Annotated in this window: 54 protein-coding genes, 1 tRNA gene and 1 other RNA gene (1 of these 56 running past the window's edge); 24 read left to right on the top strand and 32 right to left on the bottom strand. The window is 57.2% G+C overall.

All coding sequences use genetic code 11. From position 1 onward, the window contains the following. Window positions 1-159, top strand: partial view of a 5-(carboxyamino)imidazole ribonucleotide synthase gene (locus ACYCZJ_RS11480; RefSeq protein ID WP_461554368.1) — the final stretch only. 975 nt of this gene lie to the left of the window's left edge; the window shows 159 of its 1,134 coding nt (coding positions 976-1,134); its start codon lies off the left edge, out of view; its stop codon occupies window positions 157-159. 19 nt (window positions 160-178) lie between these two features. On the opposite strand, the gene ACYCZJ_RS11475 is transcribed toward ACYCZJ_RS11480, so the two are convergent. The 8 genes from ACYCZJ_RS11475 to ACYCZJ_RS11440 all read right to left on the bottom strand — a co-directional run bounded on the left by ACYCZJ_RS11475 (window position 179) and on the right by ACYCZJ_RS11440 (window position 9,661). Then, the gene (locus ACYCZJ_RS11475; protein WP_461554360.1) at window positions 179-1,225 is read right to left on the bottom strand and encodes a DUF3108 domain-containing protein; all 1,047 of its coding nucleotides are present in this window, start codon (window positions 1,223-1,225) and stop codon (window positions 179-181) included. A 56-nt stretch (window positions 1,226-1,281) separates the two neighbouring features. After that, window positions 1,282-1,968 carry a DUF3108 domain-containing protein gene (locus ACYCZJ_RS11470; protein WP_461554359.1) on the bottom strand — a complete coding sequence of 229 codons (687 nt, stop codon included), beginning with the start codon at window positions 1,966-1,968 and terminating at the stop codon, window positions 1,282-1,284. Next, the gene (purN, locus tag ACYCZJ_RS11465) at window positions 1,965-2,603 is read right to left on the bottom strand and encodes a phosphoribosylglycinamide formyltransferase (RefSeq protein WP_461554358.1); all 639 of its coding nucleotides are present in this window, start codon (window positions 2,601-2,603) and stop codon (window positions 1,965-1,967) included. Before purN ends, ACYCZJ_RS11470 begins: the two co-directional genes overlap by 4 nt. Beyond that, the gene (locus ACYCZJ_RS11460; RefSeq protein WP_461554357.1) at window positions 2,603-4,198 is read right to left on the bottom strand and encodes an ABC-F family ATPase; all 1,596 of its coding nucleotides are present in this window, start codon (window positions 4,196-4,198) and stop codon (window positions 2,603-2,605) included. Before ACYCZJ_RS11460 ends, purN begins: the two co-directional genes overlap by 1 nt. 83 nt (window positions 4,199-4,281) lie before the next feature. Beyond that, on the bottom strand, window positions 4,282-6,705 hold the full coding sequence (locus ACYCZJ_RS11455; RefSeq protein ID WP_461554356.1) for an EAL domain-containing protein: 2,424 nt from the start codon (window positions 6,703-6,705) through the stop codon (window positions 4,282-4,284). Beyond that, the gene (locus tag ACYCZJ_RS11450) at window positions 6,702-7,514 is read right to left on the bottom strand and encodes a phosphate/phosphite/phosphonate ABC transporter substrate-binding protein (RefSeq protein WP_461554355.1); all 813 of its coding nucleotides are present in this window, start codon (window positions 7,512-7,514) and stop codon (window positions 6,702-6,704) included. Before ACYCZJ_RS11450 ends, ACYCZJ_RS11455 begins: the two co-directional genes overlap by 4 nt. Before the next feature lie 41 nt (window positions 7,515-7,555). Then, window positions 7,556-8,875 carry an amino-acid N-acetyltransferase gene (gene argA, locus ACYCZJ_RS11445; protein ID WP_461554354.1) on the bottom strand — a complete coding sequence of 440 codons (1,320 nt, stop codon included), beginning with the start codon at window positions 8,873-8,875 and terminating at the stop codon, window positions 7,556-7,558. Window positions 8,876-8,938: 63 nt separating this feature from the next. Further along, the gene (locus tag ACYCZJ_RS11440) at window positions 8,939-9,661 is read right to left on the bottom strand and encodes a 16S rRNA (uracil(1498)-N(3))-methyltransferase (RefSeq protein ID WP_461554353.1); all 723 of its coding nucleotides are present in this window, start codon (window positions 9,659-9,661) and stop codon (window positions 8,939-8,941) included. 69 nt (window positions 9,662-9,730) lie between these two features. Here ACYCZJ_RS11440 and ACYCZJ_RS11435 point away from each other — a divergent pair, with 69 nt between their 5' ends. The 9 genes from ACYCZJ_RS11435 (at window position 9,731) to ACYCZJ_RS11395 (ending at window position 20,793) form a co-directional block, all read left to right on the top strand. Further along, the gene (locus ACYCZJ_RS11435; protein WP_461554352.1) at window positions 9,731-10,291 is read left to right on the top strand and encodes a thioredoxin family protein; all 561 of its coding nucleotides are present in this window, start codon (window positions 9,731-9,733) and stop codon (window positions 10,289-10,291) included. 2 nt (window positions 10,292-10,293) lie between these two features. Beyond that, complete coding sequence (locus ACYCZJ_RS11430) at window positions 10,294-11,079, top strand: inositol monophosphatase family protein (protein ID WP_461554351.1); 786 nt, start codon at window positions 10,294-10,296, stop codon at window positions 11,077-11,079. Between the two features lie 351 nt (window positions 11,080-11,430). Then, window positions 11,431-13,416 carry a transketolase gene (gene tkt / locus ACYCZJ_RS11425; RefSeq protein WP_461554350.1) on the top strand — a complete coding sequence of 662 codons (1,986 nt, stop codon included), beginning with the start codon at window positions 11,431-11,433 and terminating at the stop codon, window positions 13,414-13,416. A gap of 76 nt (window positions 13,417-13,492) precedes the next feature. Beyond that, window positions 13,493-14,491 carry a type I glyceraldehyde-3-phosphate dehydrogenase gene (gap, locus tag ACYCZJ_RS11420; RefSeq protein WP_461554349.1) on the top strand — a complete coding sequence of 333 codons (999 nt, stop codon included), beginning with the start codon at window positions 13,493-13,495 and terminating at the stop codon, window positions 14,489-14,491. 130 nt (window positions 14,492-14,621) lie between these two features. Then, window positions 14,622-15,803: a phosphoglycerate kinase gene (locus tag ACYCZJ_RS11415; protein WP_461554348.1), complete on the top strand. Its 1,182-nt coding sequence runs from the start codon at window positions 14,622-14,624 to the stop codon at window positions 15,801-15,803. A 100-nt stretch (window positions 15,804-15,903) separates the two neighbouring features. Then, a complete protein-coding gene (gene pyk / locus ACYCZJ_RS11410; protein ID WP_461554347.1) occupies window positions 15,904-17,340 on the top strand; it encodes a pyruvate kinase in 1,437 nt (478 codons plus the stop codon). Between the two features lie 45 nt (window positions 17,341-17,385). After that, the gene (fba, locus tag ACYCZJ_RS11405) at window positions 17,386-18,450 is read left to right on the top strand and encodes a class II fructose-bisphosphate aldolase (protein ID WP_461554346.1); all 1,065 of its coding nucleotides are present in this window, start codon (window positions 17,386-17,388) and stop codon (window positions 18,448-18,450) included. Window positions 18,451-18,795: 345 nt separating this feature from the next. Further along, complete coding sequence (locus ACYCZJ_RS11400) at window positions 18,796-20,040, top strand: cytochrome C (RefSeq protein WP_461554345.1); 1,245 nt, start codon at window positions 18,796-18,798, stop codon at window positions 20,038-20,040. Window positions 20,041-20,124: 84 nt separating this feature from the next. Then, on the top strand, window positions 20,125-20,793 hold the full coding sequence (locus tag ACYCZJ_RS11395; protein ID WP_461554344.1) for a c-type cytochrome: 669 nt from the start codon (window positions 20,125-20,127) through the stop codon (window positions 20,791-20,793). Here ACYCZJ_RS11395 and ACYCZJ_RS11390 read toward each other — a convergent pair. From ACYCZJ_RS11390 to lgt, 6 genes are all read right to left on the bottom strand, one after another. After that, window positions 20,790-21,617: an HlyC/CorC family transporter gene (locus ACYCZJ_RS11390; RefSeq protein ID WP_461554343.1), complete on the bottom strand. Its 828-nt coding sequence runs from the start codon at window positions 21,615-21,617 to the stop codon at window positions 20,790-20,792. The genes ACYCZJ_RS11395 and ACYCZJ_RS11390 overlap by 4 nt on opposite strands. Window position 21,618: 1 nt before the next feature. Further along, window positions 21,619-22,122, bottom strand: coding sequence for an rRNA maturation RNase YbeY (gene ybeY, locus ACYCZJ_RS11385; protein WP_461554342.1), 504 nt, complete (start codon window positions 22,120-22,122; stop codon window positions 21,619-21,621). After that, on the bottom strand, window positions 22,091-23,032 hold the full coding sequence (locus ACYCZJ_RS11380) for a PhoH family protein (RefSeq protein WP_461554341.1): 942 nt from the start codon (window positions 23,030-23,032) through the stop codon (window positions 22,091-22,093). The genes ybeY and ACYCZJ_RS11380 overlap by 32 nt, the downstream gene beginning before the upstream one ends. Beyond that, window positions 23,032-24,360, bottom strand: a complete 1,329-nt coding sequence (gene miaB / locus ACYCZJ_RS11375) for a tRNA (N6-isopentenyl adenosine(37)-C2)-methylthiotransferase MiaB (protein ID WP_461554367.1) — start codon at window positions 24,358-24,360, stop codon at window positions 23,032-23,034. The genes ACYCZJ_RS11380 and miaB overlap by 1 nt, the downstream gene beginning before the upstream one ends. A gap of 41 nt (window positions 24,361-24,401) precedes the next feature. Then, a tRNA-Met gene (locus ACYCZJ_RS11370) sits at window positions 24,402-24,478 on the bottom strand. A gap of 45 nt (window positions 24,479-24,523) precedes the next feature. After that, window positions 24,524-25,306, bottom strand: a complete 783-nt coding sequence (gene lgt, locus ACYCZJ_RS11365) for a prolipoprotein diacylglyceryl transferase (RefSeq protein ID WP_461554340.1) — start codon at window positions 25,304-25,306, stop codon at window positions 24,524-24,526. A 61-nt stretch (window positions 25,307-25,367) separates the two neighbouring features. Between lgt and ilvD the strand changes: the two genes are divergently transcribed. The 8 genes from ilvD to ACYCZJ_RS11325 all read left to right on the top strand — a co-directional run bounded on the left by ilvD (window position 25,368) and on the right by ACYCZJ_RS11325 (window position 33,159). Next, entirely contained in the window at window positions 25,368-27,239 is a 1,872-nt protein-coding gene (ilvD, locus tag ACYCZJ_RS11360; protein ID WP_461554339.1) for a dihydroxy-acid dehydratase, read from the top strand. Between the two features lie 6 nt (window positions 27,240-27,245). Further along, complete coding sequence (locus tag ACYCZJ_RS11355) at window positions 27,246-27,860, top strand: nucleotide-binding protein (RefSeq protein ID WP_461554338.1); 615 nt, start codon at window positions 27,246-27,248, stop codon at window positions 27,858-27,860. Between the two features lie 140 nt (window positions 27,861-28,000). Beyond that, window positions 28,001-28,318 (top strand): c-type cytochrome, encoded by a 318-nt coding sequence (locus ACYCZJ_RS11350; protein WP_461554337.1) that lies wholly within the window; start codon window positions 28,001-28,003, stop codon window positions 28,316-28,318. Between the two features lie 146 nt (window positions 28,319-28,464). After that, window positions 28,465-29,619 (top strand): branched-chain amino acid ABC transporter substrate-binding protein, encoded by a 1,155-nt coding sequence (locus ACYCZJ_RS11345; protein ID WP_461554336.1) that lies wholly within the window; start codon window positions 28,465-28,467, stop codon window positions 29,617-29,619. 22 nt (window positions 29,620-29,641) lie between these two features. After that, window positions 29,642-30,571, top strand: coding sequence for a branched-chain amino acid ABC transporter permease (locus ACYCZJ_RS11340; RefSeq protein WP_461554335.1), 930 nt, complete (start codon window positions 29,642-29,644; stop codon window positions 30,569-30,571). Window positions 30,572-30,575: 4 nt separating this feature from the next. Next, window positions 30,576-31,676 (top strand): ABC transporter permease subunit, encoded by a 1,101-nt coding sequence (locus ACYCZJ_RS11335; protein ID WP_461554334.1) that lies wholly within the window; start codon window positions 30,576-30,578, stop codon window positions 31,674-31,676. 5 nt (window positions 31,677-31,681) lie between these two features. Beyond that, a complete protein-coding gene (locus tag ACYCZJ_RS11330; RefSeq protein ID WP_461554333.1) occupies window positions 31,682-32,452 on the top strand; it encodes an ABC transporter ATP-binding protein in 771 nt (256 codons plus the stop codon). Next, a complete protein-coding gene (locus ACYCZJ_RS11325; protein WP_461554332.1) occupies window positions 32,449-33,159 on the top strand; it encodes an ABC transporter ATP-binding protein in 711 nt (236 codons plus the stop codon). The genes ACYCZJ_RS11330 and ACYCZJ_RS11325 overlap by 4 nt, the downstream gene beginning before the upstream one ends. Here the strand turns inward: ACYCZJ_RS11325 and ACYCZJ_RS11320 are convergent. The 4 genes from ACYCZJ_RS11320 to ACYCZJ_RS11305 form a co-directional block, all read right to left on the bottom strand. Next, on the bottom strand, window positions 33,110-33,736 hold the full coding sequence (locus ACYCZJ_RS11320; RefSeq protein ID WP_461554331.1) for a 5-formyltetrahydrofolate cyclo-ligase: 627 nt from the start codon (window positions 33,734-33,736) through the stop codon (window positions 33,110-33,112). The genes ACYCZJ_RS11325 and ACYCZJ_RS11320 overlap by 50 nt on opposite strands. A gap of 7 nt (window positions 33,737-33,743) precedes the next feature. Continuing rightward, window positions 33,744-33,920: non-coding RNA, 6S RNA (gene ssrS / locus ACYCZJ_RS11315), on the bottom strand. After that, entirely contained in the window at window positions 33,921-34,250 is a 330-nt protein-coding gene (locus ACYCZJ_RS11310) for a cell division protein ZapA (protein ID WP_461554330.1), read from the bottom strand. Continuing rightward, window positions 34,247-34,483, bottom strand: coding sequence for a hypothetical protein (locus ACYCZJ_RS11305; RefSeq protein WP_461554329.1), 237 nt, complete (start codon window positions 34,481-34,483; stop codon window positions 34,247-34,249). The genes ACYCZJ_RS11310 and ACYCZJ_RS11305 overlap by 4 nt, the downstream gene beginning before the upstream one ends. Before the next feature lie 37 nt (window positions 34,484-34,520). Between ACYCZJ_RS11305 and ACYCZJ_RS11300 the strand changes: the two genes are divergently transcribed. The 6 genes from ACYCZJ_RS11300 (at window position 34,521) to ACYCZJ_RS11275 (ending at window position 38,542) form a co-directional block, all read left to right on the top strand. Continuing rightward, the gene (locus tag ACYCZJ_RS11300; RefSeq protein WP_461554328.1) at window positions 34,521-34,850 is read left to right on the top strand and encodes a hypothetical protein; all 330 of its coding nucleotides are present in this window, start codon (window positions 34,521-34,523) and stop codon (window positions 34,848-34,850) included. Next, on the top strand, window positions 34,850-35,383 hold the full coding sequence (locus ACYCZJ_RS11295) for a hypothetical protein (protein WP_461554327.1): 534 nt from the start codon (window positions 34,850-34,852) through the stop codon (window positions 35,381-35,383). Before ACYCZJ_RS11300 ends, ACYCZJ_RS11295 begins: the two co-directional genes overlap by 1 nt. Window positions 35,384-35,535: 152 nt before the next feature. After that, window positions 35,536-36,696, top strand: a complete 1,161-nt coding sequence (locus ACYCZJ_RS11290) for a glycosyltransferase (RefSeq protein WP_461554326.1) — start codon at window positions 35,536-35,538, stop codon at window positions 36,694-36,696. A 27-nt stretch (window positions 36,697-36,723) separates the two neighbouring features. After that, complete coding sequence (gluQRS, locus tag ACYCZJ_RS11285) at window positions 36,724-37,623, top strand: tRNA glutamyl-Q(34) synthetase GluQRS (RefSeq protein ID WP_461554325.1); 900 nt, start codon at window positions 36,724-36,726, stop codon at window positions 37,621-37,623. 43 nt (window positions 37,624-37,666) lie between these two features. Continuing rightward, window positions 37,667-38,218, top strand: coding sequence for a hypothetical protein (locus ACYCZJ_RS11280; RefSeq protein ID WP_461554324.1), 552 nt, complete (start codon window positions 37,667-37,669; stop codon window positions 38,216-38,218). Window positions 38,219-38,269: 51 nt separating this feature from the next. Continuing rightward, a complete protein-coding gene (locus ACYCZJ_RS11275) occupies window positions 38,270-38,542 on the top strand; it encodes an oxidative damage protection protein (RefSeq protein WP_461554323.1) in 273 nt (90 codons plus the stop codon). Between the two features lie 64 nt (window positions 38,543-38,606). Here the strand turns inward: ACYCZJ_RS11275 and phoU are convergent, their stop codons facing one another. From phoU to ACYCZJ_RS11205, 14 genes are all read right to left on the bottom strand, one after another. Next, window positions 38,607-39,311, bottom strand: coding sequence for a phosphate signaling complex protein PhoU (gene phoU, locus ACYCZJ_RS11270; RefSeq protein WP_461554322.1), 705 nt, complete (start codon window positions 39,309-39,311; stop codon window positions 38,607-38,609). Window positions 39,312-39,404: 93 nt separating this feature from the next. Beyond that, complete coding sequence (locus tag ACYCZJ_RS11265; protein WP_461554321.1) at window positions 39,405-39,857, bottom strand: hypothetical protein; 453 nt, start codon at window positions 39,855-39,857, stop codon at window positions 39,405-39,407. Then, entirely contained in the window at window positions 39,857-40,801 is a 945-nt protein-coding gene (locus tag ACYCZJ_RS11260) for a Nudix family hydrolase (protein ID WP_461554320.1), read from the bottom strand. Before ACYCZJ_RS11260 ends, ACYCZJ_RS11265 begins: the two co-directional genes overlap by 1 nt. Continuing rightward, window positions 40,798-42,777, bottom strand: a complete 1,980-nt coding sequence (locus ACYCZJ_RS11255) for a site-specific recombinase (RefSeq protein ID WP_461554319.1) — start codon at window positions 42,775-42,777, stop codon at window positions 40,798-40,800. Before ACYCZJ_RS11255 ends, ACYCZJ_RS11260 begins: the two co-directional genes overlap by 4 nt. A 59-nt stretch (window positions 42,778-42,836) precedes the next feature. Next, window positions 42,837-43,472, bottom strand: coding sequence for a LuxR C-terminal-related transcriptional regulator (locus tag ACYCZJ_RS11250; RefSeq protein ID WP_461554318.1), 636 nt, complete (start codon window positions 43,470-43,472; stop codon window positions 42,837-42,839). A 70-nt stretch (window positions 43,473-43,542) separates the two neighbouring features. Further along, window positions 43,543-44,310 carry an SDR family oxidoreductase gene (locus tag ACYCZJ_RS11245; RefSeq protein ID WP_461554317.1) on the bottom strand — a complete coding sequence of 256 codons (768 nt, stop codon included), beginning with the start codon at window positions 44,308-44,310 and terminating at the stop codon, window positions 43,543-43,545. A 23-nt stretch (window positions 44,311-44,333) separates the two neighbouring features. Further along, on the bottom strand, window positions 44,334-45,011 hold the full coding sequence (locus tag ACYCZJ_RS11240; protein WP_461554316.1) for a thiol:disulfide interchange protein DsbA/DsbL: 678 nt from the start codon (window positions 45,009-45,011) through the stop codon (window positions 44,334-44,336). Between the two features lie 16 nt (window positions 45,012-45,027). Next, window positions 45,028-45,612 carry an SPOR domain-containing protein gene (locus ACYCZJ_RS11235; protein ID WP_461554315.1) on the bottom strand — a complete coding sequence of 195 codons (585 nt, stop codon included), beginning with the start codon at window positions 45,610-45,612 and terminating at the stop codon, window positions 45,028-45,030. Between the two features lie 26 nt (window positions 45,613-45,638). Further along, window positions 45,639-47,381 (bottom strand): arginine--tRNA ligase, encoded by a 1,743-nt coding sequence (argS, locus tag ACYCZJ_RS11230; RefSeq protein WP_461554314.1) that lies wholly within the window; start codon window positions 47,379-47,381, stop codon window positions 45,639-45,641. Between the two features lie 60 nt (window positions 47,382-47,441). Continuing rightward, window positions 47,442-49,640, bottom strand: coding sequence for a primosomal protein N' (locus ACYCZJ_RS11225; protein ID WP_461554366.1), 2,199 nt, complete (start codon window positions 49,638-49,640; stop codon window positions 47,442-47,444). Window positions 49,641-49,980: 340 nt separating this feature from the next. Further along, window positions 49,981-51,048 (bottom strand): uroporphyrinogen decarboxylase, encoded by a 1,068-nt coding sequence (gene hemE, locus ACYCZJ_RS11220; RefSeq protein ID WP_461554313.1) that lies wholly within the window; start codon window positions 51,046-51,048, stop codon window positions 49,981-49,983. Window positions 51,049-51,136: 88 nt separating this feature from the next. Beyond that, window positions 51,137-52,585 carry an FAD-dependent oxidoreductase gene (locus ACYCZJ_RS11215; RefSeq protein WP_461554312.1) on the bottom strand — a complete coding sequence of 483 codons (1,449 nt, stop codon included), beginning with the start codon at window positions 52,583-52,585 and terminating at the stop codon, window positions 51,137-51,139. A 29-nt stretch (window positions 52,586-52,614) separates the two neighbouring features. After that, complete coding sequence (gene gltB / locus ACYCZJ_RS11210; protein WP_461554311.1) at window positions 52,615-57,060, bottom strand: glutamate synthase large subunit; 4,446 nt, start codon at window positions 57,058-57,060, stop codon at window positions 52,615-52,617. Between the two features lie 333 nt (window positions 57,061-57,393). Further along, entirely contained in the window at window positions 57,394-57,588 is a 195-nt protein-coding gene (locus ACYCZJ_RS11205) for an SHOCT domain-containing protein (RefSeq protein WP_461554310.1), read from the bottom strand. Window positions 57,589-57,671: the final 83 nt, after the last annotated feature.

Below are 57,671 nucleotides of genomic sequence, written 5' to 3'. Positions count from 1 at the left end.
GCGCTGCTGCAACACCCGGCAGCCAAACTGCACCTGTATGGCAAACAATCCGCCCGTCCGGGGCGCAAGATGGGGCATTTCACCTGCGTGGATGCCTCGCTGGAAGCCTCGCTGGCATTGGCGCGAAGCATACGCGCGCAGCTACAGGGAATATCCTGATCCGTGCGCCTGCAAGGCGCTAGTGTTCGACCTTGATGCCGTTGATTACTTGCTCGACGATGCCGAATTTGCCGTGGTTAATCTGAATTTTGGCAGGGAGGTAATTGTAGTCCTGCGCTAGCCATACATCGATCGCGTCTTCACCCGCCTCCTGGTTGCGTACCACATGCAGTGTGCGCAACTGCCCCACAGAAGTATCCAGCATCTCGTCACCCACCACCTGTACCGTATAGGGAGTGAGATCTTTGCTACTGGTGACATGAAGCAGTTGCTCGTCCTGGAAAGGGGCGAGCATCGCCAATTGGAAAGTCACGCTGAGAATATCCTGTGCGCCGGGCAGCAGGGGCACGGTGGATGTGTGGTTGATTTTGCCTAGCGTGACGGTATGTTGCTGGTAATTGAAATGGGCAACGGATGTTTTGCCGGGCGTGGTTTTGCCGCGCTGAATCCAGAAATTATCCGGTGCCAGACCTTGCGGTGTGATGTGACCTTCGCTGATCTGCACCAGCCTGCCTGGCTGGATTAATCCGATCAGGCCGGTGCCCTCGGTAATACTGGTCAGCACGTAATGATCGCCTTGCACCTGCCAGATATAGGCAGCGCGTCCCACCTTGAAACCATTGGCACCCCAGTACAAGGTGTAATTGATGTCGATTTTCCCCGGCAAGGCATTCAGGAGCGCGGAGGGTAGCGGCGCCGGTTCGCTGGCAGCAGCCGTGTCGGTTGGTGGTTCCGCCGGGGCAGTCGGCACAGCTTGAGTCGATGCAGGCGTGGCATTTGTTCCGGGCATGGGCGGGGTGGGTGGCTCAGGGATTGGCACTGGCTTGGGTGGTGCGGGTTGAGTGCGGAGCTTGGGTTTGGGGCGGGGTTTGCGGATGGTTTTGATAACCGGCGCCGGTACAGGTTTGGGTTTGACGACCGGCTTGGGCAATGGCAACGGTTGCAGACGCGCCTGGATCATTGTTTCAGGGTGTTCCGCCGCAGACGGCAGAAAATCAGGTGTTGCCAACAGCAGCAAGTGTGCCAGGACGGATATCACCAGCGCCAGCAGGAAAATCCTGCGCATTCGCGCCGTCGAATTCAAGCTGCTGGACCGGTCACTGACGGCAGCCATGCAAGAGTTTATTCGATCTTGATCTGATTGAGCGTTTGCAGGGCCGTGGCGCCGTCATCAACGATGCGTACTTGCGCGGGCAGGTAGTGCCTGTCGCGTGCCAGCCATACCTCGATCTGCTTTTCGCCCTTTTCCGGCTGGTTGCGGTAATGCAGGGTTTTGAGCGCACCGACCGGTGTGGCGAGGGTTTCTGCACCCACCAAGGTATAGACTTCGTGGCTCAGGCTATGGCCGGTAGAGACATCGAAATCGAGTTTTTTTGCACCCGGCTTGACGAACATGAATTGGTACAGCACCGACAGCCGGTCCTGGGCGTCGGCAGGCAATGCGACGGCTTCGCTGCGATCCTTGCTGGTATGGGTGACTTTCCTGGTCTTCCAGTCAAAACTGGAGCTGATATTTTTTTGTGGGGCGTCGCTGCGGGTTTGCTCGAATTTTGTTGGGCGCAAGCCGTGTGCGGTGATTTTTCCTTCGCTGATACTTTCCAGCTCGCCTTTGAACAATACGGCGAGCGGACCCGCAGCGCGCGTCTGGCTGTCAATGCGGTAGCTGTTACCCCGGCGCGTGTAGGTTTCGTGCACGGTGCCGACTTCGAGGCCGTTATGCGTAAGAAGGTAATCAATCTGGACCTGGCGCGGGGCGGCGAACGCAGGTACAGCTATCAAGGCTAGCAGCAGAGCTATATAACGCATCATGACGGGCTTCCGGAAATGAATAGTGTCTGTTCAGACCCGCTATCGTCGCGCAAGTTTACCCGGCCGTCACTTTGCACCAGCAGCCGCCTCTCGGCAAACCAGGCAATGGCCTTGGGGTAAATGCAATGTTCGGCAGCCAGCACACGTGCTGCCAGGGTAACAGGCGTGTCATCGGCGCGTACTGCTACTGCGGCCTGCAGAACGATGGGGCCATGATCCAGCGTAGGAGTTACAAAATGTACCGTACAGCCGTGAATCTTCACGCCTGCGGCGAGTGCACGTGCATGGGTATCGAGGCCGGGAAAGCTGGGCAATAGCGAAGGGTGAATATTCATCAACCGTCCTGCGTAATGCATCACGAAGCTGTCGCTGAGAATGCGCAGGTAGCCAGCCAATACCACCAGCTCCGGCTGATAACGGTCAATGACTTCGATCAGCGCGTTGTCGAAGTCTTCACGCTGGGTGTATTGCTTGTGATCCAGTGCCAGTGCAGGGATGCCTTGCGCACGCGCCAGATCCAGCCCGCCGGCGTCAGGACGGTTACTGATGACCGCGGCAATCTCCACCGGGAGCCGGGCATCCAGGATGGCTTTTAGATTGGAGCCGCGCCCGGAAATCAGAACGACCAGTTTCATCAGGCCACGCCGCGACTGGCCAGGTAATCCTCGTAGTTGCCGTCATACACGGTCGGGCCCTGATCGGTGATTTCGATGACACGGCTGGCCAGCGAGGACACGAAGGAACGATCGTGCGAGGCGAAAATCACCGTGCCCTTGAACAGTTCCACTGCCGTGTTGAGCGACTCGATGGATTCCATGTCGAGGTGGTTGGTGGGTTCGTCCAGCACCAGCACATTGGCGCGCGACAGGATCAGCTTGCCGAACAGCATGCGTCCCTGCTCGCCGCCGGACAGCACGCGCACCGATTTTTTTGCATCGTCGCCGGAGAACAGCAGTTTGCCGAGCACGCCGCGTACCATCTGGTCGTCGTCACCGGGCTGGGTCCACTGCTGCATCCAGTCGAACAGGGTGAGGTCGGTGTCGAACTCGGCAGCGTGATCCTGGGCGTAATAGGCGATTTTGGCGTTCTCCGACCATTTGATGGTTCCGGCCTTGGCGGGCAGTTCGCCGACCAGGGTTTTGATCAGCGTGGATTTACCCGTGCCGTTTTCGCCCAGGATGGCCAGGCGTTGGCCCGCCTCAACCATAAAGCTTAATTTGGAAAACAGCGGCGCGTCGTAACCAATGGCGAGATCCGTCACCTCGATCACGTTGCGGTGCAGCGGTTTTTCCTGCTCGAAGCGGATGTAGGGGTACTGGCGTGAAGACGGTTTGATGACCACCATGTCCTGCTTGAGCTTGTCGATCTGCTTGACGCGGGAAGTGGCCTGGCGCGCCTTGGAGGCGTTGGCGGAGAAGCGCGACACAAAGCTCTGCAACTCGGCGACTTTTTCCTTGGCTCGGGCATTGGCGGCGGCCTGGCCTTCGCGTGCTTGCGCGGCGGCGGTCATGTATTCGTCGTAGTTGCCGGGGAATAGCTGGATCTTGCCATAGTCCAGATCGGCCATGTGGGTGCAGATCGAGTTCAGGAAGTGGCGATCGTGCGAGATGATGATCATGGTGCTGGTGCGCTGGTCCAGCACGTTTTCCAGCCAGCGGATGGTGTTGATGTCGAGGTTGTTGGTAGGCTCGTCCAGCAGCAGGATGTCCGGGTTGCCGAACAGCGCCTGTGCCAGCAAAACACGCAGCTTCCAGCCGGGAGCGACTTCCTGCATCGGGCCATTGTGCTTGTCGGTGGGAATGCCCACGCCGAGCAGCAGTTCGCCGGCGCGCGCTTCGGCCGAATAGCCGTCGAGCTCGGCGAACTTGCCTTCCAGCTCGGCAGCATGCATATAGTCTTCTTCGGTGGCCTCCGGATTGGCGTAGATAGCATCCTTTTCCTGCTTGACCGCCCACAGTTCGGCATCACCCTGCATCACCACGTCGAGCACGATCTGATCTTCGAAACCAAACTGGTCCTGGCGCAGCCAGCCCAGTTTTTCGCCGCTGTCCAGCGCGACATGGCCGGAGGTCGGGGTCAGCTGGCCGGCAAGAATTTTCATGAAGGTGGACTTGCCGCTACCGTTGGCACCAATCAGGCCGTAGCGGTTGCCGTCTCCGAACTTGACGGTGACGTTTTCAAATAGCGGCTTGGCGCCGAACTGGATAGTGAGGCCTTGGGTGGAGATCAAGATGTATTACCTAAAGATAAATTCAGAACAATAGTCATTTTACCAGTGTGACGCCGGACTTGCTGGCGTGCGTGATCTGGCGGCTACGATAAGGCAGGCTTGCCCAGCTTGGTTTGCCAGTGCCCGCCGCTGGGGATGTCGAGGTGATAGCCTTGCACCATGTCCACGCCCATTTCCTTCAGCACCATATAGATTTCATGGCTTTCCACGAATTCGGCCACGGTGGTTTTCCCCAGCCCGCGCGCTACATCGACTATCGCTTTGACGAAAACCTTATTGTCGCGTTCGAAGATGATGTCACGGATGAACAGGCCGTCAATCTTGAGAATGTCGGCCTTGATGTGCTTGAGATACGCGAAAGATGCAAAACCGGTGCCAAAATCGTCCAGACAGATGATGCAACCGGTGTGGCGCAATGCCTGGATGAAACGTTGCGCCTCCTGCAGGTCGGATAATGCGGACGTTTCGGTAATCTCGATCATCAGACGGCGCGGCGTAACTTTGGCTGCGAGCAGCTCGTCAGAAATGAACAGGGCAAGGCCCGGATCATCCAGCGAGCGCCCCGAAATATTCACCGCGAGTGCAGGAATTTCCGGTTTGGCCTGCAGCAGGGCAATACTCTCCTTGATCACCCAGCGGTCTATCTGCAAAATCTGGCCACTTTTCTCTGCCAGCGGAATGAAATGGCCCGGCATGATGAGTTGTTCCGTGTTCGTCTCGTCACGCATGCGCAGCAGGACTTCCAGATGGGCAAGAATACCGCTCTGGGTGTGATAAATTCCCTGGAAGTGCAACACGAAGCGGTCTTCATCCAGCGCGCGTCCGATGCGTTCATTCCAGCTCATGCGCTGGATCATTTCGCGCGAAGTATCCAGATCGGCCCGGTAGCTGCGCCAGGCATTCTTGCCAGCCTCCTTGGCCTGATACATGGCGGCATCCGCATGGGCAACCAGTTGCTCGGCGCTTTCTGCATGCTGTGGATAGGCGGCAATGCCGAGGCTGCAGGTCAGGCGCAGGTTCTTGCCTTCGAAACGGAATGGAATCTGAGCCACTGCGCGTACGATACGTTCTGCCAGCGATTGGGCGTCCTCGTCACTGGCGTCGGGCATCAGTATGGCAAATTCATCGCCTCCCAGACGGCAGAATATTTCGTTGCTGCGGATCAGCGCTCCCACCGCGCCAGCGACGCGGATCAGCATCGAATCCCCGGCGCGGTGGCCGAAGGTATCGTTGATATACTTGAATTCGTCCAGATCAAAAAACAGCAGGCTGCCGCTATTGCCGTGACGCGTGATGTCACTCACCATGCGCCACAGTTCGTCCTCAAAACGGCGCCGGTTGTATAGACCGGTCAGCGAGTCACGCTCAGCCAGATAAATCAGTTGTTCAGCGGTTTGGCGTTCACGCGTGACGTCCTCGAAAATCAGGATGCGCCCGATGATGCGGCCGTCCTGTTCACGCACCGGATAAGACAGCTGGGTAATCACGCGGCCGTCAGTCATTTCAATTTCCAGACTGTCCGAACTTTCATGCGTACTCATTACGCCCATGATGTGACGCGAGAAATGATCCGGCCGCGCCAGTATGCAACCCGAGTCATTGAGCAGGTCGGCAATTTCACGCCCGACCAGATTGTCGCTGTTGCGGATCATCCATATTTGGGTGAAAGCCGGGTTGGTATAGGCCACCCGGTTGTTGATGGAGACGAACAGGATGCCCAGGTTCATTGCCGACAATAACGCCAGCAGACGGGCTTTTTCCACACGCGTTTCAGCGAGATAACGGCGCTGGATGGATTCGGCCTGCTGTAATGCCTCGATGCGGCCGCGCAGGCTGGCGGCCATGGCGTTGAATGCTTGATTGAGTTGCCCTACCTCATCATGGCTGGTGACAGGAAGATGGATGTTGAGATTACCCGCAGCGATGGTCTGGCTGGCTTCCGCCAGTTGGCGTAAATGACGCGTAAGCCACAGGCTGATGGCGATCAGCAATACGAATGACAGCACGAGCGCGACACCGCTTATGGCCAGCATTTTGTATTTCATGCGGGCTTCGGCATTCCTGAGAAAATCCGTGGAAATGCCGAAATGAAGCGTTCCATAGCGTTCGTCTCCCAGGGTGATGGGTATGGCGGTGTTGAATACACCGTCGCTATCCACATCGGTGAAGCTGCGGTTTTGCGCGGGGAGTTTGCTGTTATTCAGACCAGCTGCCGCGAGTCGCCTGCCTTGCATGTCGGTCACAACCAGATAGCGCAGGCTTTTTTCCTTGTACATCGAGTTAAGCAGTTCCTGTATCCCGGCAATATCCCTCTCAAACAGCGCGGTGCTGAGTGCGGATTCGAGCGGCACGCGTAGTTCCTGCAGCCGCAATTCGGCATTTTCCAGCAGGCGCTGTTGCGCCTCATGCATGCTGGTAAAAGCCAGCAAGCCCAGCATGGTGAACTGCACCAGCATGGTGGTCAGGAATAATTTGACCCACAGCGGTATGGAAACATGACGCTTCATGGGCGCGGCTCCTTTAACAGACGTTGTGCTTCCGCGCCGTAGTGTGCCATCTCGGCCAGGCTGTGATCGTCTGCGGGAAGGATGCGGCCGAAGTGGCTGTGATCAAGGAATAAACGCCCATGCGGCGCACTGCCGAAGCCCAGCAGGGCATCCTGCGCTGCCTGGATGGTGGCTGCCTGGAGCCGTGGGTTGGCCATGAAAAAGAAGCTTTTTACCGCGGGTGTTGCACCGATGATGCGTAATTTACCCCGCATTTTTTCCGGTAATTGATTGAAAAAAAGTATGTTGACTATGGCTGCAGAAACCTCACCGTTTATCACGGCAAGCGCCGCATTGTTGTGGGTGCCACGATTCAGGAAATGGTAATCCGCACCGCGGCGCAGGCCGGCTTGTTGCAAATAGACCGTTCCCAGTATGGTCGTGAATGCCAGAGGATCGGGGATGGCGATATCGGTGTTCCTTAATTCTGCGGGTGAACTCAGTCCGGATGACGCTGCGACGATCAGTACGCCCTGGATTGTGGCGGCATAAGTGGCAAGTGGCCGATAATTGGCTTCAAGCTCGGCTAGCCAGGCCATGTGTGGGGGGGTTAGCACGATATCGAAGTCGCCGTGCCGGGTTGCATCAACGAAGGCGCGAGGATTTTTAGCGGTGTAGATCTGTACCGGCCGTGCGAGTTGCTGCTGCAGGTAATTGCCGAGTGGCTGGTACAGGCGAAACAGACGTTGTGACGACAGGTTGGGATACAGCCCGATGATGAGCGGCAGCGCCGTCGCGCGGGCGCCGAGCGGCAGGCTGCAACATAGCATGAGTGCGCATAATTGGCGGCGTGTAGGGTTCATTGCCCGGATTATATGGGTTTAACGAACACTTTGGAGCGGCGCTGGTAGTTATATAACGCCTGTTTACCTGTGGGTAGCTCGCTTACATCGACTTCCTTGAAGCCGCGCTCTATAAACCAGTGGGCGGTGCGTGTGGTGAGAACGAACAGGTGTTTCAGTTTTAGCGCGCGGGCTTTTTTCTCGGCGGCTTCCAGCAGCGTATCGCCACGGGTTTTGCCGCGATAATCGGCATGTACCGCCAGGCACGCGAGTTCGCCAGCGCGCTCACCGGCAAACGGATAGAGTGCGGCGCAGCCAATCAGTATGCCATCGTGCTCCAGTACGATGAAACGTTCGATTTCCATTTCCAGCCGCTCACGCGAGCGCCGCACCAGCACGCCGTCCTCTTCCAGTGGACGGATCAGTTCCAGAATGCCACCGACGTCGTCAATTCCTGCCGGGCGCAGGGTTTCCAGCCGTGCCGGCGTGAGCATGGTGCCGATGCCGGCATGAGTGAATAATTCCGACAGCAATGCGCCGTCAATGTGACGGCTGATCAGATGCACGCGACCGATGCCGTGTTTGCTGGCGGCGATGGCGCACGGCAGGTAAAATGTCACGTCTTCCGGCAAGCTGCGTTTGGCGGCGACTATTTTTTCCGCTTCCGGCACAGTGAGTACGCGCAGGAGCCCACCCCGGGCATTGTGCACGCCCTCGGTCTCCATCAGGAAAATCAGTTTGTCGGCATCCAGTGCCAGCGCGGCCTTGGTGGCCACGTTTTCCAGCGACAGGTTGAATATTTCGCCAGTGGGCGAATAACCCAGCGGCGATAGCAACACGATGTCGTTGTCGTCAAGGCGCTGGCGAATGGCGGCAGCGTTGACCTTGCGCACTTCGCCGGTGTGTAGCAGATCCACGCCGCCGCGCACGCCCAGTGGCCGCGCAGTGACAAAGTTGCCGCTGGTTACGCGAATATCGGCGTTGGCCATCGGGCTATTGGGCAACCCCATCGATAACAGCGCCTCGATTTCCACGCGAACTTCCCCCACGGCTTCCTTGACGCAGGCCAGCGCGGCATCGTCCGTAACGCGCAGGCCGTCGGCATAGCGGATCGCTGCCTCACGCTGGGTTAAATGTTCTTCGACTTGCGGACGTACGCCATGTACCAGTACCAGGCGTACGCCAAGGCTGTTCAGCAGATTGAGGTCATGTGCGAGGTGGGTGAATTGGCCATCGCTCAGGACCTCGCCGCCAAAGGCAATCACAAAAGTCTTGCCGCGGAAGGCATGAATATAGGGCGCAGCAGCGCGAAACCAGTGAACGAAGGTGGAGGGTGGAGAGGCTGCCATACGGTTTATTATTGGATTTGGATTGGATGTGCTTGAAGTGTATAACAAAAATACGAGCGTTTGTTACAGATCTCCCCACAGGATTTGCATGGCAGCCAGTGCTGCCAGAGCCGCGGTTTCAGTGCGTAGCACACGTGGCCCCAGCCGAATTGGAATGAACCCTGTAGCCAGTGCTGCACTGTATTCGGCCGCGGCAAAGCCGCCTTCCGGCCCGGCCAGTATGGTCACAGCGCCTGCGGGGCGCGGCAGGGTATGCAGGGTGTGTTGCGCATCCGGTGCGAATATTAGCTTGAGCGGCACGGCAGCCTGCGCCAGCCAGATGGGCAAGGGGGTAATGTCGGATACCGTCGGCACACGGTTGCGTGCGCTCTGCTCACAGGCGGCGATCACCAGGTTTTGCCAATGGGCGCGACGCTTGCTGGCGCGGTCGCCGGAGAGCTTTACGACACTGCGTGCGCAGGCGACCGGCTGAATCGCATGGATACCCATCTCCACCGCTTTTTGCAGGGTGTAGTCCATGCGTTCACCGCTGGAAATGCCCTGCGCCAGCGTGACGCGTAGCGGGGTTTCACGCTCCACATCGTGCCATATCCTTACCTGTACTTCCACCTCGCGTTTGCCGATGTGATGGATGCTGGCCGTCCACTCGCCGCCCCGGCCATTGAATAGCGTGATTGTGTCGCCGACCGCCAGGCGTAATACGCGTGCGGCATGGTGAGCGCACGATTCCGGCAGCTTGATCAGAGTATTTTCAGCAAGGTCTTCGGGCAGGTAGAAACGTGGCATGGTGGCTCAGGGCGGGCAGGGGTGCGTGATATGATAACGGGCATCGTATTGTAATTGGAGTCGAAGTAAATGGTCAGTCTGCAAACCCCTGTCTGCAATTTCGGCTGGAAGGCCCCGGATTTTGATCTGCCTGGTGTAGATGGTCAGCGTTATACGCTGCAATCGGCGTTGGGCGAAAATGGTCTGCTGGTGATGTTCATCTGCAATCACTGCCCTTATGTGCAGGCCATTCGTCCGCGCCTGGTGCGCGATTGCCGGGAACTGCGCGATGTTTACGGGATAAACAGTATTGCCATCATGTCCAACGATCCGGCTGATTACGCGGAAGACAGCTTCGATAATATGCAGAAAGTGGCGGCCGAGTTCGACTTTCCCTTCCCGTATGTGTACGACGCGAATCAGGCTGTCGCACGTGCTTATGACGCAGTGTGCACGCCGGATTTCTTCGGATTTAATCGTGATATTGAATTGCAATACCGCGGTCGTTTTGATGCTTCGCGCAAGGAGACATCTCCGGAAGGCGTGCGCCGTGATTTGTTCGATGCCATGGTGCAGGTAGCACGGAAGCAGGCTGGCCCGCTGGAGCAGATTCCCAGCATGGGCTGCTCGATTAAATGGAAGGCGGCTTAGCGGTGCTGCAATCCGTTATTGATGTGGTCAAACGCGTCGCCCAGGCTGAGGTGATGCCGCGCTATCTGAAAGTGGCCCACAGCCGCAAGGCGGACGGCAGTTTGTGTACCGAAGCTGATCTGGCCTGCCAGGTCGCGCTGGTCAGCGAGTTGACGCGCATCGCCCCTTATCCGGTACTGGGTGAGGAAATGTCCGAAGCCGAGCAGCGCAGGTTATGGGCGGCAGGATTCGATGGGCTGTGGTGTATCGATCCTATCGACGGCACCTCCAATTTTGTCAATGGCGTGCCCTATTTCGCTGTCTCCGTCGCGTTGATGAAAGCCGGGCGCAGTGTGATGGGCGTGATTTATGATCCGGTCGCCGATGAGATGTTTTATGCCGAAAAAGGCCGGGGAGCATTTTTAAATGGCGAACCCCTGCCGATCAGAACCCGCTCGCCCGATTTGAGCCACAGTCTGGCCGGGGTGGAATTAAAACGCATCAGCGACGCCATTGCGACGCAGGTGGCGTTACACCCGCCCTATAGTTCGCAGCGCAACTTCGGTGCCAGTACGCTGGATTGGTGTTACACCGCGGCCGGGCGATTCGATGTGTATTTGCATGGCAGCCAGAAATTGTGGGATTACGCTGCCGGCTGCCTGATCATGGAAGAGGCAGGGGGGCAAATGTGTACGCTGATTTGTGATGATTTTTGGGCCGACGATCTGTGGGAACGGCCTGTGGTGGCTGCGCTGGGCGTTGATTTGTTTGCTGAGTGGAAAGCCTGGATACGTGCTGCGGATAAATGAACCGGGCGGCCCAATTAAAAACTTTGATTATCCTCGACATGATTTGCAAACTACCGCGCTGAGCCTTAAAAGCCGGGCATTTTAGGTCGCAAATCCATGGCTTTTGCCGCCAATTCAGACGCTTGTCGAACTTGCCCAATTTGGCTGGCTCGGCCATAATCAAGAACTTTCGCTGCATTTTCTATTGTTGGGCAGCGACACTGCGCCACTTAAGCATTTGAATTGCCTGCTTGCGGGACACCCCGCGGGTTGCAAATATTCTGAACGCTCCCTCTTCGGGTATGCCGGTTGCAAGCCTGGGGGCCCGTTTTTGCAGTATTAAACGTATTTTTATTGACTGAGGAAGAAACAATGGCAACTCGTACCGATCTCGCAAACGCTATCCGGGCGCTGTCCATGGATGCGGTGGAAAAAGCCAAATCGGGCCATCCCGGCGCACCGATGGGGATGGCGGAAATCGCCGAAGTGGTGTGGAACCATCACCTGCGCCATAACCCGGCCAACCCGAAGTGGATCGACCGTGATCGCTTTGTGCTGTCCAACGGCCATGGTTCGATGTTGCTGTACTCGCTGTTGCATCTGACCGGTTACGACCTGCCAATGGATGAGTTGAAGCGTTTTCGCCAGCTGCATTCGAAAACGCCTGGTCACCCTGAATATGGCTACGCGCCTGGTGTAGAAACCACCACGGGTCCACTGGGTCAAGGTATCACCAATGCAGTCGGCATGGCGATGACTGAAAAATTGCTGGCGGCGGAATTCAACAAGCCGGGCCATGAGATTGTCAATCACCATACCTATGTATTCCTCGGCGACGGTTGTCTGATGGAAGGCATTTCGCACGAATCCTGCGCGCTGGCCGGCACTTGGGGCCTGGGCAAGCTGATTGCATTTTGGGATGACAATGGCATCTCGATTGATGGTCACGTCGAAGGTTGGTTTACCGACGATACGCCCAAGCGTTTCGAGGCTTACGGCTGGCATGTGATCGCTGGTGTGGATGGGCACGATGCCGTAGCAGTAGACGCAGCTGTTCAGGCGGCCAAAGCCGTGACCGACAAGCCCAGCATGATTTGCTGCAAAACCATCATCGGTAAAGGTTCTCCCAACAAGGAAGGCACCCATGATGTGCACGGCGCTGCGCTTGGTGCGCAGGAGATCATCGATACCCGCAAGCATATTGGCTGGGATCACCCGGCGTTTGAAATTCCTGCCGATGTGTATGAAGGCTGGGATGCCAGGACCAAGGGCGCGGGGCTGGAAACGTTATGGAATAACAAATTCGCTGAATATGCAGCCGCTTTCCCGGCCGAAGCAGCCGAATTCAAGCGTCGCATGGCAAGCGAATTGCCGGCGAACTGGAATGCACACCTGGCGCAGGCGATTGCCGCCATCAACGCCAAGGGTGAAACCGTCGCAACGCGCAAGGCATCACAAATCGCCATCAATGCGCTGGCACCCGCGCTGCCCGAATTCCTTGGCGGCTCCGCCGATCTGACTGGTTCCAATCTGACCAACTGGACAGGCTGCCACCATGTTAAAGCCAATAGTGTCGGCAACTACATTTCCTACGGCGTGCGCGAATTCGGCATGTCCGCCATCATGAACGGTATGGCGCTGCATGGCGGCGTGCTGCCGTTTGGCGGCACCTTCCTGATGTTCTCCGAATACGCACGCAATGCCCTGCGCATGGCGGCGTTGATGAAGCAGCGCGTGATCTGGGTATTTACCCACGATTCCATCGGTCTGGGTGAAGACGGCCCGACGCACCAGCCGGTTGAGCAAACCGCCACCTTGCGCATGATTCCGAACATGGACGTATGGCGTCCATGCGATACCGTGGAAACCATTGTTGCCTGGGGGCAGGGCGTGGAAAAACACGACGGCCCGACCAGTCTGATCCTGAGCCGCCAGAACCTGGCATTCATGCAGCGCGACGCAGCTACCATCGCCAACATCGCCAAGGGCGGTTATGTGTTGAAAGACGCAGCCAATGCCAAGGTGGTACTGATCGCTACCGGTTCGGAAGTCGAACTGGCGGTCAAGACACAGGAAGCACTGGCGTCCGAAGGAATTGCCGCACGCGTGGTGTCAATGCCTTGCACCAGCGCTTTTGACCGTCAGGACGACGCTTATAAGGCCAGCGTACTGCCCCAGGGTGTGGTGCGCGTGGCCGTTGAAGCAGGTTCTACGGATGGCTGGTACAAGTATGTCGGTCTGGATGGCGCAGTGCTGGGCATGCATAGCTTCGGCGAATCGGCGCCTGCACCGGATCTGTTCAAGCATTTCGGCTTCACCGTGGAAAATCTGGTGAAAACCGTCAAGAGCGTAATGTAACGGCAATACCCTTGCCAGGGTGCGCAAGCCCCTGGCGACGAGAGGATTCATCTTTTTATATTGGAGGCGGTAAATTATGACTATTAAGGTTGGTATCAACGGTTTTGGCCGCATTGGCCGCATGGCATTCCGCGCAATTGCCAAGGATTTCCCGGATATTGAAGTGGTCGCGATCAATGATCTGCTCGACCCTGAATACTTGGCGTACATGCTGAAATTCGACTCGGTGCATGGCCGTTTCAATGGCGACGTGGCCGTTGAAGGCAACAACCTGATGGTGAATGGCAAAAAAATCCGTTTGACAGCCGAACGCGACCCAAGCAACTTGAAGTGGGACGAAATCGGTGCTGATATTGTTATCGAATCGACCGGTTTTTTCCTGACCAAGGAAACCTGCCAGGCGCACATCAACGCAGGGGCCAAGAAGGTCGTGCAATCAGCGCCTTCCAAAGATGACACCCCGATGTTTGTATTCGGCGTGAATCACACCAAGTATGCAGGTGAGGCCATTGTCTCGGCCGCTTCTTGCACCACCAACTGCCTGGCGCCAGTCGCCAAGGTGTTGAACGATAACTGGGGCATCAAGCGCGGCCTGATGACGACGGTGCATGCTGCGACGGCAACCCAAAAAACCGTTGACGGTCCATCCAGCAAGGACTGGCGCGGTGGCCGCGGTATTCTGGAAAACATCATTCCGTCGTCTACCGGTGCCGCCAAGGCCGTCGGTGTCGTGTTGCCGGAATTGAAAGGCAAGCTGACCGGCATGGCATTCCGCGTGCCAACTTCCGACGTGTCGGTGGTGGATCTGACCGTGGAGTTGAATAAAGAGGCCACGTACGCGGACATTTGTACGGCAATGAAATCCGCCTCTGAAGGCGCCCTCAAGGGCGTGCTGGGTTACACCACTGAAAAAGTGGTGTCCACTGATTTCCGTGGTCACTCGGCGCCTTCGGTATTCGACTCGGAAGCCGGCATTGCGCTGGATTCCACCTTCGTCAAGGTCGTCGCCTGGTATGACAATGAATACGGTTATACCTGCAACATGCTGCGTTTCGTACAGCACGTAGCGAAGTAATCGACAGCAGGCGGCAAGTCCGAGGGGTCGCAGTATCGCCCTGGCTGACTTGCCCTTGTGCATTGAACGATGTGAGCTTTAAGGCTTGAGCATTCCCAAGCCTTAAACCTTACTTCTCGGGAGAATCACAATGGCAGTTATCCGCGTTACCGACCTTGATCTCAAAGGCAAACGTGTTTTCATTCGTGCCGACATGAATGTGCCGGTCAAAGACGGCAAGGTTACTTCGGACGCCCGCATCACAGCGTCCATGCGCACCATAGAGCATTGTCTCAAAGCCGGTGCCAAAGTGATGGTGGCCTCGCATCTTGGGCGTCCGACGGAAGGTGAATACTCCGCAGACAATTCGCTCCAGCCTGTGGCAGATGTGCTCAGCGCCAAACTGGGTAAGCCGGTGCGATTGGTCAAAGACTGGATCGACGGCGGCTTCGATGTGGCCGCAGGTGAAGCCGTGATGCTGGAAAATGTGCGTTTCAACAAAGGCGAGAAAAAGAGTCTGGATGAGACTGCGCAAAAATATGCGAAGCTGTGCGACGTATTCGTGATGGATGCTTTCGGAACTGCGCACCGCGCTGAAGCTTCGACGCATGGCATTGCCAGGTTTGCGCCGGTGGCTGCAGCGGGCATTCTGTTAACCGAAGAGCTGGAGGCGTTGACCAAGGCGCTGCTCAGCCCGGCGCGGCCCATGGTCGCCATCGTGGGCGGATCCAAGGTGTCCACCAAATTGACAGTGCTGGAAGCGTTGTCTGAAAAAGTGGATCAGATGGTGGTCGGCGGCGGTATCGCCAATACCTTCCTCAAGGCGACCGGCAAGAACGTCGGAAAATCCCTGTGCGAGAATGATCTGGTTCCGGTCGCGCAAGCGCTGATGAAGAAAATGACCGCGCGTGGTGCCACCATCCCGATTGCGGTGGATGTGGTGTGCGGCAAGAAATTTGACGCCAATGAACCTGCGGTGCTCAAAGACGCAGGATCAGTGGTGGATGATGACATGATCTTCGACATTGGCCCGAAATCGGCCCAGGAACTGGTAGAGATCATCATGAAGGCCGGGACGGTTGTGTGGAATGGTCCGGTTGGCGTGTTCGAATTCGATCAGTTTGGCGAGGGCACCAAAAAAATTGCCGAGGCGATTGCCAACACCAGCGCCTTCACCCTGGCGGGTGGCGGCGATACGATAGCGGCAATACAAAAATACGATATCTATGACAAGGTATCTTACATCTCCACCGCTGGAGGCGCTTTCCTGGAGTTCCTGGAAGGCAAGAAATTGCCTGCTGTTGAAATTCTTGAGCAACGTGCAGCAGGCTAATCCATTAACGGTGTTTGGCTGGTATGAACGTCGTTGCGCGGGCAGAATATTCTGCCCGCGGACGTTTCCTTGACAAGCCTTTTTCAGAGTAAATATATACATGATCCGCAGAACAAAAATCGTCGCCACGCTCGGCCCCTCATCCAATGATCCCAAGATACTGGACAAGATGATGGAGGCAGGCGTGGACGTCGTGCGCCTTAATTTTTCACATGGTATTGCACAGGATCATATCGATCGCGCCGAGATGGTACGTTCGCTGGCGCGTACCCGGGGCCGCGCCGTGGGCGTGCTGGTGGACTTGCAGGGGCCCAAAATCCGGGTTGGTAAATTTGTTGACGGCAAGATTACGCTACAGACCGGAGACCGTTTCGTGCTGGATGCTACCTGCGAAATGGGTACCCAGGAACGTGTCGGACTTGACTACAAGGATCTGCCCAAGGATCTGCAGCGTGGCGCCACGCTATTGCTGGATGATGGCCGTATCGAAATGTGGGTGGAAGAGGTGAACGGCGCGGAAATTATCTGCAAGGTAATCCAGGGCGGCGTACTGTCCAATAACAAAGGTATCAACCGTAAAGGCGGCGGGCTGTCTGCCGCCGCGCTGACTGAAAAAGATATCGAAGATATCAAGACAGCGGCCGCCTTGAAAGCAGATTATGTAGCGATTTCGTTTCCGCGTTCCGCTGCCGACATGCAACTGGCGCGTAACCTCCTGCGTGCAGCGGGTGGCCACGGCATGCTGGTCGCCAAGATCGAACGTGCCGAAGCGATCCCTGCGCTTGAGGAAATTCTCGATGCCTCGGATGCCATTATGGTGGCGCGTGGCGACCTCGGCGTGGAAGTCGGCGATGCCGCTGTGCCAGCGCTGCAAAAGAAAATGATCCGCATGGCGCGCGAGCGCAACAAACTGGTGATTACTGCCACGCAGATGATGGAATCCATGATTTCCAGTCCGATACCGACCCGCGCCGAAGTTTCCGATGTGGCCAATGCAGTGCTGGACGGGACCGATGCGGTGATGCTGTCTGCAGAGACAGCTGCGGGCATGTTTCCGGTGGAGGCGATAGCCGCCATGGATCGCGTGTGCTGTGAGGCGGAAAAGGAAATCGAACGTGATTTTGTCAATTTGCGGATCAATAAGAATTTCAACCGGAAGGATGAATCGGTCGCAATGGCAGCCATTTTTACCGCGACGCATCTGCCGAACGTACGCGCCATTGCAGCCTTGACCCAGTCGGGAAGCACCTGCCTGTGGATGTCGCGCATGAGCACGGGTGTGCCGATCTACGCCTTGACACCAGAGGTGGAAACCCGTAGAAAAGTGACCCTGTATCGTGGCGTTTATCCGGTCAATTTCCAGACCAATTCCAAGGATCGCGATCAGTTGTTGATCGAAGCGGAGGATGAGTTGCGTCGACGCGGTGCAGTGCGTGATGGTGATTTGATCGTACTGACCATCGGCGAACCGATCGGTGAAGCCGGTGGCACCAATACCATGAAAATCGTCACTGTCGGCGAGAACAAAAAATCTTAAAATTTTGCAGAAATTGCAGCCTATTTATTAACCAAGGAGAAAATCATGGCACTCGTATCCCTGCGCCAATTGTTGGACCATGCAGCTGAAAATGGCTATGGTCTGCCCGCATTCAACGTTAACAATCTGGAACAAGTTCAGGCCATTATGGAAGCCGCTGATGAATGCGGTAGTCCGGTCATCATGCAAGCCTCTGCAGGCGCGCGCAAATATGCAGGCGCCAGCTTCCTGCGTCATTTGATCACGGCTGCGGTTGAAGCCTATCCCCATATTCCCGTTGTCATGCACCAGGATCACGGTGCCAGCGCCCCGGTATGCATTCGTTCCATTACCGATGGCTTTTCTTCTGTGATGATGGACGGTTCCTTGCAGGAAGATGCAAAAACCCCTGCCAGCTATGAATACAACGTGGAAATTACCCGCAGGGTGGTCGATATAGCCCATGCAGTAGGTGTTTCTGTGGAAGGGGAACTGGGCTGCCTGGGCTCGCTGGAAACCGGTATGGCCGGCGAAGAAGATGGTAGCGGTGCGGAAGGCATGCTGGATCATTCACAATTGCTGACCGACCCGGAAGAAGCCGCCGATTTTGTCAAGAAAACCGGCGTGGATGCGCTGGCTATCGCGATTGGCACTTCGCACGGCGCATACAAATTCACCCGTCCGCCTACCGGCGACATCCTCGCCATTGGCCGTATCAAGGAAATCCACGCGCGCATCCCCAACACGCACCTGGTGATGCACGGCTCTTCTTCGGTGCCGCAGGAATGGCTGAAAATCATCAATGACTTCGGCGGTGACATGGGTGAGACCTATGGTGTGCCGGTGGAAGAAATCATGGAAGGTATCAAACATGGCGTGCGTAAAGTGAATATCGATACTGACCTGCGCATGGCATCCACCGGTGCTGTGCGCAAGTTCCTGGCGGAAAACAAGAAAGAGTTTGATCCACGCAAATTCCTGATTGCCTCCACCAAGGCCATGAAGGCAATCTGTAAAGCACGTTATGAAGCTTTTGGTTGCGCAGGCCAGGCAGCCAAGATCAAGCCGGTGGATCTGGAGAAAATGGCAGCGAAATATGCCAAGGGTGAACTGGCAGCAATTATCAAATAATTTTCCTTCTACCCAAATAAAAAAGGCAGCTTGGGCTGCCTTTTTTATTTGTAACGCGCCTGCTGCTCCAAGATCGTATGCGTGCTGTTTATTTGGCCTTAGCCATGCTTCAAATCAATATCGAGCGGGTATTTCATCCTGATTGTCAGCGAAATGTAAGCTATTCCCCCTATTATGAATATTGGTATTTACTGATATGGTAATGCCAGTGTTCGTTTTTTTTGGCTCGGGGAAAAGGGGAAAATCATGTTGCGGCAATTGCTGATAAAAGCTTGCAGGGTCGACCAAGCTGCCTCTTGGTTAATCGTATCTATTCTAGCGTTCACTTCAGTCAACGCTCATGCTGTGCCTTCTTTCGCACGACAGACCGGTCAAAACTGCGTTGCTTGTCATGCCGGGGGACAATTTCCCGAACTTACCCCCTACGGGCGCCTGTTCAAGCTTACCGGCTACACCATCGGACAGCGTGCGCTGCCGCTGGCGGCCATGGCGGTGCTGACCTCCAACAAGGTGAAGGTCAATGATCCCACTCAAGGGAAAACGCAAGACGGGTCTCCCATCTTCAACACTGCCAGCCTGTTTATTGCGGGAAAGATCACCGACAAAGTGGGCGGATTCGTGCAGATCACCTATAACAACTATGATAGTCAGGATTCCGAGACCGGGAACTGGTCGGGCCATACCGGTTCGGACAACCTGGATCTGCGCTACGCCGATCACCTCATCAACGACAAACAGGATCTGATCTACGGCCTCACCCTGCACAACAACCCCGGCGTACAGGACGTGTGGAACAGCACCCCGGCCTGGGGCTACGGCGTGGTGCCTGGTAACACCGGAGTAGGAGGCGCCATCACCCCGATGCTTGGCGGCGGTTTCGCCACGATTCAGGACGGCACTCTCGGCCAACAAGTGGCGGGAATCGGCGCCTATGCCTACTGGAACAAGACGCTGTATGCGGAACTCACCGGCTACCGCACCGGCGACGGCGTCTTTTCCTTCATGACCCAGGGTAATGGTGGCCAGATCAACATCAAGGGTACCAATCCCTACGCCCGCCTGGCGCTGACCAAGGAATGGGGCCCCCACAATGTGATGGCCGGCTTGTCCTACTTGGACGTCCGTCCATACACAAATCCGGCTAGCCACTCCGGACCGACCGACCACTATCGTGACAATGGCATCGACTTCCAGTACCAGTACTTGCTCGACCCCTACACGGTCACCGCGACGGTCACTCGCATCCATGAAAACATAGACTATGGAACGCCCGGAGACCTTCCCGACACAGTCAATTCCCTGAGGGCCAAGACATCCTTCATCTATCAGGCAAAGTATGGCGCGTCCCTGTCCTATTTCGATGTCAGCAATAGCTCACGCAATAGCTCAAGCACTCTCCCGAATGCCGCACAGACCGGGACGCGCGGCTGGACGCCCGAGATATTCTGGACGCCGGTGCAGTATGTACGGCTCGGCATGCAATACACCATGTTCAACAGAGTCAATGGGCTATCCAGCAATACCGACGGCAGCGGCAGGAATGCGAAGGATGACAACTCGCTGTTCTTCTATGTCTGGGGCGCATACTAAGCAGACGGTTTAAACAACCTGGTGCGCGCGCCGACATGGCGGCGCGCACCCGACATGAATAATGGACTATTCGGAGATTGAATCATGAAAACTGCCACCATCACTTTGCTACTGGCTCTGGCCGCAATCGCTGCGGGTTGCACGACGACGGAAAATACCTCCCGCAACCTGGGTGACCCCAGCGTACATGGCAAGACACTGGCCGAGCAGGTGTGCTCGGATTGCCATGGCGTCACCGGTAATTCCGTTAATCCCACTTTCCCCAGACTGGCGGGACAGCAGGAATGGTACTTGATCTCGGAGTTGAAGGAGTTCCGCGGCCACCATCGCCTGGACCCGGCGGGGTTCGAGTATATGTGGGGTATCTCCAGGAGCCTGACCGATGCGCAGATCAAGGAGCTGGCTACCTATTATTCCGAGCAGAAACCAGGTGCCAGCAAGCCGGAAAATATCAAACTGGAGAACGAAGGCAAGGCGATTTTCTCTAACGGCATCTCCAGCGAAGGGGTTCCGGCCTGCATGGCTTGCCATGGTGCAGAAGGTGCAGGCAGCGGTCAGTTCCCGCGCATTGCGGGACAGCATGCCGACTATATCATCAAGCAATTGAATGTGTTTCAGAGGTCCGCTGAAGAGCGCTCCGATGCAACAGCCATGAAAGTGGTCGCCCACAACCTGAAGCCAGCGGAAATGAAGGCAGTGGCAGCCTATGTTTCGACCATTACAACCCAATGGCCTCCCAAAGTTGCGAATTAAGCGTTGCCAGCCATCTTTTCTACCAGTAGCGTATGCAGCCGCCGGCTATCTGCCCGTAGCACATGGAATTTGATACCGTCGAATTCGACTTCCTCGCCGCGCTTGGGTAGGTGGCCGAACTGGTTCACAACCAGGCCACCAACGGTATCAAACTCCTCATCGGAAAACTGCGTACCTAGCACGGTATTGAAATCGGCGACTTCGGTCACCGCCTTGACCCGGTAGCGCCCGGCCTTGTCACGGATGACATTGTCTTCCGTTTCGTCGAAATCATATTCATCTTCGATGTCACCGACGATCTGTTCGAGTACGTCTTCAATGGTAACCAGTCCCGCAACGCCACCATATTCATCGACAACGATGGCGATATGGTTGCGGCTCGCGCGGAATTCCTTGAGCAGCACGTTAAGGCGCTTGGATTCCGGGATGAACACGGCCGGGCGCAGCATTTCGCGCACGTTGAATTCCTCGCCCGCGTTATATCGCAACAAATCCTTGGCAAGCAGAATGCCGATGACGTCATCCTTGTTTTTATCGATGACCGGAAAGCGCGAGTGCGCAGTTTCGATCACATAGGGAATGAACAGCTCGGGCGTATCGTTAATATCCACCATATCCATCTGCGCGCGCGGGATCATGATGTCGCGCACCTGGATTTCCGAAACTTGAAGGACACCTTCAATCATCGACAAGGCATCGGCATCGAACAGGTTGTGCTGATAGGCGCTGTGCAAAATATCCACCAGTTCGCCACGGCTTTCCGGCTCGCGCGACAGGAATGCGCCGAGGCGTTCGAGCCAGCTTGATTTGGCGGGTTCTTCCATGTTAAATCTGCTCCATTTCTAAATAAGGGTCGGCAAAGCCAAGTCCCGTCACAATTTCGGTCTCAAGTGCTTCCATGACCTGTGCGTCGGCATCGTTTTCATGATCCATGCCGTGCAGGTGCAATACACCATGAACGATCAGATGCGCATAGTGAGCAATGACTGATTTACCTTGTTGTTGCGCCTCGCGACTCACTACCGGGGCGCACAGAACCAGATCGCCACTGATCACTGGGGTTGAGGCATACACGAAGGATAAAACGTTGGTGGCATAATCGCGGTCGCGATAGTCATGGTTGAGCGCACGGCCTTCCGGCTCATTTACCAGGCGGATGGTGATTTCGGCATCGCGCTCCAGCGCAGCCCGCGCAAAATGCATGATCTGGGCACGGCTGGGCGCATTGATTGCACGCACCGCGCGCTGCACGGACAGCGTGAGACGCGGCCGTGCCGGCTTACTTCGAGGAGAGGGTTCAGCGGGTTTGGTCGCGCTTTTCATAAGCATCAACAATACGCGCGACCAGCGGGTGGCGCACAACGTCTTCAGACAGAAATTGGGTGAAGGCAATGCCACGTATATTCTGCAGCACTTCTCCGGCGTCAACCAGACCGCTTTTCTGATGGCGCGCCAAATCCACCTGCGTGATATCGCCGGTGATGACGGCTTTGGAACCAAAACCAATACGGGTGAGGAACATTTTCATTTGTTCTGGCGTGGTGTTTTGCGCTTCGTCCAGGATGATGAAGGCCTGGTTCAAAGTGCGTCCACGCATATAGGCCAGTGGCGCAATTTCGATGGTGTTGCGTTCGAACAGCTTACCTACTTTGTCATAACCCAGCAAATCATAAAGAGCATCGTACAACGGACGCAAATAGGGATCTATCTTCTGCGCCAGGTCACCCGGCAGAAAACCCAGCCGCTCACCGGCCTCCACAGCCGGGCGGGTCAGCACAATACGTTTGACGGCATCACGTTCCAGTGCATCGACTGCGCTGGCAACGGCAAGATACGTTTTTCCGGTCCCGGCAGGGCCGATGCCGAAAGTGATGTCATGCGCCTGGATCCGGGTAAGATACTCGGTCTGGCGCGGGGTCCGGCCGCGCAAATCGGCACGTCGCGTCATCAGCACCGGTACGCTATCCGGGGCAAGACTGGTTGCTTTTTGGTGCGTAGCCTCGACCAGGCCCAACTGGATATCATCCACGCTGATCGGGTCGCCTGCCTTCAGGTAGAACGCTTCGAGTAGCTGGGCAGCCAGTCGCGTTCTGGCCGTTTTTCCAGTAATGCGGAAGTGCTCGCCACGACGTGTGATGACGACATCCAGGCCGGTTTCGATCTGGCGCAGATTTTCTTCCAGCACGCCGCACAGATTGGCCAGACGCGTGTTGTCTATTGGTGCGAAAGCGATTTCCATTAATTCGTAACCCTTTCACCGCGCAACGAATGCGGCTCCGCCCGGGTGATGACAACTTCGGCAAAATGTCCGATCAGACGCGCAGGGCCCGGAAAGTTGACCACGCGATTGTTGTCGGTACGTCCCGCCAGTTCGCCGGCATCCTTTTTGGACACGCGTTCCACCAGGACCCGCTCGCGGTTGCCCACCATAGACTGGCTGATGGCCAGTTCATTGGCTTCAATGCGTTTCTGTAATTTCACCAGGCGCGCCTGCTTGATGGCGTGGGGTACATCGTCCGGCAATTCGGCGGCCGGTGTACCCGGACGCTTGCTATAGATAAAACTGAAAGAATTGTCGAAACCGACCTCGTCAATCAATTGCATGGTGGCTTCGAAATCTGCTTCAGTCTCGCCTGGAAATCCGATAATGAAGTCCGAGGAAACAGTGATGTCTGGGCGCACTTTGCGCAAACGGCGGATGATGGATTTATACTCCAGCACGGTGTAACCCCGTTTCATTGCCGCCAAAATCCTGTCGGAGCCCGCCTGTACCGGTAAATGCAGATGTGAAACCAGCTTGGGCAGGCGAGTATAGGCTTCAATCAGGCGCGTGGTGAATTCGCGTGGATGGCTGGTGGTATACCGAATGCGTTCGATATCCGGAATGCCATGCACATATTCGAGCAGCAGGGCAAAATCGGCGCTGTCCCCATCCGCCATCGCACCCTGATAAGCGTTTACATTCTGCCCCAGGAGATTGACCTCTTTCACACCTTGGTTAGCAAGCAGGGTGATTTCGGCCAGAATATCGTCGAATGGCCGCGATACTTCTTCGCCACGGGTATAAGGCACGACGCAAAACGAACAGTATTTGGAGCAGCCCTCCATAATGGATACAAAAGCGCTGGCACCTTCCGATTTGGCTGCTGGCAGGTGGTCAAATTTCTCGATTTCCGGGAACGAGATATCGACCTGTGGCAGCCCGGTTGCCCGTCTTGTTGCAATCAATGCGGGCAGGCGATGCAGGGTTTGCGGTCCGAATACGATATCGACATAGGGTGCACGGTTGATGATTGTTGCGCCTTCCTGACTAGCCACACAGCCGCCCACACCAATAATCAGCGCCGGATTGGCGTCCTTGAGTTCGCGCACCCGCCCCAAGTCGGAAAATACTTTTTCCTGGGCTTTTTCGCGTACCGAGCAGGTATTGAACAGAATGACGTCTGCGTCGGCAGGGTTATCAGTCGGAGTCAGTCCATCAGATGCGTGCAACACGCTCGCCATTTTGCCCGAGTCGTACTCGTTCATCTGGCAGCCAAAGGTTTTGATGAAGACTTTTTTCACAATGTGCGCCGGGCAGTTATCAGACTGAGGGCGAAGAAATTTGGTGGTGGTGATGGGCGGAGTCGAACCGCCGACCTATGGGTTATGAATCCATCGCTCTAACCATCTGAGCTACATCACCCCATGAAGCAAAGCGCGGAATTATCAGGGTTTTGCCCTTGTCCTGTCAAGATTTGCGACGGTAAGCCCAAGTCATCATCACCACGCCGGCAATAATCATCGGCAGCGAGAGCCATTGTCCCATGCTGAGGCCGAGGCTGAGCAGACCGAGAAAGTCATCCGGCTCGCGAGTGAACTCGACCAGAAAGCGGAACGTGCCGTAGCCAATCAGAAACAGCCCCGACACCGCACCCATGGGGCGCGGCTTGGCCGAGAATAGCCATATGATGATAAACAGCACAATGCCCTCGAGGCCGAATTCATACAATTCGGAAGGGTGGCGCGGCACATTGTCTACCGCAGGGAAAACCATTGCCCAGGGAACATCGGTAGGCCGGCCCCACAATTCGCCATTGATGAAATTGCCGATGCGCCCCGCGCCTAGCCCAAGCGGTACCAGCGGCGCAATAAAATCGGTGATGACGAGCCAGGGTTTGCCGGTGCGCCGCGAAAATAGCCACATGGCGAAGATCACACCGAGAAAGCCACCGTGGAATGACATGCCGCCTTCCCACACGTAAAAAATTTCGAGCGGATGCGCCAGGTAGTAGCCGAATTTGTAAAACAGCACATAGCCGAGCCGCCCCCCGAGCACCGTACCAAGCACCCCGTAAAACAAGACATCGTCCAGGTTTTTGACGGTCCAGCCTGAATCCGGATGCTGTTTGATGCGCCAGCGCCCAAGTACCAGCACCAGCATGAATGCAGTCAGGTACATCAACCCGTACCAGCGAATGGCGAGTGGGCCGATGGAAATGGCAATGGGATTGAAGTCAGGATGGATCAGCATAGTGCGTAGTTATGGGATAAAATTGGCAATTCCGTATTATCGCACTAATCTGAGGTCAATTATGCCTGTCTACCGCTCCCATACCACTACCCAAGGACGCAACATGGCCGGGGCCCGCGCCTTGTGGCGCGCCACCGGCATGCAGGATGGCGATTTTGACAAGCCCATCATTGCCATTGCCAACTCGTTTACCCAGTTTGTGCCGGGCCACGTGCACCTGAAAGACATGGGGCAATTGGTGGCGCGTGAGATCGAAGCTGCCGGTGGTGTGGCCAAGGAATTCAACACCATCGCGGTGGACGACGGTATCGCCATGGGGCACGGCGGCATGTTGTATTCGCTGCCGTCACGCGAGTTGATTGCCGATTCGGTGGAATACATGGTTAATGCTCACTGTGCCGATGCGCTGGTGTGCATTTCCAACTGCGACAAAATCACCCCCGGCATGCTGATGGCGGCGATGCGGCTGAACATCCCGGTGGTATTCGTTTCCGGCGGACCGATGGAATCCGGCAAGGTCACGATCCGCGGCAAAGTCGTCAAACTCGACCTGGTGGATGCGATGGTATCGGCCGCCGATGAGCGTGAGTCGGACGAGGACGTGATGACCATGGAGCGTTCCGCCTGCCCTACCTGCGGCTCCTGTTCCGGCATGTTCACCGCCAACTCGATGAATTGCCTGACTGAGGCGCTGGGCCTGTCGTTGCCTGGCAATGGCTCAACGCTAGCCACGCATGCAGACCGCAAGCAGCTGTTTTTGCAGGCCGGGCGATTGATCGTCGATCTGGCAAAGCGGCATTACGAGCAGGATGATTATTCGGTGCTGCCGCGTTCCATCGCTACCTTCGAGGCATTTGAAAACGCCATTGCGCTCGACATTGCCATGGGCGGCTCTACCAATACCGTGCTGCATCTGCTGGCGTCCGCCTTTGAAGGAGGCGTGCCATTTACCATGAAGGATATCGACCGCATGTCGCGCAAGGTGCCCAATCTGTGCAAGGTGGCGCCGGCTTCGCAACAATTTCACATGGAGGACGTGCATCGTGCCGGCGGCGTAATGGCCATCCTGGGGCAGCTGGATCGGGCGGGGCTATTGCATCGTGATTTGCCCACGGTACACAGCAAGACCATGGCAGAGGCACTGGAAAAATACGACATATCGCGTACCGAAGATGCGGCAGTGCGCCAGTTTTATCGCGCTGGCCCGGGGGGCGTGCCGACACAGGTAGCGTTCAGCCAGGACAAGCGCTGGCCCGACCTTGATCTCGACCGTACTGCGGGCTGCATTCGCGACAAGGAGCATGCTTACTCACAGGATGGCGGCCTCGCGGTTTTGCACGGCAATCTGGCGCTGGATGGTTGTATCGTCAAAACAGCTGGTGTGGATGAAAGCATTCTTAAATTTTCCGGCCCGGCGCGGATTTTTGAATCCCAGGATGCGGCAGTGGAGGCAGTGCTGGCGGATCAGGTCAAGGCGGGCGACGTGGTGCTGATTCGTTACGAGGGCCCCAAGGGCGGTCCGGGAATGCAGGAAATGCTGTATCCAACTTCCTACATTAAATCCAGAGGGCTCGGGAAGGTCTGTGCATTGATTACCGACGGGCGATTCTCCGGCGGCACCTCGGGTTTGAGCATCGGTCACGTCTCGCCCGAAGCGGCCGAAGGCGGCACGATTGGCCTGGTAGAGGAGGGTGATCGTATCGAAATCGATATCCCCAATCGCAGCATCCATTTGGCGGTGACTGATGCCGAGCTGGCGCGTCGTCGTACGGCGATGCATGCCCGGGGTGACCAGGCATGGCAACCGGTCAACCGCGAGCGTGCCGTGTCAGTGGCGCTGCGCGCTTATGCGGCACTCACCACGAGTGCTGCCACGGGAGCAGTGCGCGATGTCAGCCAGGTGGAGCGGCGTAGCCGCAGCAACGTGGAATAAGCCGCCATGAATACCATCCTGATTGCCAATCCCAAGGGCGGTAGCGGTAAAACGACCCTGGCAACCAATATTGCCGGTTATCTGGCAGCCGCAGGGCAACCTGTGCGCCTGTTGGATATGGATCGCCAGCAATCGGCCAGCGGCTGGCTGGCATTACGGCCTGAAATTTTGCCACCGATCAAACTGTTCTCCGATAAGCCTGGCAATATCGGGACGCAAGAAGGCTGGCTGGTGATTGATTCACCTGCGGGTTTGCATGGCAAAAGCCTTGAACGCGTCCTGAAATTGGTAAATCGGGTGGTTGTGCCCATTGCGCCTTCGCTGTTCGATATGAACGCCAGCGAGGAATTTCTGGAACTATTGCAAACCGAAAAAGCGATACGCAAAGGCAAGATTTTTGTGGGTGTGGTGGGGATGCGCATGGCACCCCGTACCCGTGCGGCAGCGATACTCGAGCAATTCATGAAAGATCTGGATATGCCGATATTGGCGTACTTGCGCGAAGCCCAGCTGTATGTGAATGCCGCCTTCGAGGGGAAAACGCTGTTTGACCTGCCTCCCTACCTGGCTGAGCGCGAACTTGAGCAATGGCAATACCTCCTCTCCTGGCTGGATTCCTGAGATTGATTGCGGCTCGTTACTGGTAGATTTTACAAGGCATCAGCAAGCAAATGTACGGCTTGTAGGTTGGTTTGTTTCGGGTAGTATTGCATCATCACAGTAGATTCAGATCGTCTTTCAACTACAGAGGAGAATACAAGATGAAGGCATGGATGGGTATCGTGAGCGCCGCGATTATCGCGTTAAGCATGGGTTCGGCGGTCGCAGCAGATTCCGGTTTGTCACTGGCGCAGAAAAACGCTTGTATGAGCTGTCACGGCGTGGACAAAAAAATTGTGGGTCCGGCATATAAAGATGTTGCAGCCAAATACAAAGGTGACAAGGGTGCAGAGGCCAGGTTGATCGAGAAGGTCAAACGCGGTGGAGCGGGCGTGTGGGGGCAGGTGCCGATGCCGCCTAACCCCCAGGTCAAGGACGCCGATCTGAAAACGATTGTGAGCTGGATACTCAGCCTCTGATTGGTGATGGATGTGATTTGAGCCGGCTCTCGTAGCCGGCTTTTTTACGTCTGCATACTATTTCGTGAATGGTATGCAGGTCAATGCGTTCACGGTTTTTGACGTTTGTGGTATAAGTTAACGAAGATTTTGTGACGGAGAGCGCGTTGAAACCCATCGTAAATGCATTACTGGTAGCGACAATGGCGGCGTTGATACTGGGCGGTTGTGGCAAACGCGAGGGCGCCTCATCAGATAACATCATCAAGATCGGCTCGGTGTCTCCACTTACCGGACCGCAGGCACATTTGGGCAAGGACAATGAAAACGGCGCACGTTTGGCCGTGGATGAAATCAATGCCGCAGGCCTTACTTTAGGCGGCAAAAAAATGCATATCGACTTGTTGAGCGAAGACGATCAGGCTGATCCAAAAACCGCCACGATCGTGGCGCAAAAGCTGGTGGATAGTGGCGTTGTTGGCGTTATCGGCCACCTCAATTCAGGTTCTACCATTCCGGCATCGACTATTTATCACGCCGCCGGCATCCCGCAGATATCGCCTTCCGCTACAGCCATTGCGTATACCGCACAAGGGTACAACACCGCGTTTCGCGTGATGACTAACGACGAACAGCAGGGTCATGTGCTGGGCCAATATGCGGTCAATAAACTTGGCGCAAAAAAAATTGCCGTGATTGATGATCGCACTGCCTATGGTCAGGGGCTGGCAGATGAATTCGCCAAGGCCGCCGAGGCGGCGGGCGCGGAAATTGTCGCGCGTGAATACACTACCGATAGATCTACCGATTTCATGTCTATCCTCACCTCGATCAAATCCAAATCTCCCGACCTGGTGTTCTTCGCAGGTATGGATCCGCAAGCAGGTCCAATGGCCAGGCAAATGAGGCAGCTTGGATTGAAAACGCAACTGTTGGGTGGCGACGGCATGCAAACACCCGAATTCATCAAGCTGGCCGGTGCAGACGCCGAAGGCGCAATTGCTTCTAATCCTGGCCTGACGCTGGATTCCATGCCCGGCGGCAAGGCCTTCAAGGAAAAATTCACCGAGCGCTTTGGACCGATTCAGAATTACGCCCCTTATGCCTATGATGCCGTATACGTAATGGTGGAAGCCATGAAACGAGCTGATTCATCGGATCCGGCCAAATACTTGCCAGAGCTTGCCAAAACCGATTACCAGGGCGTGACTGGAAAAATCCGTTTTGACAGCAAAGGCGATGTGAGCGGCGGCGCGGTAACGCTATACCAGGTCAAGAATGGTGCCTGGCATCCGCTGGAAACCGTATTCAGCGGCAAGTAAGCAGTTTTCTCCAGCGCACGGCATGGATATTTTTGTTCAGCAGTTGATCAATGGTCTGGTGCTGGGCAGCGTGTACGCGCTGGTGGCATTAGGCTACACCATGGTTTACGGCATCCTTGAATTGATCAACTTTGCCCACGGTGAAGTGACCATGATAGGCGCCATGGTTGCATTATCGGTGATCTCCGCGCTGGTTGGCAGCGGGGTGGAATTGCCCGGCGTGGTGATCGCTTTGCTTGGCTTATTGGCGGCGATCCCGGCGTGCATGGCGCTGGGCTTTACCATTGAGCGGCTGGCATACCGTCCGCTGCGCAATGCCCCGCGGCTGGCACCGCTGATTACCGCAATCGGCGTATCCATCGTGTTGCAGAATCTCGCCATGCTGATCTGGGGACGGCAGTACATATCCTTTCCCCCTATCCTGCCGCAAGGCCGCCATCAATTGCTGGGCGCCAGCATCACCGATGTCCAAATTGTCATTCTGATTACTTCCGTCGTGCTGATGCTGGGGCTCACCATCTTGGTAAAAAGAACCCGTCTGGGGCGTGCCATGCGCGCCACGGCGCAATCGCCCCAGATAGCCGGCCTGATGGGAGTGAATGCCAATACCGTGATCTCGCTCACCTTTGTAATGGGCTCGGCGCTCGCTGCGGTGGCAGGGGTAATGGTAAGCGCCTACTATGGCCTGGCGCACTATTACATGGGATTTTTGCTGGGACTCAAGGCGTTTTCGGCGGCAGTACTGGGAGGTATCGGCAACCTGGCTGGCGCCATGCTGGGTGGCCTGTTGCTGGGCGTGATCGAGAGTCTGGGCGCGGGTTATATCGGCGATTTCACCGGTGGCTTCCTGGGCAGCAATTATCAGGATGTATTCGCCTTCTTTGTGCTGATCCTGGTGCTGGTATTCAGACCTTCCGGCCTGCTGGGCGAGCGTGTCGGCGAGCGCGCCTAAGCCTATGCCACGCAGCAAGCGCCAGGTCTGGTTAACCTTTATCGCGCTGGGAATGATGCTGGCCTTGCTGCCATTTGCGGTGGATTTCGGGCTGGGACGCTCCTGGCTGCGCATCATGGATCTGGCATTGCTGTATGTGATGCTGGCGCTAGGGCTGAATATTGTGGTGGGCTACGCCGGACTGCTCGACCTCGGCTACATTGCATTCTATGCGGTGGGTGCGTATTGCTACGCCTTGCTGGCCTCGCCGCAATTTGGCTTGCACTTGCCGTTCTGGGCGGTGCTGCCCATTGGTGCGGCCGTTGCCGGCTTATTCGGCGTGCTGCTGGGAGCCCCCACGCTGCGTCTGCGTGGCGATTATCTGGCCATTGTGACGCTCGGCTTTGGCGAGATCATTCGCATTTTTTTGAACAACCTCAACGCCCCGGTGAATATCACCAATGGCCCGCAGGGCATTAACCAGATCGATCCGGTGAGCCTGTGGGGCGTGTCATTGGGTAAAACCCATCAGCTGTTCGGAATCACCCTGTCTGCGCCGCACCAGTATTACTTCCTGTTTTTGCTGCTTACCCTGCTGGTGATATTTGTTTCCCTGCGCCTGCAGGATTCCCGTATTGGCCGCGCCTGGGCGGCAATCCGCGAAGACGAAGTGGCTGCCGAAGCGATGGGCATCAATGTACGCAATATCAAGCTGCTGGCGTTTGCCATGGGCGCCACTTTCGGCGGCCTGGCAGGCGGGCTGTTCGCCGGATTCCAGGGCTTCATCAGCCCGGAGAGCTTTAATCTGATGGAATCAATCATGATTCTGTGCATGATCGTGCTGGGCGGCATGGGCAATATTCCCGGCGTGATTCTGGGCGCGCTGCTGCTTACCGTATTGCCCGAGGCGCTGCGTTATACCGGTGACCTGCAGCGTGCGTGGCTGGGACACGTGGTGATAGACCCCTCCGATTTGCGCATGTTGCTGTTCGGCATGGCCCTGATTCTGGTCATGCTGTTTCGCCCGGCCGGGCTGCTGCCGTCGCGCCAGCGCAAGCGCGAACTGGTTGCCGGGGATGATGTCGCAGCGCAGGAGCAGGCCAGTGTTTATGATGCAAGGCATTGACGGGAATGGCTGATCTCATCAGGCTGGAACAAATCAGCAAGAATTTTGGCGGAATTCATGCGCTCCAGGATGTTTCGCTGCAAGTGCGCGAAGGTGAAATACTCGGACTCATCGGCCCCAATGGCGCGGGCAAGACCACGCTGTTCAATATTCTTACCGGGCTGTACACACCGAGCAGCGGAAATATCGAATTCAGACACACCTCAATGCTGGGCATGAAACCGCACCAGGTGCTCAAGCAGGGAATTGCGCGCACCTTTCAGAATATTCGTCTGTTCGCCAATATGACTGCATTGGAGAATGTCATGGTGGGGCGTCACGCACGCACCCACGCAGGTGTAATCGGTGCAGTGTTGCAGAGTGCCGCTACCCGCGCGGAAGAAGCGGCCATAGACGTGCGTGCGCATGAGTTGCTGGAATGGGTGGGAATTTCCGGTCATTCCCATGCGCTGGCCAAGCATTTGTCGTATGGCGATCAGCGTCGTCTGGAAATTGCCCGTGCGCTGGCCACCGACCCGCAAGTGCTGGCACTGGATGAGCCGGCGGCAGGCATGAATTCGGGCGAGCGCGACACGCTCAGGCAATTGATCCGGCGGATGCGCGACCAGCTTGGTTTGACGGTACTGGTGATTGAACATGATGTGAAGCTGATGATGAGTTTGTGCGAACGTATTGCGGTGCTCGATTTTGGCGAGTTGATCGCGCAAGGCACGCCGGACGAGATACGCCACGACCCGCGCGTGATCGCTGCCTATCTCGGCGGAGGCGCAAAGTGAGTTTGCTATCCGTGGAAAATCTGGCCGTTTCCTACGGCAACATCAAGGCTGTGCGTGGTGTCAGCCTGAATGTGGAAGAGGGTGAACGAGTCTGCCTGATTGGTGCGAATGGCGCGGGTAAAACCACTTTGCTCAAGGCGGTCGCGGGGATGTTGCCGCCCGCCAAAGGCGCGGTGCACTTTGCCGGACAGTCCATTACGCGCAAGCCTTCATTTCAGATAGTCCGCCTGGGGCTGGCCATGGTGCCGGAAGGCCGCGGTATTTTTTCGCGCCTTACTGTGGCGGAAAACCTTGCCATGGGTGCTTATGCCCGGCGCGATGGCGTAGCTGTACGCCGGGAAACCGATGCCATGTACCAGCGCTTCGAACGTCTTGGAGAACGCCGTAACCAGCCGGCCGGACAGCTCTCCGGCGGTGAACAGCAAATGCTGGCGATTGGCCGCGCGCTGTTGTCGCGCCCGCGCCTGTTGCTGCTGGACGAACCCAGTATGGGGCTGGCACCGATGATGGTGGAAAAAATATTTGACACTTTGCGCGATATTGCCGCGCGCGGTGTCAGTATTTTTCTGGTCGAACAAAATGCCCGTCTCGCCCTGGAAAGTTGTGACCGTGGCTATATCATGGCCAGTGGAAACATCACCGGTGCGGACACGGCATCTACGCTGATGGAGGATGCTGCGGTGCAGGAGGCGTATTTCGGCGCTTGAAACGATACAGGCCTTGTTCAGTCAACACGGCGTCCAGCGGCACATCCCATGGATCGTATGGCAATTCACCGTTGATGCGCTGGCATTCAAACGCGACCCCCACCAGATAAGGCTTGTACCACGCTTTGCGGCGGCGCAGGTAAGCCAGCGTGGTATCGTAGAAGCCACCTCCCATACCGATGCGATTGCCGCTGGCGTCGAATCCCACCAGCGGCATGAACAACAAATCCAGCTGACGTGCATGCAATTGCTGGGTGGTGGTATTTTCCGGAATGCCAAACCGGTTGGTTACCCAGGATTGTCCTGATTGCAGGCGATTGAACCACAGCATCCTGCCGTGCCCGTAAGACAGCATGGGTAAATAACAGGCGCGATTGAGCATCAAGCTCCGGTTGATGAGTGGCAGGGTGTTGATTTCGGCGCCGTGGGCAAGATAAATGCCGATGCGTTGATGGCGGGTCAGCAAGCCATGGCGCAGTGCATTGCGCATTAAAAGAATGGCGGCACGACGGCGTTCGGCGCGGCCGATGGCAGCGCGGCACCGGCGCAGTGATTTACGCAGTTCGGATTTGTTCATGAAGGGGGTGCTCCCCGCGATGTAGTCCGGTCGCTATCCTGAACCTGCGGTTCAAGGGGTCGCAGCGCAAGTAGTTTAGGCACATTAACGTGTAACGCGCGCACCGCTACCAAAAATGTAGCCGCAACCAGATCAAATTTATTGGTTCAAAGAATTCGCGGCCAAGGCAACATCGCAGGGAACATTAACTGGATCCGGAAGAAGCAAACAGTTCGTTCTGATCTGCCAAGGCTTCGTCCAGCAACGCTTCCATGGAATTCATTCTACGCTTGATGGCAGTGATGTCAAAACCCGAGTCTTCCCTGGTGGACAGTAGCTCGTAGGCGATATTCAGCGCGGCCATCACGGCGATACGTTCCACTCCGATGACTTTACCCTGCTCGCGGATTTCGCGCATTTTCTTGTCCAGATAATCCGCTGCGGTCAGTAAAGCCTCCTGTTCGTCAGCTGGACAGGCAACGCGGAATTCACGCCCGAGGATATTGATATCCATGCCTTTGCTATCGCGGCTCATGTTTCACCTTCAGGGATTTTTTCCAGCAGGGTTTCGATACGGGTTCGAGCCTGTGTCATACGCTCGGCAAGCAATTTTTGTTCACCAGTAGCCGCAGCAATTTGCTGACGCAGCTTCTGGTTCTCAGTGCGCAGATTCTGGCACAATTGAGCTATCTGCTGAATTTTTGATTCGAGGGCGTTCAGTTCACTTTCCATACACACACTATAATTTGGAAAATTCAGCTGCGTCAACAGTTAACCGAGCTAACCGAAAGTAATATTTAAACAAATGAGTGATACCAGCCAGTTTGTCGACCCCAACGCGGATTTCGATGAAAATAACCCGCTGCGAGAAGACGCGGTGCATTACCCCGGTAAAACCGGACGCGGTAAAGCCTGTGAGCTGGTGGACAACACTGGGCATGCGCTTGTCGCCAGCGAATGTATGGATATTCTCGCCAGCCTGATCGAAAATGACTTGTTCGGTTTTCATCCATTTTCTGCCAATGGCGGTGAAACCATCAGCCTGGATCGGCGCGAGTCAACTCACGTACAAGTGGGCGATGATCTGTATCGTTTGATCGTGTTCCGCTATCAGGCACGCATCGAAAATTTCTGATGGCTTATCTGCTCGATTACATCAAATCGCGCTGGGTGCCGAAAGGCAGCGTGGTGACCGCGGGTGTGCCGCCGGAAGCGCGTGTGGATCAACTGCCGGTGTCGCGCGCACTGGTCGCGTGTCATCTTGCGGCGTCTCCCCGGCTTCCTCAGGGCGAGGCGAGCGAAACCAGAATTTTCAAGGTCTTGTCCGACCCGCTGTTTCTGCAAGCCGGCCCGCGCGTGCTGGCGCAACAACTCATCGCGGCGGGGCTCAGCGCCGAGCTGGAGCCATTGGTGAAACTGCTTACTGTCCTGACTCAGGAAATTACCCGGCGCATGTATATTGATGCCGCCAGCCAGCGCCCGGACGTCATCGGCATCCGCCTGTTTCCGCTGCATGCCAGTGTGGGTCCGGCTATTCAGGCACTGTGCGCAACAGATGCATACGGGCTTGGCGCGGGCGTCTATCCCTTCACTGCTGTGCCCGACAATCCCACCCCCGGGCAGCCGTGCGCTTTCTATATCCGTATCGCCGTGCAGGATGCGTCTTAAAGCCGGAGGTATGGGCAAGCAAGCCTTGTCATACGCCACCAAGGCAGCCTTTCCATAAACGCGCTGTCACACGCACGTCACCTTGCTTTGCTACAAAACGGTTGCAGGTGAATGCGGCGCTCCCGCCCGTCGCACTGCGCTGGAGTGGCGACGTGAATATTCTGATGGTCTCGGATGTGTATTTTCCGCGCGTGAACGGCGTGTCCACCTCAATCATGACCCTGCGCCGCGAGTTGCAGGCACTCGGGCACGAGGTGACGCTGGTGGCACCGGCTTATGATATGCACGAGACGGCGCAGGCGGATATTCTGCGCATTCCCGGGCGCAGAGTTTTGCTGGACCCGGAAGATCGCATGATGTCGCGGCGCGCTTTGCGACAGTTGCCGGAGGCTCTGGCCGGGCAGCATTTCGATCTGGTACACATCCACACGCCTTTCTTCGCTCACTACACCGGCCTGCGTCTGGCACGCGCCTTCAATATCCCTTGTGTGGAAACCTACCATACCTTTTTCGAAGAATACCTGTACCACTACGTGCCGTTCCTGCCGAAAGCGGTGATGCGTTATCTGGCGCGGTTTTTTTCGCGCAAGCAATGCAGCCAGGTAGATGGACTGGTGCTGCCTTCCATCGCCATGGACGAGGCGCTTGCCCGGTATGGGGTGCGGGCATTCAGCAAAATCATCCCCACCGGCATTGATCTGGCGGATTTCAGTGCGTGCGACGGTGCGGCATTCCGCAGGCAGCATGGCATTGCTCCAGAACGTCCGGTGGTAGTGTATGTAGGTCGTGTTGCGTTCGAGAAAAATATCGGATTTTTGTTGGCCGTGATGGCTGAATTGCGCCACAGCCTGCCCGACGCGCTACTGGTGATTGCGGGTGAAGGTCCGGCCGAGCCCAGGCTCAAGCGCGAAGTAGCCGCGCTCGGGCTGGCGCACAATGTATTGTTCGTCGGCTACCTGGAGCGCGGCACTGAATTGCCTGCATGCTACTGTGCGGGCGATGCCTTCGTGTTTGCCTCACGCACCGAAACCCAGGGGCTGGTACTGCTCGAAGCCATGGCACTGGGCGTGCCGGTAGTGTCCACGGCGGTGATGGGTACACGCGATATTCTGGCTGCCGGACGCGGGTGTCGCGTGGCCGAGGATGAACCCAGGGCATTTGCAGCAACGCTGCGCGAAGTGCTTACTGATAAAGCATTGCTGGCACGGTTGAGCAGCGAAGCAAAGCAGCATGCACAAGACTTGAGCGCTCCGCAGATGGCACGGCAGATACTGGATTTTTACCGGGAAGTGCTGGCTCGCCATACCAAATAGATCGCCATGTGCGCGATAATGGCGCACATGGCACACGCAAAGTCACCTTACATCGGCCGCTTCGCTCCTTCGCCTTCCGGACCGCTGCATTTTGGCTCGCTGGTGGCTGCTCTCGGTAGTTATTTGCAAGCCAGAACGAATCATGGGCAGTGGCGCCTGCGCATGGAAGATCTCGACACTCCGCGCTGTATGCCCGGTATGGCGGGCAATATTTTGCACACCCTGGAACAGTTTTGTTTTGAATGGGATGGTGCAGTGGTGTACCAGTCGCAGCAGCAGTCTGCCTATCGAGCTGCGCTGGATCAACTGCAGGGCACAGGAATGGTGTATGGCTGCGCGTGCACCCGGCGCGAGATCGCCGACTCCAGCCTGGATGGCATCGAAGGTGCAGTCTATCCCGGCACTTGCCGCGACGGCGTGCCACCCGGCAGGACAGTTCGCGCACTGCGCGTGCGTACCGACACCACTCCGATTTGTTTCGATGACCTGCTGCAAGGCCGCATATGTCAGCAGTTACAAAATGATCTGGGAGATTTTGTGGTGTTGCGCGCCGACGGAATCTTTGCCTATCAGCTTGCCGTCGTGGTGGATGATGCGCAGCTGGGTGTGACCGAAGTGGTGCGTGGTGCTGACCTGCTTGCTTCCACCCCGCGTCAGGTATACCTGCAAAATTTACTGCACCTGCCCACCCCATGCTATGTACATCTGCCTGTTGCAGTTAACGCAATCGGGCAAAAACTTTCCAAACAGACCAATGCCACAGCACTGAACCCACTCAATCCGCTTCCCGAGTTGTGCCAAGCGATGGCTTTTCTGGGCCATCCGGTACCGGATGAGGTGGGTACGCTGGATGAGTTCTGGGGCTGGGCAGGGTCGGCCTGGCGTCCGCAACAGTCGTTGCGTGCGGGCAGCGAGACAGGGCTCTGAGGCGGCATGACGTGTTATTCTTTGTGCCCGAAAGGAGTTCGACATGGCCATACCCGAACGTACCCAGCAGGTGATCCAGACCTATGCGCAGTTCATACACGCCATTGCCACGGCCTGTCACAAGCCGGAGCTGATGCCGCAAACCCAGCAGATGCTTACGCAGGCTGAACAGCAAGGCTGGGGGGCGATGGTGATGGCGGTGCGTCAGGTTCTTGCCGGCAAGCGCGATAGCAGTGTGTATGCGGGACTGGATGATGATGACCGCATCATTATCGAGGCGATCCTGCGCGGAATTCAGGATCCCGCCACCTTACCGGATCCGAATCAGCAGCCTGACCCCAGCGCCGCCGCACCGGGGCTGGCGGGAATGATTCATGCCGCGGCCACGGGTGATGTGCCGGCGCTTTCTGCATTGGCGGACATGGCCGAACAGATGGTCAAAGTGGGCGGCGATATGGGGCGGCTGGGCGGCAGTCTGCGGCGCCTGGTCAACGGTGAACGCGATGTGGATCTGCTCACTCGCGGCATGAGCGCAAACGGCCGCGATTTGATCGCCAAACTGGTGGAAGAACTGGCACGCTACAACGTGCATTGATCTGACGATTCCGCTATCATCAGGGCACGTTTTTCGTAAGGAGCAATGGCAATGGCAAGAACCGTAAATTGTATCAAATTGGGGCGCGAAGCCGACGGATTGGATTTTCCGCCGATGCCGGGCGCGCTGGGTCAGCGTATTTATGAAAATGTATCGAAAGAAGCCTGGGCTGGCTGGATCAAGCAGCAGACCATGCTGGTGAACGAGAATCGCCTGAATCTGGCTGATGCAAAAGCACGCAAATACCTGATGGAACAGGTAGAGAAATATTTCTTTGGTGAAGGTGCGGATGTGGCAACCGGCTATGTGCCACCCGCTAAATAAGTTGTCTGCACGAGCAATAAAAATGCCGGATTGAATCCGGCATTTTTATTGATGTGTCGTGCAATCAGCGTTGTGCTACACGTTCTATTTCTTCTACCGTCGTGTGGCGCACGTCTTTGCCCTTGACCATGTACACCACATACTCGGACATGTTCTTGGCGTGGTCACCCATGCGTTCGATGGCCTTGGCGACAAACATGATGTCGATGAAAACGGAGATGGTGCGCGGATCTTCCATCATGAAGGTGATGAGATGGCGCAGTACCAGGCGGAATTCCTCGTCGACCTGCATATCCTGGCGCACGATGTCGGCGGCACTGGATACATCCAGACGCGCAAAACCGTCCAGCGCACGACGCAGCATTTCCAGCACCACGTTGGACATGTATTTGATCTCATTGAAGCGTGGTTGCGTGAGGCGATCAGACTCATGAATCCGCCGCGCCATGCGTGCGATCTTGGCCGCTTCGTCGCCGATACGCTCCAGATCGGTAATGGTTTTGACCACCGTCATCACCATCCGCAGATCGGATGCGGTGGGCTGGCGGCGTGCAATGAACTGGGTGCAGTCTTCATCCAGCGCGACCTCCAGCCCGTTGACCTGGTGATCGTTGTTGATGACTTGCTCCGCCAGATCCAGATCGGCGTTGATCAGCGCCTCGATGGCACTGGATATCTGCTGCTCGACCAGCCCGCCCATTTGTAAAACACTGGAGCGAATGTTTTCGAGATCGGCATCGAATTGTTTGTATGTATGCTCTTGAACCATGGTCGAGATACCTCTTTCAGATAGTTCCTGTGATTATAGCGTCAGGTCGGTGCGGAACAGTGACGTATTCATTACAATCCTGCGGATTGGGCTTCAACTCCGGAATGGAATTTCTGCTTGCTTGCCGTCGATCGTGAGCGTCAACACCCAGTCGCGTCGTCCGGTCACACACACAGGCAACAACACGTGTGCCTGCCAGTTACCTGCGCTTTCCGGCAATAAACGATAACGGTTAAAACCCATATCCATGCTGCGCATGATAAAGCTGGCGTAAATTTCGTGCGCGTCGGCCACCTGTAATTGCAGGGTAAAGGGGTGTAAACCCGAAGGCGATGCGGAAAAACGCAGCTCGACCGGCTTGCCATCGATTTCGAACCGGCACAGTCTGGTTGGATCAGGGCAGGATACACTTTGCGGGGTATCTTCGTTATGCGGCAGTACATGATAGAGCTCGATGGCGATCAACACCAGTATCAAGCCAATCAGCGCAGCGTATCCCAGCAGGTAGCGTCGATCCATACGGGACAGGCGGGTGCCGAATTTCATCACCAGGCACCTCGCAACAGGGCGATGCCGTGCGCGCCATGCTCGCGCGCGCACTCCAGACCGGTATGGTCGAGCCCGCCCAGCGCGTAGATGGGTAAAGTGCGTCCGCTACACAGCGTTGCAAAGTTATTCCAGCCCAATACCGGTGCACCGGGGTGGCTGGGAGTGGGCAATACCGGTGACAGCAGGGCGAAGTCGCAGCCCAGTGCTTCGGCACGATCGAGCTCGACAGCATTGTGGCAGGAAGCCGCCACCAGTGGCAGGTCAGGGCGGCTGCCGATATCGGCCAGTTGTGCGGCATTGAGCTGCACGCCATGTGCGCCGATACGCTGTGCCAGCGCAACATCGGCATTGATCAGCACCCGGGCCTGATGGGGCTGGGCATGTTCCAGTACTTCGCGTGCAAAGGTTTCGAGGGTGGCTGAGGGCATGGATTTTTCGCGCACCTGTATCAGTTTCAGACCGCCTGCCATCGCGTTGTCCAGTTTTGACAAGAACCTCGCGGGATCGCTGCCTGCCTGGGTAATGCCATACACTGCAGGGAGTGCCAACGCCGCAAAAACAGGGTGATTGGCCGGGAGTACCGGCTGGACGTCGATATGGTCAGGGGCTTGCCAGTTTAAAACCTGACCTTCCCTGGCATGAGGCTCCCCGCGCCAGCCGTCGACGCGAAAAAAAGACAGCGTAACCTGTGCGTGCGGATAATCGAAATAGCGGGTAATCCAGGGCGTGGCATGGGTGACCTCAATACCAAGCTCCTCGTGGAGTTCGCGTACCAGTGCATTGTGCACGGTTTCACCGGGCTCGACCTTGCCCCCGGGAAACTCCCAATAGCCCGCATAGGGTTTGCCGGGCGGGCGGCTGGCGAGCAGGAATGCCCCGTCCTCACGGATGATTACTGCCACCGCGACCTGGGTACGTTGTGTGGATGCTGTCTTGTTCATGATTGGTTACGTTGCCGTACCATGTTCCAGGGCGCGCACAGCATGGCGATCATGGCGCGTTTTAATAAAGGGGCAGCCTCGCGCGCTGGCAAGCTGCTGGCGCGCAATGCCAGGTAAAAGGCCAGCGCGAAGCTCACGGCCAGGTTGACCAAACCGATCAGCAGGATGCCTGTAGTGGCAAGTGCCACGGTTTGCCATGGCAGATCCCACCCCGTAGCCTGCCAGGCATAGGCGAAATTGGCGGAACTGAAGGCAATGTGCCGGATATCCAGCGGGAGCCCGGAGAGCATGCCGAACGCGGATACCATCCCCAGATAAAAACCGAAAAAAGCATTTCCTGCCAGGCCGCCTAGATGGTTGCCGGTATAGGCAACCATGGCATTCCAGCCGCGCTGACCGATCAGGTAAGACGGCCAGTCGAGAGCAGCAAGGCGCTGCGGGATACGGTTATAAACACTTTTATTGTCGTAATAGCCGCTGACAATACCTGATAAAAACAGACCTATACCGGCTACGCCCGCATACACCAGATTCATCGGTACCAAGGGGTTGATTTCACCCAGCAAGTATCCGGCCTTGTGTGCGTCAATCGGCTGTATGCCGAAAAAATAGGCCAGACCACTGCCAATCAACATGGCGGTAATGAATGCCAGCAGCAAATTACCTGCAATTGTTGCCGTCTGGCTGATAAATACGCTATTGACGAAGCTCGACAAAACCTGGCTCTGATCCTTGGCGCTGCGCGCACGCGAGATGGTATGTGCAATCAGACTGGCGGTCATCGCCGGTTGCTTGGTGGCAATGGTGAAGCTCAGTACAAACACCAGCAGAAAACCCAGGGCGTAATTCAGGCTTACCAGCAATGCCTCCTGCAATGGGGCAAGATGGGATTTGACGATGAACACTTTAAGCAGGGCCATGGCCGCGACAATCACCCCCGCGCCGGCGGCAGAGCGGAACATCCCCGCCAATTCGCTGCGCCCATCGGCAATATAATGCTGTCCGGTATGCCCTGCGTGCTGGGTAATCTGGTAGGCGAGCCTGCCAGTGGTGGCAGATATCAGGTTGCGCACGCTGTAACGTTCGTTGACGGTGATGGTGAAGGTCACAAACAGCGCAGTCAGAATGGGCACGCGCGCTGCCATGGAGTCTGGCTGAAGCAGTTCGAGCAGACTGCGCATGCGTGCAATCTGCTGGTGCAGGCGATTGCTTAACAGGGTCAGATTCACGCTGGTGCCGACGCTAACCGCACGGCGCTGGATACGTTCCAGAACCGCTTCACATTGATCCAGCAGCACCACGGCCTGGCCAATATCGAGTGTTGCCGGATTGGCAGTCAGGCTGGATTGAAGCAGTGCGTAAATTTCTTCATGCTGAGCCAGGAATGGCGAGGCGTATTCTTCCAGTTCAGGCTCAATACGCAACAGCTCGGGGTCGAGCCCTTCGGCAGCGATACGGTGTGACAGGCCGTTGATGGCATCCAGCAGCATTTGCCGCAGCGCGGCGGTGGATGCTTCATCCAGCGTGTCCAGATTGAGCGCATACAGCAGCCGGTTCCAGAGCTGCACATCCACGGCGGCTATCCATTCCGTGTCGCGCGCGGTCAATGTCTCGTCCAGCCAGTCACGCAGCGAATCGGGATCGGCAATGGGCGGCAGCAATTTGAAGCCAATGCGGCGCGACAGCTCGGTACCGGCGCCACGGCGCGGCAGTATCCCGCTGTCGCGCAGCAGGTTGCCGGATTTTTTCGCCAGCAGTAGCCCCAGCAGATGAAAGCGCAATGCCTCTGCGTAACCGGCATTGCGCTCGATCAGTCCAAGCAGATCGGCCAGATGCGTCGCGGCGCGTTCGTTGTGTTCGGATGGGCCGGGGCGAAGATGAAAAAACAGGCGTTTGATCAGCGCCGGATCGGCAGCCTCGGTTTCGGCCGCCATGCGTTTCAGGGTGCGTTCCAGATAGGGTGCGGTGTAATCCATGCGTGAATCGTGGTTCCTCGTAGTCCTTAAGCAACATCTGGCAGCGAGGCGCTGGAAGTTCAGCTTTTGTCGGTGATGCGGGTATGTTTCAATGCGCTGGTGGCGACCTGGACGCGATTCTGCATGCCGAGTTTGTCCATGATGTTGGAGAGGTGGTTGCGCACTGTGTTTTCGGATAAATCCAGGCGGCTGCTGATGGCTTTGTTGGAAAGTCCCTGGGCAACCAGTTCGACGATTTCGCGTTCGCGCTGTGACAGCTTGCTGAACACATCCTGCTTGAGTTCGCCGCGAGCCAGTTTTTGCATGATATGGGAGGGAAACATGCTATTGCCCTGCGCCACGGATTGAATCGCATTGATGAGCTGTTCAGGGTCGGCGCTTTTCAGTATGTAACCATCCACCCCGGCTTCGATGGCTTCGCTGATCTCGAAATCCTCACCGGCCATGGTCAGCATGACGGTGCGAATGCCGCGTTTTTTTAATTCTTGCACCAGGCTCAAGCCATCACCGTCAGGCAGGATGCGGTCCAGCAGCGCAATGTCAGCCTGGCTGCTCACGCTAGCCAGCCACTCGCGGGTTGATTTGATATCCGGACACTGAGCGTTCACCTGCATGCCCGGTGTGTTTTCAAGGGTACGCGCAATCCCCAGGCGGGTTAGCGGGTGATCGTCTATCAGCAGGATGGAAATGGTCATGGTAACGGCCTCCAAGCCGGTTTGAATCTCGTGTCGTATATGTACATTGTAACCATCATCACCCTGATATTCACAGCGGCAAATTGCGTGGCTTGCGGGGTGCATGGCAAAACAGGCGATCATATAGCGCTCGCGGCAACCAGCCCAGTAACCACGCTACAAGCGCCATCTGCCAGGGCAGGGTGACATAGCGTCGACGTTGCGTGATGGCGCGGGCAATTTTCGCCGCAGCGACATCGGCTTGCAGAATAAAAGGCATGCGATACGGATTCACAGCTGTCATCGGCGTAACAATGTAACCCGGGCTGACTGTTGTCACCGTAACACCGCTATTGTGGAGTTCCACGCGCAGTGACTCAAGGTAGGTGATTACGGCAGCCTTGGATGCCGAATACGCCGAGCCGCCGGGCAGGCCGCGAACTCCCGCCACACTGGCAATGCCCGCCAGCACCCCGTTGCGGGTATTGCGCATGGCGGTGACAAAAGGCTGGAACGTGGCCACCATGCCGATGACATTGATATCCAGCACGGCCTGAAACACTTCCAGGTCCGTTGCGTATTCGGTAAGTGTGCCCACGCTGATGCCGGCAGCAGCGATGACGACATCCGGCACGCCAAAACGCGCTATAAAATCAGCCGCTGCCGTTTGCATGGCTGGATGGTCGCGCACATCCAGCGGGTAGAGCGCGCTACCGGGAAATTCGTTGGCAAGGGCTGCAAGTTTGTCAGCGCTGCGTGCGGCCAGTCCCAATTGCGCGCCCTGTCTGCCATAGTGACGGGCCAGTGCTGCTCCCAGACCGCTTGATGCGCCAGTGATGAAAACGCGCAAAGCGGCCATGGCGTCTGCTGAATTAACGCAGGTTAGTGTTTTTTGGCGGGTGCATGCCGAGCCTGTTTTGATTGCTCTTTGCGCACTTTCGCAATCAGGCTGTCGAGGGTTTTAAACAGCGCATCCTCACTACCTGTCATGGATACCGAGGTCGAGTATTTGCCGTCGACCACAAATGCTGGAACACCATTGATCTTGGAGTCACGGGTAAGCTGGTTGGCGCGCATGGCCTTGCTTTGTACGTCGAATGAATTATAGGTATCAACAAATTTTTTGCGGTTGATGCCCTGTTTTTCTGCCCAGTTGAACAGGATTTCAGGGTTGTTTAGATCGATCCCTTGCACATGGATGGCGTTGAATACGTCATCATGCAGCGCAGGGATTTTACCCAGCAAGTCCAGGGTGTAATAGGTTTTTGCCAGTGGCAACCAGGATTCATTCAATACCGCCGGAATTCGCCGGATGGCGACGTCCTTGGGCAGCTTCTTGATCCAGGCATTGAGGGCCGGTTCAAGATGAAAGCAGTGCGGGCAGCGATACCAGAAAAACTCCGCCACTTCGATTTTGCCGCCGCTGTCGGTGTTGAGTTCCGGGCTGATTACCTGATAGTCCGTGCCTTCGACGGGATGTGCTGCATCGGCATGGGCCAACGGGAAGACACCCAAGCCTAACAGGGTCATCATCAACAAAAATTTTCTCATCAGGGACATTGTCTTCTCCTTGTGTTTACTGTGCCGGGTTCGATTGCGCATTCGCGTTTGCGTTCTTGACTCGTATCAGATGCGTCTTGATCTGGTTTTGTTCCAGTGCAGTCCGTGTTTTGTTGAGGTCGTCCATGTTATTGAAAGGGCCCACGCGAACCCGGTGCCAGATACCTTTGTCGGGGATTTCCGCAGTCTGGATGACCGCCTCGAAACCCAGCAAGGCCAGCCGTGCCTTGAGATTGTCTGCATCGGCACTGTTGGGGAATGCGCCCGCTTGCAGATAATAGCTTTCTCCGGCCGCCGGCGTGGGATTGCGGTGCAGATCCTGGTCGGTCATGGTGGCTTCATTGCCGGGCAGGATTTTGTAAAAATCGAAGCGGGGTTTTTCTTCCGCCGCTGTGCCGGTCGCCGGCTGAGCGATTGCGGGTGTGTCCTTGCTCACGCTTGCAGTTGACTTTTCGCTTGCTGCGAATGGGTTGCTTTTGTTCACCCACATTGCTACGCCAATGGCGAGGGCGAGCCCGAACAGCAGGCCGATGAGTATGCCTGAGAAAAGCGAACCGCCTTTTTTTTGCTCGCTGGGGCGGGATTTATAATCGCGTGCCATGGGTAGAAAATCCTTATCGGGTGTGGTTACATTTTGTCCGGGCAGTTTACACCCAGCAGCGTGAGTCCATGGCGCAATGCATGGCGCGTGGCAGTGATGAGTGCGAGCCGGGCATGGCGCACGGCCTTGTCGTCCACCAGAAACTGTTCGGCATTGTAGTAGGCATGCAGTGCACCGGCGATGTCCTTAAGTGCATAGGCAATTGCATGCGGCGCAAGTTCACGTGCCGCCATGTCCACTACACCCGGATACTCGGCCAGGCGATGCAGGAGTTCCAGTTCGTAAACATTGGTGAGCGGTGTAACATCAATGTCCGCCAGTAGCACCGGGTCACCGCCCCACTGCGCAAGCACGCTGCAGATGCGGGCGTGCGCATACTGGATGTAATACACCGGATTGTTGCTGGTCTGCGATTTGGCCAGATCCATATCGAAATCCAGATGCTGATCGGATTTGCGCAGCACATAGAAAAAACGCGCTGCATCGTTGCCGACTTCGTTGCGCAGCTCCCGCAGCGTAACGAATTCACCCGAACGGGTGGACATGGCTGCTTTCTGGCCGTCGCGATACAAGACTGCAAATTGCACCAGCGCCACGCTGAGTTTGTCGGCGTCCAGCCCAAGCGCCTGCAGTGCGCCGGTTACGCGCGCAATATAGCCGTGGTGGTCTGCGCCCCATACGTCGATCAGCCAGTCGAAACCGCGTTCCAGCTTGTTGAGGTGGTAGGCGATATCCGAGGCAAAATAGGTGTACTGGCCATTTTCGCGCAATACCACACGATCCTTCTCATCACCGAAGTGGGTGGAGCGGAACCATAGCGCGCCATCCTGTGTGTAGATATGGCCGCCTTTTTCCAGCAAAGCCAGGGTGCGCTGCACGATGCCGGAATCGTACAGGGATTGTTCCGAATACCACTGGTCGAATTCAACGCCGAATTCCAGCAGATCGTTACGGCAATCACCAAGCTGCTCGGTCAGCACCAGGTCGTGCACATAGGCATAATCAGCGCCCAGTAACGTCTTGGTATTGGCAATCAGCTGATCCAGGTGTGCGTCGGGGGCAGTGTCGAAATCGGGCGCGCCATCCAGCACCCGCCATGGCTCGTGCACGTAGCGGTTAGCATGCGCATCAAATATCATTTGCGCCATGCCGCGCACATAGTCGCCCTGATAGGCATTGCCGGGGAAAGGCACATGGATCCCGCACAATTCGAGATAGCGCAGCCAGGTGGAAAGCGCCAGGATATCCATTTGCCGTCCGGCATCGTTGACGTAATACTCACGCGCCACGTCATACCCTGCGGCGGCCAGTACGTTGGCGAGACTGGCGCCATAGGCCGCGCCGCGGCCGTGTCCCACATGCAACGGGCCGGTCGGATTGGCGGAGACGAATTCAACCTGTACGCGTTTGCCATTGCCGCTGTGGCCGTTACCAAAGCGGTCGCCCAGCGTGAAGATATGCGGCACGATCTGCTGGTAAGCGGCTGGCTGCAAAAAGACGTTGATAAAACCCGCGCCGGCGATTTCGGTTTTGGCTACCAGCGGTGAAGCGGGCAGCGCTGCCTGGATGATTTGCGCCAGTTCACGCGGGTTGCGACGCAAATTCTTGGCCAGTTTCATTGCGACGCTGCATGCGTAATCGCCGTGCGCCGCATCACGCGGGTGATCAATTTCGATAGGCGCGTCCACTGCTTCGGGCAGCGTGGCGGCAATGGCTGCGCGGAACAAGTCGGCCAGGTGCGGTTTGATTTCGGTGTAGGGGGTGCTCATGGTGCAATCTGCAAAAAAGGTTGTCCATTATAACTGTCTGCACTTGTTCGCGGGCAGGCATCATATTTCCAGTGGATCTACATCCAGATTCCAGCGGATGTTGTTCGCCTTGAGCGCATACAGCCGGGTCATCCAGCCGTCCAGAAAAGCTTGCAAGGTTTTGCGTGTTGGCGACTGCACCAGCAACAGGGCGCGCTCTACTCCGGCTTTACGTGCCATGCTTGCCTGAGTCGGATCGAACAGCGTGATACCGGTGATGAGCGGGGCAGCATCATGCGCCTTGCGTAAAAAATCCAGCGCGGTATCCAGCCTGTTGGCTTCTGCCCGCAATACCGCCTGATGCACGAAGGGCGGGAATCCGGCCGAAGCGCGTTCAGCCAGCAGGCTTGCGGCAAAACCGGCATAGTCATGGCGTTGCAGCAGGCGATACAGATGATGATCCGGGAATTGCGTCTGGATCAATACTTCTCCGGCTTCACTGGCGCGTCCGGCGCGGCCGCCGACTTGCATGAGTTGCGCGAACAGGCGTTCGGTCGCGCGAAAATCCGGGCTATAAAGCGCGCTGTCGGCATTGATTACACCGACCAGCGTGAGCCTCGGGAAGTCATGGCCTTTGGCCAGAAGTTGCGTGCCAACCAGGATATCGGCTTCGCCCTTGTGGATGGCGCGCTGCATATCCACCCAGCTGTTTTTTTTGCGGGTGCTGTCGCGGTCCACTCGCAGGATACGGGCTTGCGGGAAGTGGCGAATGAGCGTGTCTTCAATGCGCTGGGTGCCAAAGCCGCCCGGTTTGAGATCAATATTGCCGCATGCCGGGCAGGCATGTACCACCGGTTCGGTGTGGCCACAGTGGTGGCAGCGCAGTTGGCGCTCACGCAGGTGTAACACCAGCTTCGCGGAGCAACGCGCACAGGCCGCGCTCCAGCCGCACTCGAAGCACATGAGCGCAGGTGAATAACCGCGTCGATTCACGAACACCAGACTTTGCTGGCCGGCGGCGAGACGGTGGCGAATAGCACCGAGCAAGGCGTGCGATAACCCATCTTCAGGTTTGCTGCTGCGCGTATCGAGCAGATTGATAGCGGGCAGGCGGGCGTCAGCGATTGCGCGTTGATTCAGGCTGATGAGTGTGTATCGCCCATTCCGGGCGTTGTGCCAGCTTTCCAGCGCGGGGGTGGCGGAGCCGAGCACCACCGGCACACATTGTTGCTGGGCACGCATCACGGCCACATCGCGGGCCGCATAACGCAAGCCATCCTGTTGATGGAAAGAGCTGTCGTGTTCTTCGTCCACGATCATCAGCGCCAGCTGCGGCAACTGGGCAAATACCGCCAGCCGGGTACCCAGCACGATGCGGGCACGCCCTTCGGCGGCGGCCAGCCAGTGTGCGAGACGTTCGCCTTCCGCCATGCCGCTATGCAAAGTGGCAATCTCCGTGTGTGGAAAGCGCGCACGAAATACCCCGGTCAACTGGGGGGTGAGGTTGATCTCCGGCACCAGTAGTAAAACCTGTCCACCACGCTCCAGTGCAGCCGCAACCAGATGCAGATAAACCTCGGTCTTGCCGCTGCCGGTAATGCCATGCAGCAGAAAGGCCTGGTAGCTTGTAAACGCCGTGCTGATCTGCTCCACCGCCACCTGTTGTGCCGGGGTGAGTTGGGGTGGGGTATCCGCAGTCACCGGATCAGCACGCAACCGTGCCGGCTGGCTGATTTGTATCGCCCAGCCGCGGCTGACCCAGGTTTTCACAATGCCGCGATAGCTGGTGCAGCTTTCTGCCAATGCCGCGCCGGCATGCGCTTGTCCGTCGCGCATCCTGTCCAGCAGGGCGCGTTGGGCCGGTGCATGGGCGGGTAAATCCGCCGTGCCCAGATTCAGGCCTGCCGTTGTGAGCTGCCATGCGCTGGCAAGCTTGATTTGTATTGATCGGGAGCGGCGCAGGGCGGTGGGTAATGCAGCCATGACCGTCGGGCCGAGCGGGTAATGATAGTAATCGCTGCAGAAATTCAGCAGTCGTAACAGTTCGGTTGAGAGTGCCGGCGCATCCCGATAGATTTCCAGAACCGGCTTTAATTTATGCGGGTCGTGACTACTGTCCGTGATCAAATCCATGATCACACCCACCAGCTCCTTGCGTCCGAATGGCACACGAACGCGCAGGCCGATGTCTTCTCTGCTGATGCCCGGTGCCAGATAATCGAATAACCTGGGCACCGGTATATCGAGCGCAATCCGGGCAATAAGTGGGGCGCTGGGCATAATAGGCAAGATAGCGCGATTTACTCGGGTGAATTCTGTGATTGGGCGCTAAGCTGTTATCACCGCTGGTAAAAACAAGTTATCCACGCAATCTGTGGATAACTTTGTGGGAAAAGCCCTGCTAAGTCCACAAAGGTGATGACGCAAAAGGTTTTTTAGTTCAAGTGTAAAAAAACGGCAATATAATTTTTGCATAAAAAACAGAATGTTACAACTTTTTTAAGCAAGTCAAGCATGGGCGGAAAGAAATACCCGCAAATGCTCAATTATTGTGCATAAGTATTCATTGATATTGTTTTTTTCTCAATGAAATGCACTGTCATGCCGCCAATTCAAGGCTTTAAGCAGTATGGTATTGACGGCTGAGTTCATGCACTGCCTGTATCAGGCTGGCTGCATTTTCTGGCGGCGTGAATTGGGAAATGCCATGTCCCAGATTAAATACATGTCCATTGCCATGACCGTAACTGGCCAATACCTTGCCAGCTTCCCTGCGTACCGTGTCCGGATCGCTGAGCAGGATAGCCGGGTCGAGGTTGCCTTGTAACGCGACTTTATCGCCGACTCGCGCCCGTGCGCTGCCGATATCCACCGTCCAGTCCAGCCCCAGCGCATCGCAGCCGGTGGCGGCCATGGCTTCCAGCCAGTTGCCGCCGCCTTTGGTGAACAGGATCACCGGCACTTTTGCGCCGTCACGCTCGCGCGTCAAACCGGACACGATCTCGGTCATGTAGCGAAGCGAAAATTCATGATAGGCAGCGTGCGACAACGCGCCGCCCCAGGTATCGAAAATCATCACCGCCTGTGCGCCGGCCTCAATCTGGGCATTCAAATAATCGGTCACCGCACGCGCATTGGTGGCGAGGATGTGGTGCAGCAGGTCGGGCCGCTGATACAGCATTTTCTTCACTGTAGCGAAATCAGTGCCGCCCTGGCCTTCGATCATGTAGCACGCCAGCGTGAACGGGCTGCCCGAAAATCCGATCAGCGGCACGCTGTTGTCGAGCGCATGACGAATCTGGCGGACAGCATCGATGACATAGCCCAGATGTTCAATCGGGTCGGGTGCGGTCAGGGCACGGATTTCCCATTCCTCACGCAGGGGACGCTCGAACTTGGGGCCTTCGCCCTGGGCGAAATACAAACCCAGGCCCATTGCATCGGGGATGGTGAGAATGTCGGAAAACAGGATCGCGGCATCCAGCGGAAAACGCGCCAGCGGTTGCAGCGTGACTTCGGTAGCCAGGTCAGGGTTTTTGCACAGCGACAGGAAATCCCCGGCACGCGAACGCGTCTGGTTATATTCCGGCAAATAGCGGCCGGCCTGGCGCATCATCCATACCGGCGTGTAATCCACGGGTTCACGTAGCAGGGCGCGCAGGAAAGTATCGTTTTTCAGCTTGGGCATGGGTGAGCTTTTTCTTCAAGAACTTCGCCACGGAGACGACAGGGGACACTGCGTCCTCTGTGGCCAGTCCGTTTTAAGTTTAACAGGCTTACCAAACGCCCAGATAGGCAAGAATGCCTTCCGCCGCTTCGCGGCCCTCGAACACCGCGGTGACCACCAGATCCGAGCCGCGCACCATGTCGCCACCGGCAAATATTTTCGGGTTGGCGGTCTGAAACTTGTGCTGGCTGCCCTTGGCGACCACGCGCCCGCCCTGATCGGTGGTGATACCGAAATCGCTAAACCACGGTTGCGGGTTGGGGCGGAAGCCGAAGGCGATAATGACGCGGTCGGCGGGGATGATTTCCTCCGAGCCCGGTATCACTACCGGCGTGCGGCGGCCGCGTGCATCGGGCGGCCCGAATTCGGTGGTGACCAGCTTCACGCCTTCCACTTTGCCGTCGCCGACGATTTCCACCGGCTGACGGTTCCACAGGAATTGCACGCCTTCTTCCCTGGCGTTGACGACTTCGCGTTTGGAGCCGGGCATGTTTTTTTCGTCGCGGCGATAAGCGCAGGTCACCGAAGCGGCTTCCTGGCGGATGCTGGTGCGGTTGCAGTCCATCGCCGTATCGCCGCCGCCCAGCACCACCACGCGCTGGCCGGTCATGGAGTGGTATTCATCACCGGGCTTTTCGAAGCCGAGGCGGTGGTTCACGTTGGAGATCAGGAATGGCAACGCTTCCAGCACGCCGGGCAGGTCTTCGCCGGGGAAGCCGCCTTTCATGTAGGTGTAGGTGCCCATGCCCATGAACACCGCATCGTACTCGTCCATCAGCTGCTGCATGCTGATGTCTTTGCCGACTTCCGTGCCCAGGCGGAATTCCACGCCCATGCCTTCGAGCACCTCGCGGCGCCGCGTCATGACCCATTTTTCCATCTTGAATTCGGGGATGCCGAAGGTCAGCAGGCCGCCGATTTCATCGTAACGGTCGAACACCACCGGGGTGACGCCGTTGCGTGCCAGGATATCGGCGCAACCCAGTCCCGCCGGTCCGGCGCCGATCACGGCGACGCGTTTGCCGGTCGCCACGACATGGCTCATATCGGGACGCCAGCCGGCCTTGAAGGCTTCTTCGGAGATGTATTTCTCGATCTGGCCGATGGTCACCGCGCCGAAGCCGCCGGTGTTCGGGCCGCCGCCCACCGCCTCGCCGAAGCCGTCGGTGTTGAGCGTGCAGGCGCCTTCGCACAGCCGGTCTTGCGGGCACACGCGACCGCATACCTCGGGCAGCGAGTTGGTCTGATGCGACAATTCCGCCGCCTCGAACAGCTTGCCTTCGTTGATCAGTTTGAGCCAGTTGGGGATGTAGTTGTGCACCGGGCACTTCCACTCGCAATACGGGTTGCCGCATTCCAGGCAGCGCCCGGCCTGGAATGCGGCCTGCTCGGCGGTCATCGGCGCGTAGATTTCCTTGAATTCGATGCGGCGCACTTCCGCCGGGGTCTTGGCGCCGTCCTGGCGCGGGATATTCATGTATTGAAAAACGTCAGACATGGGCTATTCCAGTATGGGCACAGGGCCGTTTAATCTTTCAGCAGAGAATCCAGCGTGACCGCTTTCGGCTTCACCAGCCAGAAACGCGCCACCACTTCGGCGAAGTTTTCCAGCATCCAGCGGCCGCGCGCGCTATCAGTATGCAGTACGTGAGTCTCGATGCGCTGCTTGAGGAAATGGCGGTACTCCACGGTCGGCTCGGTATTGATGCGATGGATGTCGATCAGCTCGTTGTTGTAGCGATGCATGAACGCGTCGCTGGCATCGTAGACCAGCGCGAAACCGCCGGTCATGCCTGCGCCGAAGTTGAGGCCGGTATCGCCCAGCACCAGCACGCAGCCGCCGGTCATGTATTCGCAGCAGTGATCGCCCGCGCCTTCCACCACGGCGTTGGCGCCGGAATTGCGCACCGCAAAGCGCTCGCCGGCCATGCCGGCAGCGTACAGCTCGCCGCCGGTGGCGCCGTACAGACAGGTATTGCCGATGATGACCGCATCATGGGCGACGAAGCCGGAGCCACGCGGCGGCTGGATGGTAATGCGTCCGCCGGCCATGCCCTTGCCCACATAGTCGTTGGCGTCGCCTTCCAGCAGCAGTTGCAATCCTTTGTGGTTCCATACGCCGAAACTCTGTCCGGCCGAGCCTTTGAGCTTGAGCGTCAGACAACCTTCGGGCAATCCGGCCGCGCCGTGGGCACGCGCGATTTCGCCGGACAGGCGCGCGCCGATGGAGCGGTTGACGTTGCGCACCGTGTATTCCAGCGTGGCCGGGATCCGGGTCAGGATGCATTCGGTTGCATCGATCACCATTTGTTCGGCCAGCTCGCCCTTGTCGAACGACGGGTTGGAAGGCTCCACACAGAAACGCGGCTCGCTGTCGGGGATGCTGCCCTGGCTGAGCAGGGTTTGCAGATTCAGCCTGCCCTGACGTGCAGTGTCGCCTTGCGAGAGCTTGAGCAGATCGTTGCGGCCGATCAGTTCTTCGATAGTGCGCACGCCCAGCCTGGCCATCCACTCGCGTGTTTCCTGCGCGACAAAGGTAAAGAAATTAACCACCATTTCAGGCAGGCCGACAAAGTGTTGTTTGCGCAGGCGCTCGTCCTGGGTGGCGATACCGGTGGCGCAGTTATTGAGGTGGCAAATGCGCAGATATTTGCAGCCCAGCGCGATTAGCGGCGCAGTGCCGAAACCGAACGATTCGGCGCCGAGAATGGCGGCTTTCACCACATCGTAGCCGGTCTTCAGGCCGCCGTCGGTTTGCACGCGCACGCGCCCGCGCAGGCCGTTGGCGCGCAGCACTTGCTGCGCTTCGGTCAGCCCGAGTTCCCACGGCGTACCGGCGTATTTCACGCTGGTCAGCGGCGAGGCGCCGGTGCCGCCATCGTAGCCGGAAATGGTAATCAGGTCGGCATAGGCCTTGGCCACGCCGGCGGCCACGGTGCCGACGCCGGGTTCGGCCACCAGTTTCACCGACACCAGCGCCTGTGGGTTGACCTGCTTCAGGTCGAAAATCAGCTGCGCAAGATCTTCGATGGAATAAATGTCGTGGTGCGGCGGCGGCGAAATCAGCGAAATGCCGGGCTTGGCGCAGCGCAGTTTGGCGATCATTTCCGATACTTTATGACCCGGCAGCTGGCCGCCTTCGCCGGGCTTGGCGCCCTGCGCGATCTTGATCTGCAAGACTTCGGCGTTGACCAGATAATGCGGCGTGACGCCGAAACGGCCGGACGCCACCTGTTTGATCTTGGACATTTTCAGCGTGCCGTAGCGGACCGGGTCTTCGCCGCCTTCACCGGAGTTGGAACGCCCGCCGATGCGGTTCATGCCCTGCGCCAGCGCTTCGTGCGCCTCGGGGGAGAGCGCGCCGAGCGACATGCCGGCCGAGTCGAAACGCTTGAGGATTTTCTCCACTGACTCGACTTCATCCAGCGGAATGGGCTGTATGTCTTCACGCAACCCCATCAGGTCACGCAGCATGGCGACCTGACGACCGTTTACCAGCGCAGCATATTCCTTGTATTTTGCGTAATCGCCGGACTTCACTGCATTTTGCAGCTGCATCACCACGTCCGGGTTGTAGGCGTGGAACTCCTCGCCGAAAATGAACTTGAGCAAGCCGCCCGGGCCGATCGGGCGCATCGGGTTGAAGGCGAGGCGCGCGAGCTTTTTCTGGTCTTCCTCGAAGTCCTCGAAATTGGCGCCGGAAATGCGTGACACCGTGTCTTTCAGGCACAGCTCGACCACTTCCTCATGGATGCCGACACCCTCGAACAATTGCGCGCCGCGATAGCTCGCCACGGTGGAAATGCCCATCTTGGACAGCACCTTGAGCAGGCCCTTGTCGGTGCCCTTGCGGTAGTTGGCCAGCGCCTTGGCAGGCGGCAACGCGATTTCGCCGTTTTTTACCATTTCCAGAATCGCCTGGTAGGCCAGATACGGATACACCGCTGTCGCACCATAGCCGATCAGGCAGGCGACCTGGTGCGGGTCGCGTGCAGCGCCGGTTTCCGCGACGATATTGCAGTCGCAACGCAGCCCCGCGCTGATCAGGGCGTGGTGCACTGCGCCTACGGCAAACAGTGAGTGGATCGGCAGCAGGGTTTTGCCGATCTTGCGGTCGGACAATACCAGAATGACGCTGCCCGCCTGCACTGCGGCAATCGCGTCGGCGGCGAGCTTTTCCAGCGCGGTCTTGAGGCTGGTGTGCGCCGGGTCATAGCCCAGTTCCAGCGTGATGGACCGGTATTCCGGGCCAGTGAGTGTAGTGAGGTGGGTGAAGGCGTCATGCGACAGCACCGGCGACGCCACTTCCAGCCGGTGCGCATGCTGGGGCGTTTCCTCGAACAGGTTGCGCTCGGGACCAAAGCAGGTATTGAGCGACATCACGATCGCTTCGCGGATCGGGTCGATCGGCGGGTTGGTGACCTGGGCGAACTGCTGGCGCAGGTAGTCAAACGGCGAACGCACTTTCTGCGACAGCACCGCCATCGGCGTGTCGTCGCCCATCGAGCCGACCGCTTCCTGGCCGTCTTCGGCCAGCACGCGCAGAATCTGGTCGCGTTCCTCGAAACTGACGTTGAACAGTTTCTGGTATATCGCCAAGCTGGGGGCGTCCATGGCCGGACAGTTGGCGTCCTGCTCCATGCCCAGTTCCAGGCGCTGAGCGTTTTTCAGCCATTCGCGGTACGGATGGGCGGACTTCAGTTCGGTCTCGATATCCTCGGGCAGCAGGATGCGGCCGGTTTCCAGGTCGACGGCAATCATCTGGCCGGGCTTGATGCGGCCTTTCTGCACCACGTTTTCCGGTGGGTAGTTCCACACCCCGATTTCCGAGGCAATGGTGAAATGGCGGTCCTTGGTAACCACATAGCGCGCCGGACGCAGGCCGTTGCGGTCGAGCAGGCAGGCGCCGTAACGACCATCTGTCAGCACCACGCCGGCGGGGCCGTCCCACGGCTCCATGTGCATGGAGTTGTATTCGTAAAAGGCGCGCAGGTCGGCGTCCATCGACGGCACGTTCTGCCATGCCGGCGGAATCAGCATGCGCAGCGAGCGGAACAGTCCCGCACCGCCCATCACTAGACCTTCCAGCATGTTGTCCATGCTGTACGAATCGGAGCCGTTTTTGGCGACGATGGGGCGCACGTCATCCATGTTCGGGATCAGCGGCGTGGCGAACTTGCGCTCGCGCGCCAGCGACCAGTTGCGGTTGCCCTGCACGGTATTGATTTCGCCGTTGTGGGCGAGGTAGCGGAACGGCTGCGCCAGACGCCACTCCGGCCAGGTATTGGTGGAGAAGCGCTGGTGGTACACCGCCAATGAAGAGGCAAAACGTTCGTCGCTGAGGTCGGGGTAGAACACCGGCAGCGCGGCGGGCATCACCAGGCCCTTGTACAGAATCACTTTGCCGGACAAGGTGGGGATATAGAATGTCTTGTCGCCAGCCAGTGCTTTTTCGGTAAGGCGGCGCGCGATATAGAGTTTGCGCTCGAAGCTTTCCGCATCCACCGAATCCGGGCAGTTGACGAACACCTGTTCGAAATGCGGCAGCGTCGCCAGCGCGTATTCGCCGCACACCGAAACGTCCACCGGAAGCTGACGGTAGCCCGCCACGCTCAGCCCTTGAGCTTGCAGCTCGCGGGTAAGGGTGTCGCGCGCCGTGGCGGCAAGCGCCGCATCCTGATTCAGGAACACCAGACCGGCGGCATAGTGCCTGGCCAGATCAAAGCCGCATTCGGCGGCAACGGTGCGCAAGAATGCATCCGGCTTTTTGAACAGCAGGCCGCAGCCGTCGCCGGATTTTCCGTCCGCCGCCACCGCGCCGCGATGCGTCAGGCAGGCCAGCGACGAAATCGCCGTCTGCACCAGCCAGTGGCTGGGCTGGTCATCCAGCTGAGCCATCAGGCCGAAGCCGCAACTGTCCTGTTCGAAATCGGGGCGGTAGAGGGTACCCTCCAGCCAGCTTTGTCTGTCCATTGGCGATAACTCGAAATTTAGAGCGAAATAGTCTAATTCTACTCGCCCGTCAGGTATCAGGCAACGCTAATATTCACGGGGCTTTTGTAGGGGTATTGCGGTGCTGGCAGAGCGGGCGCGTGACAGAATGAAACGGTGGGTGAGTCGAGCGAGCCAGCATGGGCGGGAGAAAGCGTGCGTTACGATAATTCGGCGGCTGAAAGTTTTGCCCAAACGCACAAAACGCTTATCCGAATCGCCCGGTGGGGATGTGTTAATGCAAGGCCTCGTGGCGCGTCCCGCTTGACCGCCATGTTGGGCGCCACTCTGGGCGTCCCTATGCGCGTGGGGTCTTCAAAGAGAATCAAGAATCTCCTTTCGCTTGGCGTCGTACTCACCCTTGGTTATCGCGCCCGACTTGAAAAGTTCATCGAGTTTCTTGAGGCGCTCGGCGGTGGACTGCAGGACTGGTTTCGCTCCGGCTGTCTGTGCTGTTCTTGCTGGACTGTAGTGGTCTAATTTACACAGACACTCCGATAGGTGGATCATTCACCTATGGAGGAAACCTGGATGGGCAAGCAACGCAGGCAATTTGATGCCGGTTTTAAATTGGAAGTAGTCCGCATGGTCAA

The organism is Sulfuriferula sp. (assembly GCF_054605375.1).
Note: the sequence above shows the minus strand (reverse complement) of the source record. Positions and strands in the feature narration are given on the sequence as shown.

Coding starts and splice junctions, on each gene's coding strand:
- ACYCZJ_RS11475 (WP_461554360.1), bottom strand. CDS start 1,225: ATGCGCAGGATTTTCCTGCTGGCGCTGGTGATATCCGTCCTGGCACAC.
- ACYCZJ_RS11470 (WP_461554359.1), bottom strand. CDS start 1,968: ATGATGCGTTATATAGCTCTGCTGCTAGCCTTGATAGCTGTACCTGCG.
- purN (WP_461554358.1), bottom strand. CDS start 2,603: ATGAAACTGGTCGTTCTGATTTCCGGGCGCGGCTCCAATCTAAAAGCC.
- ACYCZJ_RS11455 (WP_461554356.1), bottom strand. CDS start 6,705: ATGAAGCGTCATGTTTCCATACCGCTGTGGGTCAAATTATTCCTGACC.
- ACYCZJ_RS11450 (WP_461554355.1), bottom strand. CDS start 7,514: ATGCTATGTTGCAGCCTGCCGCTCGGCGCCCGCGCGACGGCGCTGCCG.
- argA (WP_461554354.1), bottom strand. CDS start 8,875: ATGGCAGCCTCTCCACCCTCCACCTTCGTTCACTGGTTTCGCGCTGCT.
- ACYCZJ_RS11440 (WP_461554353.1), bottom strand. CDS start 9,661: ATGCCACGTTTCTACCTGCCCGAAGACCTTGCTGAAAATACTCTGATC.
- ACYCZJ_RS11435 (WP_461554352.1), top strand. CDS start 9,731: ATGGTCAGTCTGCAAACCCCTGTCTGCAATTTCGGCTGGAAGGCCCCG.
- tkt (WP_461554350.1), top strand. CDS start 11,431: ATGGCAACTCGTACCGATCTCGCAAACGCTATCCGGGCGCTGTCCATG.
- gap (WP_461554349.1), top strand. CDS start 13,493: ATGACTATTAAGGTTGGTATCAACGGTTTTGGCCGCATTGGCCGCATG.
- ACYCZJ_RS11415 (WP_461554348.1), top strand. CDS start 14,622: ATGGCAGTTATCCGCGTTACCGACCTTGATCTCAAAGGCAAACGTGTT.
- pyk (WP_461554347.1), top strand. CDS start 15,904: ATGATCCGCAGAACAAAAATCGTCGCCACGCTCGGCCCCTCATCCAAT.
- fba (WP_461554346.1), top strand. CDS start 17,386: ATGGCACTCGTATCCCTGCGCCAATTGTTGGACCATGCAGCTGAAAAT.
- ACYCZJ_RS11395 (WP_461554344.1), top strand. CDS start 20,125: ATGAAAACTGCCACCATCACTTTGCTACTGGCTCTGGCCGCAATCGCT.
- ACYCZJ_RS11390 (WP_461554343.1), bottom strand. CDS start 21,617: ATGGAAGAACCCGCCAAATCAAGCTGGCTCGAACGCCTCGGCGCATTC.
- ybeY (WP_461554342.1), bottom strand. CDS start 22,122: ATGCTTATGAAAAGCGCGACCAAACCCGCTGAACCCTCTCCTCGAAGT.
- ACYCZJ_RS11380 (WP_461554341.1), bottom strand. CDS start 23,032: ATGGAAATCGCTTTCGCACCAATAGACAACACGCGTCTGGCCAATCTG.
- lgt (WP_461554340.1), bottom strand. CDS start 25,306: ATGCTGATCCATCCTGACTTCAATCCCATTGCCATTTCCATCGGCCCA.
- ilvD (WP_461554339.1), top strand. CDS start 25,368: ATGCCTGTCTACCGCTCCCATACCACTACCCAAGGACGCAACATGGCC.
- ACYCZJ_RS11355 (WP_461554338.1), top strand. CDS start 27,246: ATGAATACCATCCTGATTGCCAATCCCAAGGGCGGTAGCGGTAAAACG.
- ACYCZJ_RS11350 (WP_461554337.1), top strand. CDS start 28,001: ATGAAGGCATGGATGGGTATCGTGAGCGCCGCGATTATCGCGTTAAGC.
- ACYCZJ_RS11340 (WP_461554335.1), top strand. CDS start 29,642: ATGGATATTTTTGTTCAGCAGTTGATCAATGGTCTGGTGCTGGGCAGC.
- ACYCZJ_RS11335 (WP_461554334.1), top strand. CDS start 30,576: ATGCCACGCAGCAAGCGCCAGGTCTGGTTAACCTTTATCGCGCTGGGA.
- ACYCZJ_RS11330 (WP_461554333.1), top strand. CDS start 31,682: ATGGCTGATCTCATCAGGCTGGAACAAATCAGCAAGAATTTTGGCGGA.
- ACYCZJ_RS11320 (WP_461554331.1), bottom strand. CDS start 33,736: ATGAACAAATCCGAACTGCGTAAATCACTGCGCCGGTGCCGCGCTGCC.
- ACYCZJ_RS11310 (WP_461554330.1), bottom strand. CDS start 34,250: ATGAGCCGCGATAGCAAAGGCATGGATATCAATATCCTCGGGCGTGAA.
- ACYCZJ_RS11300 (WP_461554328.1), top strand. CDS start 34,521: ATGAGTGATACCAGCCAGTTTGTCGACCCCAACGCGGATTTCGATGAA.
- ACYCZJ_RS11295 (WP_461554327.1), top strand. CDS start 34,850: ATGGCTTATCTGCTCGATTACATCAAATCGCGCTGGGTGCCGAAAGGC.
- gluQRS (WP_461554325.1), top strand. CDS start 36,724: ATGGCACACGCAAAGTCACCTTACATCGGCCGCTTCGCTCCTTCGCCT.
- ACYCZJ_RS11280 (WP_461554324.1), top strand. CDS start 37,667: ATGGCCATACCCGAACGTACCCAGCAGGTGATCCAGACCTATGCGCAG.
- ACYCZJ_RS11275 (WP_461554323.1), top strand. CDS start 38,270: ATGGCAAGAACCGTAAATTGTATCAAATTGGGGCGCGAAGCCGACGGA.
- phoU (WP_461554322.1), bottom strand. CDS start 39,311: ATGGTTCAAGAGCATACATACAAACAATTCGATGCCGATCTCGAAAAC.
- ACYCZJ_RS11265 (WP_461554321.1), bottom strand. CDS start 39,857: ATGAAATTCGGCACCCGCCTGTCCCGTATGGATCGACGCTACCTGCTG.
- ACYCZJ_RS11260 (WP_461554320.1), bottom strand. CDS start 40,801: ATGAACAAGACAGCATCCACACAACGTACCCAGGTCGCGGTGGCAGTA.
- ACYCZJ_RS11255 (WP_461554319.1), bottom strand. CDS start 42,777: ATGGATTACACCGCACCCTATCTGGAACGCACCCTGAAACGCATGGCG.
- ACYCZJ_RS11250 (WP_461554318.1), bottom strand. CDS start 43,472: ATGACCATTTCCATCCTGCTGATAGACGATCACCCGCTAACCCGCCTG.
- ACYCZJ_RS11245 (WP_461554317.1), bottom strand. CDS start 44,310: ATGGCCGCTTTGCGCGTTTTCATCACTGGCGCATCAAGCGGTCTGGGA.
- ACYCZJ_RS11240 (WP_461554316.1), bottom strand. CDS start 45,011: ATGTCCCTGATGAGAAAATTTTTGTTGATGATGACCCTGTTAGGCTTG.
- ACYCZJ_RS11235 (WP_461554315.1), bottom strand. CDS start 45,612: ATGGCACGCGATTATAAATCCCGCCCCAGCGAGCAAAAAAAAGGCGGT.
- argS (WP_461554314.1), bottom strand. CDS start 47,381: ATGAGCACCCCCTACACCGAAATCAAACCGCACCTGGCCGACTTGTTC.
- ACYCZJ_RS11225 (WP_461554366.1), bottom strand. CDS start 49,640: ATGCCCAGCGCCCCACTTATTGCCCGGATTGCGCTCGATATACCGGTG.
- hemE (WP_461554313.1), bottom strand. CDS start 51,048: ATGCCCAAGCTGAAAAACGATACTTTCCTGCGCGCCCTGCTACGTGAA.
- ACYCZJ_RS11215 (WP_461554312.1), bottom strand. CDS start 52,585: ATGTCTGACGTTTTTCAATACATGAATATCCCGCGCCAGGACGGCGCC.
- gltB (WP_461554311.1), bottom strand. CDS start 57,060: ATGGACAGACAAAGCTGGCTGGAGGGTACCCTCTACCGCCCCGATTTC.
- ACYCZJ_RS11205 (WP_461554310.1), bottom strand. CDS start 57,588: ATGATCCACCTATCGGAGTGTCTGTGTAAATTAGACCACTACAGTCCA.